General features: G+C 37.9%; 51 protein-coding genes and 1 pseudogene (1 of these 52 running past the window's edge). 37 read left to right on the top strand and 15 right to left on the bottom strand.

The genetic code is table 11. From position 1 onward, the window contains the following. The 4 genes in view from R3X26_RS13375 to R3X26_RS13360 are tightly spaced (at most 2 nt apart) and all read left to right on the top strand, a layout consistent with a single transcriptional unit that may run on beyond the window. A protein-coding gene (locus tag R3X26_RS13375; protein WP_317717832.1) for a class I SAM-dependent DNA methyltransferase crosses the window boundary here: on the top strand, positions 1-57 show its end. Its footprint begins 1,578 nt before the window's first position; 57 of the gene's 1,635 nt are visible here — the last part of the coding sequence; its start codon lies off the left edge, out of view; it ends in the stop codon at positions 55-57. Beyond that, positions 50-1,255 carry a restriction endonuclease subunit S gene (locus R3X26_RS13370; protein WP_317717831.1) on the top strand — a complete coding sequence of 402 codons (1,206 nt, stop codon included), beginning with the start codon at positions 50-52 and terminating at the stop codon, positions 1,253-1,255. Before R3X26_RS13375 ends, R3X26_RS13370 begins: the two co-directional genes overlap by 8 nt. Continuing rightward, positions 1,255-1,800 carry a hypothetical protein gene (locus R3X26_RS13365; protein ID WP_317717830.1) on the top strand — a complete coding sequence of 182 codons (546 nt, stop codon included), beginning with the start codon at positions 1,255-1,257 and terminating at the stop codon, positions 1,798-1,800. Before R3X26_RS13370 ends, R3X26_RS13365 begins: the two co-directional genes overlap by 1 nt. A gap of 2 nt (positions 1,801-1,802) precedes the next feature. Further along, positions 1,803-2,636 (top strand): ATP F0F1 synthase synthase, encoded by an 834-nt coding sequence (locus R3X26_RS13360; RefSeq protein ID WP_317717829.1) that lies wholly within the window; start codon positions 1,803-1,805, stop codon positions 2,634-2,636. On the opposite strand, the gene R3X26_RS13355 is transcribed toward R3X26_RS13360, so the two are convergent. Continuing rightward, on the bottom strand, positions 2,607-3,065 hold the full coding sequence (locus R3X26_RS13355; protein WP_317717828.1) for a hypothetical protein: 459 nt from the start codon (positions 3,063-3,065) through the stop codon (positions 2,607-2,609). The two genes, R3X26_RS13360 and R3X26_RS13355, sit on opposite strands and share 30 nt — an antisense overlap. A 142-nt stretch (positions 3,066-3,207) precedes the next feature. On the opposite strand from R3X26_RS13355, the gene R3X26_RS13350 reads away from it, so the two are divergent. From R3X26_RS13350 to R3X26_RS13285, 15 genes and pseudogenes are all read left to right on the top strand, one after another. Continuing rightward, a complete protein-coding gene (locus R3X26_RS13350) occupies positions 3,208-3,519 on the top strand; it encodes a helix-turn-helix transcriptional regulator (protein ID WP_317717827.1) in 312 nt (103 codons plus the stop codon). A gap of 55 nt (positions 3,520-3,574) precedes the next feature. After that, positions 3,575-5,167 carry a TnsD family Tn7-like transposition protein gene (locus R3X26_RS13345; RefSeq protein WP_317717826.1) on the top strand — a complete coding sequence of 531 codons (1,593 nt, stop codon included), beginning with the start codon at positions 3,575-3,577 and terminating at the stop codon, positions 5,165-5,167. Positions 5,168-6,806: 1,639 nt separating this feature from the next. Next, entirely contained in the window at positions 6,807-7,091 is a 285-nt protein-coding gene (locus tag R3X26_RS13340; protein ID WP_136981063.1) for a type II toxin-antitoxin system HigB family toxin, read from the top strand. A 10-nt stretch (positions 7,092-7,101) separates the two neighbouring features. Further along, positions 7,102-8,301, top strand: coding sequence for an ImmA/IrrE family metallo-endopeptidase (locus R3X26_RS13335; RefSeq protein WP_317717825.1), 1,200 nt, complete (start codon positions 7,102-7,104; stop codon positions 8,299-8,301). A 33-nt stretch (positions 8,302-8,334) separates the two neighbouring features. Next, complete coding sequence (locus tag R3X26_RS13330) at positions 8,335-9,249, top strand: hypothetical protein (protein ID WP_317717824.1); 915 nt, start codon at positions 8,335-8,337, stop codon at positions 9,247-9,249. 284 nt (positions 9,250-9,533) lie between these two features. Next, positions 9,534-9,878 carry a TnsA endonuclease N-terminal domain-containing protein gene (locus R3X26_RS13325; protein WP_317717862.1) on the top strand — a complete coding sequence of 115 codons (345 nt, stop codon included), beginning with the start codon at positions 9,534-9,536 and terminating at the stop codon, positions 9,876-9,878. Between the two features lie 36 nt (positions 9,879-9,914). Further along, positions 9,915-10,220, top strand: coding sequence for a transposase (locus R3X26_RS13320; RefSeq protein WP_317717823.1), 306 nt, complete (start codon positions 9,915-9,917; stop codon positions 10,218-10,220). A 250-nt stretch (positions 10,221-10,470) separates the two neighbouring features. Next, the gene (locus tag R3X26_RS13315; protein WP_317717822.1) at positions 10,471-10,830 is read left to right on the top strand and encodes a DDE-type integrase/transposase/recombinase; all 360 of its coding nucleotides are present in this window, start codon (positions 10,471-10,473) and stop codon (positions 10,828-10,830) included. A 223-nt stretch (positions 10,831-11,053) separates the two neighbouring features. After that, positions 11,054-12,136 (top strand): annotated as a pseudogene (locus tag R3X26_RS13310) (IS110 family transposase). Positions 12,137-12,221: 85 nt separating this feature from the next. Beyond that, positions 12,222-12,815 (top strand): hypothetical protein, encoded by a 594-nt coding sequence (locus tag R3X26_RS13305; RefSeq protein WP_317717821.1) that lies wholly within the window; start codon positions 12,222-12,224, stop codon positions 12,813-12,815. Positions 12,816-12,943: 128 nt separating this feature from the next. After that, on the top strand, positions 12,944-13,054 hold the full coding sequence (locus R3X26_RS19085) for a hypothetical protein (protein ID WP_411572421.1): 111 nt from the start codon (positions 12,944-12,946) through the stop codon (positions 13,052-13,054). Positions 13,055-13,308: 254 nt separating this feature from the next. Next, positions 13,309-14,484 carry an N-6 DNA methylase gene (locus R3X26_RS13300; protein WP_317717820.1) on the top strand — a complete coding sequence of 392 codons (1,176 nt, stop codon included), beginning with the start codon at positions 13,309-13,311 and terminating at the stop codon, positions 14,482-14,484. 2 nt (positions 14,485-14,486) lie between these two features. Further along, positions 14,487-16,760: an ATP-binding protein gene (locus R3X26_RS13295; RefSeq protein WP_317717819.1), complete on the top strand. Its 2,274-nt coding sequence runs from the start codon at positions 14,487-14,489 to the stop codon at positions 16,758-16,760. Continuing rightward, a complete protein-coding gene (locus tag R3X26_RS13290) occupies positions 16,761-17,387 on the top strand; it encodes a hypothetical protein (protein ID WP_317717818.1) in 627 nt (208 codons plus the stop codon). Continuing rightward, positions 17,380-18,048, top strand: a complete 669-nt coding sequence (locus R3X26_RS13285) for a hypothetical protein (protein ID WP_317717817.1) — start codon at positions 17,380-17,382, stop codon at positions 18,046-18,048. The genes R3X26_RS13290 and R3X26_RS13285 overlap by 8 nt, the downstream gene beginning before the upstream one ends. 262 nt (positions 18,049-18,310) lie before the next feature. Here the strand turns inward: R3X26_RS13285 and R3X26_RS13280 are convergent, their stop codons facing one another. Genes R3X26_RS13280 through R3X26_RS13265 form a run of 4 tightly spaced genes read right to left on the bottom strand, consistent with a single transcriptional unit; the run spans position 18,311 to position 23,070 of the window. Continuing rightward, positions 18,311-19,834, bottom strand: coding sequence for a cryptochrome/photolyase family protein (locus R3X26_RS13280; protein ID WP_317717816.1), 1,524 nt, complete (start codon positions 19,832-19,834; stop codon positions 18,311-18,313). Next, on the bottom strand, positions 19,831-20,646 hold the full coding sequence (locus R3X26_RS13275; protein WP_317717815.1) for an SDR family NAD(P)-dependent oxidoreductase: 816 nt from the start codon (positions 20,644-20,646) through the stop codon (positions 19,831-19,833). The genes R3X26_RS13280 and R3X26_RS13275 overlap by 4 nt, the downstream gene beginning before the upstream one ends. Positions 20,647-20,671: 25 nt before the next feature. After that, positions 20,672-21,670, bottom strand: a complete 999-nt coding sequence (gene cydB / locus R3X26_RS13270; protein WP_317717814.1) for a cytochrome d ubiquinol oxidase subunit II — start codon at positions 21,668-21,670, stop codon at positions 20,672-20,674. 11 nt (positions 21,671-21,681) lie between these two features. Continuing rightward, positions 21,682-23,070: a cytochrome ubiquinol oxidase subunit I gene (locus tag R3X26_RS13265; protein WP_317717813.1), complete on the bottom strand. Its 1,389-nt coding sequence runs from the start codon at positions 23,068-23,070 to the stop codon at positions 21,682-21,684. Between the two features lie 295 nt (positions 23,071-23,365). On the opposite strand from R3X26_RS13265, the gene phrB reads away from it, so the two are divergent. After that, the gene (gene phrB / locus R3X26_RS13260) at positions 23,366-24,826 is read left to right on the top strand and encodes a deoxyribodipyrimidine photo-lyase (protein ID WP_317717812.1); all 1,461 of its coding nucleotides are present in this window, start codon (positions 23,366-23,368) and stop codon (positions 24,824-24,826) included. Between the two features lie 74 nt (positions 24,827-24,900). On the opposite strand, the gene R3X26_RS13255 is transcribed toward phrB, so the two are convergent. Together R3X26_RS13255 and R3X26_RS13250 are read right to left on the bottom strand one after the other, a co-directional pair. Further along, on the bottom strand, positions 24,901-26,682 hold the full coding sequence (locus R3X26_RS13255; protein ID WP_317717811.1) for a lysophospholipid acyltransferase family protein: 1,782 nt from the start codon (positions 26,680-26,682) through the stop codon (positions 24,901-24,903). Between the two features lie 261 nt (positions 26,683-26,943). Next, positions 26,944-27,291, bottom strand: a complete 348-nt coding sequence (locus R3X26_RS13250) for a PilZ domain-containing protein (protein ID WP_317717810.1) — start codon at positions 27,289-27,291, stop codon at positions 26,944-26,946. Positions 27,292-27,631: 340 nt separating this feature from the next. Between R3X26_RS13250 and R3X26_RS13245 the strand changes: the two genes are divergently transcribed. Next, positions 27,632-28,633 carry a substrate-binding domain-containing protein gene (locus tag R3X26_RS13245; RefSeq protein ID WP_317717809.1) on the top strand — a complete coding sequence of 334 codons (1,002 nt, stop codon included), beginning with the start codon at positions 27,632-27,634 and terminating at the stop codon, positions 28,631-28,633. A gap of 81 nt (positions 28,634-28,714) precedes the next feature. On the opposite strand, the gene R3X26_RS13240 is transcribed toward R3X26_RS13245, so the two are convergent. The 4 genes from R3X26_RS13240 to R3X26_RS13225 form a co-directional block, all read right to left on the bottom strand. Further along, positions 28,715-30,466 carry a DUF2264 domain-containing protein gene (locus tag R3X26_RS13240; RefSeq protein ID WP_317717808.1) on the bottom strand — a complete coding sequence of 584 codons (1,752 nt, stop codon included), beginning with the start codon at positions 30,464-30,466 and terminating at the stop codon, positions 28,715-28,717. An 11-nt stretch (positions 30,467-30,477) separates the two neighbouring features. After that, a complete protein-coding gene (locus tag R3X26_RS13235; protein ID WP_317717807.1) occupies positions 30,478-32,400 on the bottom strand; it encodes a TRAP transporter large permease subunit in 1,923 nt (640 codons plus the stop codon). A 220-nt stretch (positions 32,401-32,620) separates the two neighbouring features. Beyond that, a complete protein-coding gene (dctP, locus tag R3X26_RS13230; RefSeq protein WP_317717806.1) occupies positions 32,621-33,604 on the bottom strand; it encodes a TRAP transporter substrate-binding protein DctP in 984 nt (327 codons plus the stop codon). Positions 33,605-33,635: 31 nt separating this feature from the next. Continuing rightward, entirely contained in the window at positions 33,636-34,805 is a 1,170-nt protein-coding gene (locus R3X26_RS13225) for a hypothetical protein (RefSeq protein WP_317717805.1), read from the bottom strand. Positions 34,806-35,119: 314 nt separating this feature from the next. Between R3X26_RS13225 and R3X26_RS13220 the strand changes: the two genes are divergently transcribed. Next, the gene (locus R3X26_RS13220) at positions 35,120-36,208 is read left to right on the top strand and encodes a LacI family DNA-binding transcriptional regulator (protein ID WP_317717804.1); all 1,089 of its coding nucleotides are present in this window, start codon (positions 35,120-35,122) and stop codon (positions 36,206-36,208) included. Between the two features lie 163 nt (positions 36,209-36,371). Here the strand turns inward: R3X26_RS13220 and R3X26_RS13215 are convergent, their stop codons facing one another. The 3 genes from R3X26_RS13215 to R3X26_RS13205 form a co-directional block, all read right to left on the bottom strand. Further along, complete coding sequence (locus tag R3X26_RS13215; RefSeq protein WP_317717803.1) at positions 36,372-37,898, bottom strand: tripartite tricarboxylate transporter permease; 1,527 nt, start codon at positions 37,896-37,898, stop codon at positions 36,372-36,374. Positions 37,899-37,900: 2 nt separating this feature from the next. After that, positions 37,901-38,383: a tripartite tricarboxylate transporter TctB family protein gene (locus tag R3X26_RS13210; protein ID WP_317717802.1), complete on the bottom strand. Its 483-nt coding sequence runs from the start codon at positions 38,381-38,383 to the stop codon at positions 37,901-37,903. A gap of 82 nt (positions 38,384-38,465) precedes the next feature. After that, on the bottom strand, positions 38,466-39,425 hold the full coding sequence (locus R3X26_RS13205) for a tripartite tricarboxylate transporter substrate binding protein (RefSeq protein ID WP_317717801.1): 960 nt from the start codon (positions 39,423-39,425) through the stop codon (positions 38,466-38,468). A gap of 403 nt (positions 39,426-39,828) precedes the next feature. Between R3X26_RS13205 and garL the strand changes: the two genes are divergently transcribed. The 4 genes from garL (at position 39,829) to R3X26_RS13185 (ending at position 43,303) form a co-directional block, all read left to right on the top strand. Further along, on the top strand, positions 39,829-40,605 hold the full coding sequence (gene garL / locus R3X26_RS13200; RefSeq protein ID WP_317717800.1) for a 2-dehydro-3-deoxyglucarate aldolase: 777 nt from the start codon (positions 39,829-39,831) through the stop codon (positions 40,603-40,605). Positions 40,606-40,654: 49 nt separating this feature from the next. Next, complete coding sequence (gene garR / locus R3X26_RS13195) at positions 40,655-41,542, top strand: 2-hydroxy-3-oxopropionate reductase (RefSeq protein ID WP_317717799.1); 888 nt, start codon at positions 40,655-40,657, stop codon at positions 41,540-41,542. Positions 41,543-41,650: 108 nt separating this feature from the next. Continuing rightward, positions 41,651-42,427, top strand: a complete 777-nt coding sequence (gene hyi / locus R3X26_RS13190; RefSeq protein WP_317717798.1) for a hydroxypyruvate isomerase — start codon at positions 41,651-41,653, stop codon at positions 42,425-42,427. A 177-nt stretch (positions 42,428-42,604) separates the two neighbouring features. Next, positions 42,605-43,303, top strand: a complete 699-nt coding sequence (locus tag R3X26_RS13185) for a FadR/GntR family transcriptional regulator (protein ID WP_317717797.1) — start codon at positions 42,605-42,607, stop codon at positions 43,301-43,303. Between the two features lie 225 nt (positions 43,304-43,528). On the opposite strand, the gene R3X26_RS13180 is transcribed toward R3X26_RS13185, so the two are convergent. Next, on the bottom strand, positions 43,529-44,527 hold the full coding sequence (locus R3X26_RS13180) for a sugar-binding transcriptional regulator (protein ID WP_317717796.1): 999 nt from the start codon (positions 44,525-44,527) through the stop codon (positions 43,529-43,531). A 135-nt stretch (positions 44,528-44,662) separates the two neighbouring features. On the opposite strand from R3X26_RS13180, the gene R3X26_RS13175 reads away from it, so the two are divergent. The 11 genes from R3X26_RS13175 to R3X26_RS13125 all read left to right on the top strand — a co-directional run. Beyond that, a complete protein-coding gene (locus tag R3X26_RS13175; protein WP_317717795.1) occupies positions 44,663-45,094 on the top strand; it encodes an RbsD/FucU family protein in 432 nt (143 codons plus the stop codon). Positions 45,095-45,224: 130 nt separating this feature from the next. Further along, positions 45,225-46,778 carry a sugar ABC transporter ATP-binding protein gene (locus R3X26_RS13170; RefSeq protein ID WP_317717794.1) on the top strand — a complete coding sequence of 518 codons (1,554 nt, stop codon included), beginning with the start codon at positions 45,225-45,227 and terminating at the stop codon, positions 46,776-46,778. After that, positions 46,762-47,745, top strand: a complete 984-nt coding sequence (locus R3X26_RS13165; protein WP_317717793.1) for an ABC transporter permease — start codon at positions 46,762-46,764, stop codon at positions 47,743-47,745. The genes R3X26_RS13170 and R3X26_RS13165 overlap by 17 nt, the downstream gene beginning before the upstream one ends. Positions 47,746-47,791: 46 nt before the next feature. After that, positions 47,792-48,829, top strand: coding sequence for a substrate-binding domain-containing protein (locus R3X26_RS13160; protein WP_317717792.1), 1,038 nt, complete (start codon positions 47,792-47,794; stop codon positions 48,827-48,829). Positions 48,830-48,896: 67 nt separating this feature from the next. Beyond that, positions 48,897-50,162 carry an S-methyl-5-thioribose kinase gene (gene mtnK / locus R3X26_RS13155; protein ID WP_317717791.1) on the top strand — a complete coding sequence of 422 codons (1,266 nt, stop codon included), beginning with the start codon at positions 48,897-48,899 and terminating at the stop codon, positions 50,160-50,162. Positions 50,163-50,171: 9 nt separating this feature from the next. Continuing rightward, entirely contained in the window at positions 50,172-51,278 is a 1,107-nt protein-coding gene (gene mtnA / locus R3X26_RS13150; RefSeq protein WP_317717790.1) for an S-methyl-5-thioribose-1-phosphate isomerase, read from the top strand. Between the two features lie 49 nt (positions 51,279-51,327). Then, a complete protein-coding gene (locus tag R3X26_RS13145) occupies positions 51,328-51,972 on the top strand; it encodes an L-fuculose-phosphate aldolase (protein WP_317717789.1) in 645 nt (214 codons plus the stop codon). 327 nt (positions 51,973-52,299) lie between these two features. Further along, positions 52,300-53,946 carry a diguanylate cyclase gene (locus tag R3X26_RS13140; RefSeq protein ID WP_317717788.1) on the top strand — a complete coding sequence of 549 codons (1,647 nt, stop codon included), beginning with the start codon at positions 52,300-52,302 and terminating at the stop codon, positions 53,944-53,946. A gap of 337 nt (positions 53,947-54,283) precedes the next feature. Then, a complete protein-coding gene (locus R3X26_RS13135; protein WP_317717787.1) occupies positions 54,284-55,519 on the top strand; it encodes a site-specific integrase in 1,236 nt (411 codons plus the stop codon). Between the two features lie 63 nt (positions 55,520-55,582). Beyond that, a complete protein-coding gene (locus tag R3X26_RS13130; RefSeq protein WP_317717786.1) occupies positions 55,583-56,761 on the top strand; it encodes a metallophosphoesterase in 1,179 nt (392 codons plus the stop codon). 67 nt (positions 56,762-56,828) lie between these two features. Next, on the top strand, positions 56,829-57,671 hold an 843-nt coding region (locus R3X26_RS13125), incomplete at its 3' end, for a hypothetical protein (protein ID WP_317717785.1).

Here is a 57,671-nt window from a genome sequence, read left to right as displayed (position 1 = left end):
TCTCGGGAGTTGGAAACAGAGATTAAAAACCAATTGGCGGGGTTGAATTATGAGTAACCTCAAGAAGTATCGATTTTGTGATCTATACACAATGTCTTCCGGGATATCGTCTACAAAAGACCAGGCCGGGCATGGTAGCCCATTTCTATCGTTCTCTGTGGTATTCAATAACTATTTCGTGCCAGATGCACTGACCGACTTGATGGCCACATCTGACAAAGAAAAAGATACCTACTCAATAAAGAGTGGTGATATTTTTCTTACTCGAACCAGCGAGGTTGTTGATGAGCTTGCGATGAGTTGCGTAGCAATCAAGGACTATCCAAAAGCCTCATATAGTGGCTTTTTGAAACGACTTCGCCCAACACAAACTGATATCACCTACTCGAAATTCATGGCTTTCTACCTAAGAAGCCCAATGTTCAGAAAAACCATGACAAACAATGCAGTCATGACTCTTAGAGCAAGCCTGAATGAAGCTATATTCTCATATTTGGACCTTTTGTTACCCGAATATGATGACCAAGTTAAAGCCGGTGATCTTCTTTACCTATTAAATGAAAAAATCGAACTCAACAACCGTATCAACGCCGAGCTGGAAGCTATGGCCAAAACTTTGTACGACTACTGGTTTGTGCAGTTCGATTACCCAGATGTAAACGGTAAACCCTACAAAACCTCTGGCGGTAAAATGGTTTACAACAGAACTCTAAAGCGTGAAATACCGGAGGGGTGGAGTGATGGTACGCTTGGTGAAATTGCAGAACTTTATCAGCCAAAAACAATTTCTGAAAAAGAAATGATCGAAGACGGAGAATTCCTTGTCTATGGTGCAAACGGAATTGTTGGGCGTTATGATGAATACAATCATGAACAAAGCGTTGTTGCAGTAACATGTCGGGGCAATTCTTGTGGTGAAATTAATGTAACTCGCCCCTTTTCGTGGATTACAGGTAATGCGATGGTTGTGAAAACCGATTCACATTTCCTACCACCCACATATATCTATAACTTATTGCGTTCAGCTGGTCTTGAAAATGTAATAACTGGTTCTGCACAACCGCAGATTACAAGGACAAATCTAGCGCCAATGAAAATTATTAGACCAGCTGAAAAGGTTCTGACTAATTATGCTGGGTTTGTTAAACCGCACTTTAAGAAGCGAATAGCGATTTTGGATGAAAATGAAAAGCTAGAAAAACTCCGCGACTGGCTTCTCCCGATACTAATGAACGGTCAGGTAACGGTGAAATAATGAATTTATTGTTTCGGCTATTGCTCACTTTCAACGCAACTTCCCTGTTGTTGTTGATTTATCTGGTACAGAAAGGAGTAACTCTAGTTAAGCTGTTACCTAACTGTTCCTCTGTAACAGTATGGCCGAACATTTATTCCTATCTTATTTATCTTAGTGTACCGATATTACTGACCGGATTAAGTATTTGGTTCAGTAAGTGGCTTGGTCGGGATGAATTCAAAAAAGGGACTGTTGAGAGCATTGAGCATGCAAATAACAGTTTCTTGCCAAGTTATTTAGGCTACTTCTTTGTCGCGCTCAGTATCAGTAACTGGGAAACCCTATGGTTTGTTTATGGGGTGCTGTTTGTCTTCACTTTTCTATCGCAAGCGCTTTATTTTAATCCGCTTTTTTTGTTGTTTGGCTTTGAGTTTTACAACATCAAAACGACGAATGGCACTGCGATTTTTCTGATCAGTCGATGCAAATATAAAAAGCCGGATGAAATAGATATCAGCAAAGCATACCGCATTAACAACTACACATTTATGGAGCGAGAATAAATATGGATCATGTGTTGGCTAAAGTTAAAGGGTTAAGGAAAAAGCCTTATTTTAAACTGATTTCTGACCATACACTCTATGATGCTGTTGTTGCCGATATCGCCCATTGTATTGACTATGATCCTGACCATAACCTGGATGAAGACTCTTGGTTTAAGATTGAGCAGTTTAGTCTTCAGGACTATTGCCTAGATTTTTTAAAAGGTGAGTTTGATTCGAAAGACTATGACGACTTAACCAAAGCTCAATTTTCAAAAATAGCCTATCTATTTTCCGTTCAAAATACGGATATCTATTTTCAAAAAGTCACACCATCAGTGTTTCTCAAGCGGAAAATGATTGGTTTCGGTGAAACGGCTGAAGTCGAAGAAAGTCAAAATCGTTTAGTCATAAATACGTTACCCGATGCTATCTATTATAAAAATGCAGATACGCTGATATTTAAAAATTTAGCGACCATAACCAGTATTTTTAAAGGAATAGATGTACTTTACAAAGAAGCGACTAACGATGAGGTTGAAGAGTTTCTTGATGAGCCATATATCGAGTTAGCAGGTGACTATGGGCTGGATAAAGTGTCAAAACCTAACCGTAAGCGTATAGCATTAGCCATGGCATCTCTTGATGCAATGACTGATGATGATAAAGCGAATATGCTAGGCTACATTGATGAATACTGTGATCAAAAATTAACATTTGATGAGGCTAATAGTAAGTTTGAAATTTCTACCGACGATGAACTAAAGCTCCTGTTGTATGGTATTGAGCAACGTTTTTATACCACACCTTTTGGGCATGAAAAGCGTTTAGCAAACTCGGTTGTCAGCCTTGGTTAATGGAATTTGATGAGAAATAATAAGACGCTTCAACGCTCTTTCTCTGCCAGCTAAGTTAAATTGTTCTCGTTTTGCTTGTTCCAACAAAAAATCGATTTGATTACGTTTTTCCGGGTATTTTTCGTAGAACTCATTGTAAGTTTTGATCTCAGATTCCAATACTCGAATTTCCTCACTGACTTGTGATTCAATAGCCAATAAATCATTTGTAGTTTGGTCGAATACTACCGGACTAAAGTAGTTGGAGCGGATCAGAGAAAAATCATAGTAACGTTGCTTTCTTTCACCAAGGGCGGTAATCAGCCCTTTACATTTTAGAGCGTGAATATTCCGAGCTACAAATCGAGTGGCTTGAATTTTATCAAATGCAGTTGTTTCTACAGCTAGCTGAATCAGTTCCTTCCGGCTAACCGTATCCCGTTTAATCAATTCCAGCAAGGATCCAAATTTTGCATTTTTTATTCATTCTTTCGGAAATCTCATTCTTAACTATACTTAGGATTGCTAAGTATACACAACTAAGAGAAACTTAGACAATCTAAGTACGTGAGATTTTTAAGATGAAGAAACGTTGCATAACAATCCAATCCCAGAACGCCTTAAGCAGGCACGAAAAAAAGTGGGTATTTCACAGAAAGAACTTGGTGTAAGAGTCGGTATGGATGAAAGCTCTGCGAGTGGTCGAATGAACCATTATGAAAAGGGTAGACATGTACCAGATGTAGAAACCTTGCGGAAACTAGCAAAAGAGCTAGGTGTACCGCTGAACTACTTTTTCTGTGAAGATGACCAAAGTGCAGAACTGGCTGTTCTGATTGATAATTTAAGCAGTGACGATAAAAAGTCTCTGATTGAGTCACTTAAGAAATCCAAGAGCAAATAGATAACAGCCATAATTCAATATAACCGACCTCAAATTTATGAGGTTCGTTATGATCATGCAGTTTCCAGTTCCCTATGAAGACGAACTCTTGTCGAGTGTATTGGCTCGATTTGTTCAGCGGCAAGGGCTTAATGCAGATAAGCAGGCATTAGAGCTATTGTTTGGTTCTCGGAATATTGTTCCATCATCGTTATTCCAGGGACATATCCAGTTACTTTTATCTCATGTTGGACATTTGTGGGATACATCTCCAGAACAGATAATAGAAAAACATGCGTTGCTTGGCGTATTTAAGCCATTCATGGGAGCATCTCGATATCAGATTCAAAAGGATGAATTGATTTTTGGCAGTAAAAATCAAACGTTAACCAGTATTGGTATTAATGCATCAAAGTTAAATTGGCCTCGTAAATTCCGTTATTGTCCCATTTGCCTTAAAGACGATATCGATAACCTAGGGGAAACATACTGGAGACGTCAGTTTCAGTTACCTGGAATTTCGTGCTGTCCAATACATCGTTGCTTATTGGTCGATAGCGGTATTGAGATCAGAGCAACTCATAGACATGCTTATATCCCCGCAGATTATGAACGGTTTAAGCCGACAGTAGGCATCGGCATCATCGAAAATAACCCTTTCCATGTTTCCTTAGCCAGACAGATTGATAGCTTATTTTCTTCATCATATTCCTGCCATTCAGAACATCACTGGAGTTTGTATTATAAAAATTTAGCTAGCTCATTATCCTTAATGAAAGGAGGTAATATTGATCATGATTTGATTCGTTCTATTATCCGAAATTCTTGGGGAGATAATTGGTTAGCTGAAAATGGATTGGGTTTGGAGGGCGAAAATAACTGGTTAGTTGCTATGTTTCGAAAACACAGGAGAGTTTTTACGTATTTACATCATCTGGTAGCAATGATTGCTCTGCTTGGTGAATTTGTTTCGATAAAAGAAGAATGTACGAAAGTTGATATTTTGCCGGATAAATCAGTAAAGAAAGCGAAATACCACACATCAAAATATGAACAGCGTAAAGAAGAATACCGTGCTATTTGGTTAGATTTAATGAAATATCACGAGTCGTTAAAGGATATTCGGAATACGAGAGAAGGAACAAGAGTGTATTCGTGGCTTTATAGATTTGACCGAAAATGGCATTGTCGTAATTTGCCAAAACCATTGATTATAAAGCACATTAAGCCAAGGGTTGATTGGGGTAAAAGAGATCTTAAAATAGCCAAGCAATTGCTGAGTATTGAACGAAGTACCTTCTTTGATTTGTCTTTGCCGAGAAAATCAGGTGCGTGGTATTCAAAACAGATAAATGCGACGAATTTGATCCCAGATAAGCTAGATAAACTACCTTTATGCCATTGTTTCCTAACTCGTTATCAGGAATCAGTAGAAGAGTATCAAATTAGAAGATTGCTCTGTATTGTTGTTGATAAGTTAACTCACGGACAGACTATTCCTAAAATATATGAACTTGAACGTAGCGCTGGACTCAGTAAAAAACGGATTAGGGAACCTGCCAAGCAAGTTCTCTTCTTGGATATCCCGAGAATCTCGCGCCAAGCGGGACTTGCCGGAAGATACCAAATTAATTCAGGTCCAGGGTATAACCGTTCGTCGGGGAATTAGTGGTAAATGGAAACCACATCTGGCTCTTAAATGGGAAAATAGCGAGAAATGTAAGTTTGTTCCTATCGAGTTAGCTAACATGATGGTTAGTCAAAGTACGTATAAGAATGGTGAGAGATTAGCTGATGGTACCCTTGATAAGTTGAATGTGGTCATTGAAACTGATGGGCGGACTATAGATGATGATTCGCCATATATGCATTATTCGACTTATGAAGATATTACGATTGCAATAACGAATTTTGAATTGGCAAGAGCACTATTTTTTCACAACCAGTATCTTATTCGAGCTGCTTTTAGTCCAAATGGACTGAGGGACTTAGCTCGGTATAACGATGATTCTAATGACCCCAAAATTATATTTCCTGAGACTACTCGCTATCCAGTAGAAAACATTCGTTCTCGGAAATCTAAAGAGCATTTGGCTTGGCTAATGACAGACCGACACGTTGCGAAGAGCTTTTTTTCAATTTATGAGTTACTTAATAATATCGATTCATCAGACACATACCAATTTAGTTTTAAACCACCTTCGATTTCTGGATGGGAGCTTGAAGTAGCTGGAACGTATTCAACTGATAAAAAAACATTTTGGGTTTCCGAAATCATTACCGTTAATAATCATCCATTTTTCACACCTACAGGTTTAAAAATCAAACATCCTAAGTTTAAAAAGCCAGTCCCTGTTCCCAATAAAAATCGAACAGTTAAAAAATCACCACCGAGTGATCTTGACCCTGAGTTTGATTTAGGTGATTTACCTAAACTTGGTAAACGACTGCATCAGAAAAATGATCAAAAATTTAGTTTTAATTGTCCTAATGCCGGTAATGTTGGGCTAGAGATTGACGATGATAACGAGGTTCCAGATAAATCCAAAAATATACCTTCAGATGAACAAAAATCGGAGTGCGCAAGTGTTGGAAATGCAACTCAGGAAGGAAATAACCAAGAATTTGATTATGGATTAAATCGAAGTGAAGATGATGAGCCTAATGAGTTAATTGATGCTGAACCAACGGAAAAATTTCAACTTTTTGAAAGAACTATTGAGGTTATTAAAACCAAGAAAGATTTTACGGTACATGGTGTGAGATGTGGTTCTTTCCCGCCCCCTAAAACAGGCAGCCGTATGGTCCTCAATACAGTAGATGGTAGCTTTCTTCGTTATCATATGGCTAACATCAGCTACTTGGATGTTGGAGCTGTCGTTATTGAAGTGGATGTTGATAGCCTTAATCGTCCAGCTAGTGTGAGTACATTGGTTGTTTCTTTCTTGAAGGACTCTAATCCACACCGGATATTACAGACAATTCTCCAGGATTATTCTGACCTTGGCAGAGGTTGGAATCATGTTTGGATAGGAAAAAATACAGCGGTTAGTAAGTTCTGTCGTCATCCCAAGAAAACCAAAAAAGAAAATGAAGTGGAACGCAAAATTACTACTGATGAATATGTTGAAGCTTGGGCTGAGATATTATGTGGTAAGTTGAGGAACATACAGAAGGTGGTTCACGATTAAGATACTTAGATTGAAGTGCATTTCTATCTCACAAATCGAAGAGAAAAATATAGTTTTATTTATTCCCTTTTTGGTAACTATATATATAATTCCCTTGAAGGGAACTTGCGGGGTTAAATGAAAGTCTTAGGAAGAGATAAGTTAGTAAAATTTTACAAAAAGCATGCAAATGCTAAATCTGCTTTGGAAGCATGGTTTTCCGAAGCGGAGAAAGCAGCATGGAAAACACCGCAGGATATTAAAAATAGATACGGGAGTGCCGACTTTCTAGCTGATAATAAAGTTATTTTTAACATTAAAGGTAATCATTATAGGCTGGTAGTCAAGGTAAGGTATCAGAATGGGATTGCTGTTGTTGAGTGGGTTGGGACTCACGCGCAGTACGACAAGCAAGACTTTTGAGGAGTAGGGTATGAATCACATTAAGCTGATTAAATCAGAACAAGACCATGAACAAGCGCTTTCTCGCTTGATGGCGCTTATGGAGATGGATCCTGAACCAAATAGCATCGAATCTGATGAAATTGATGTATTAGCTGTACTAATTGAAAAATATGAGGAAGAAGCATTTCCTATTGAAGCGCCAGATCCAATTGAAGCAATTAGATTTAGAATGGATCAGGCAGGATTAACAAATAAAGACTTAGTTTCTTTTATTGGTTCTGCTCCCAAAGTTTCTGAAGTGCTTAATCGTAAACGTAATCTTAGTCTGAATATGATTCGTAAATTAAGTGCAGGATTGGGTATTTCGGCTGATATTCTTATTAAATCATCAGAACAAAAAAATGCATGTGTATCAGAGATTGATTGGTATGCATTCCCATTGGCAGAAATGCGTAAGCGTGGTTATTTTGAAGGATTTAGCGGATCTCTAACTGAACTTAAAGAGTATGCTGCGGAAAAATTAACAATGTTTCTTTCTTCAGTCACATCTGGGCTCGATCTTCAACCTGCTCTACTTCGGTCTTCTGCTAATCTGAACTGTAATGATAAAGAAGCTGATCCATATGCCTTATGGGCGTGGCAAGTGAGAGTGCTTCAAAGAGCGAAAGAAAATACATTACAAACTAACTATAAGGTAGGCTCTGTCACTTTAGAATGGATGCAAAAATTAGCTCGACTTTCTTGGTCAGCACAAGGGCCTTTATTAGCTGTTGAATACTTAAATAGAAACGGTATCCATTTGATTATTGAGCAGCATTTGCCAAAAACTTATCTTGATGGGGCAGTATGTTTAACTCCTAATGGTAATCCTGTTGTTGCAATAACATTGAGATATGATCGATTAGATAGTTTTTGGTTTTCTCTAATGCATGAATTGGCACACATAGCTTTACATTTAGATCGTAGCGAAACTTGGTATCTTGATGATCTCGACTCATTAGCTGGGAGTGAAGTAGAGCAAGAAGCAAATGCTTTAGCGCGAGAGGCTTTGATCCCGTCAGGTGTATGGAAAACACAAACACTCATTGATGCGGATAGTGTAAGGAAATTATCTCAGCAATTAGAGATATCCCCCTGCATCATTTCAGGAAGAATGCGCCATGAGTCAGGCAATCACTCAATGTTTGGCCAATTGTTTAGAGATAAAGTCAGACATCACTTTGCTTAAATGATGTGATTGGTTTGAGAGGGATAAAGGTCAATGTTGCAGTTAGAGTCAAGACTGATAGATAAGATTCATGAAAAAGGCACTAAAGAGTGTGGCGTTACTAATCTCTTATATGTTTCAAGTTTTATCAAACAGCTAGACTGTTATCTAAGTGGAAATATTGAATTATCAGCAAGTGAAATCGAGAAAAAACTTGATTTCCTCATTGGGTGTATGACATTAACTCTTGATTTACCATACGTAGAATTAGAGTTCTTAAGAGCTAGAAAGTGTGAAAAAGAACCTTTTTTAAACGTAAGTGAACTATCATATATTCATAAACCAAACGCAAATTGTCCCAAGTTAGGTCGTTTAAATGGACCTGGTGTTCCACTGTTCTATGCTGCAATAATTAATTCGAAGAGTGATAAAGGATTACATGTTGTTTTATCAGAAGCTAATGCATATAAGATGGATCAACTTAGCATTTTACGTTCACATCAGAAATCAGGGGTAGAGCTCAATCTTAGATCTATTGGGGTTTGGGATTACATCCGACAAAATAGCAAACCAAGATACATGTCTGGAAATGTTTATAAGTACTATTCTTTAGCATTTAAAGAGATGTCTAATGCTTTTAGCAAAGAGCTTCTTTTAGCTTACGCATTAACTGATAGATTTCTCGCTGATATTATGTGTAGGAATGGTTCTGATAGGTTATACAGCGTTACGTCTATTGCAAGTCAAATTATGCTTGATTCAAAGAGCATAGACGGCATAGTTTACTCTTCAGTTGCATCAAAGGGGGAGCCAGTGATTGCTCTCAAACCGGAAGCTGTTGATGCAAAGTTGGAACATAAATGTGTTAGTCAAGTTGCTATACGAGAACATTATGGATATGGGTTCTATAATTATGAGAATGAAAAAATAGCCAACATGAATGAGTTAACTGGCCAGCTAGTGTGGTAAGAAGTTGCTATGAAATGATCAAACTTTATTATCTACATTTGATTTCTATATAGTTATCTTTGTGAAAAAACGATCAAACTTAACCGGTTAAGAAGCGATTAATGGCCCTAAATTGGGCCATTAATGATCAAACTATATTATCCGCCTACAGACATTGTCGGTGGGCATTAAAGTTTGAAACTATGACGTGAAAGTTGAAAACTTTTTAAACCCGGTTAAACTGATTAAAAGTTAACCGGGTTTTTGTTATGGCAAAATCAAAAAATGTTTGAACTGAGAAGCAAATCATCAAGCGGATTAGTGAAGGCCGATCTCAGAGAGTTTACTCTCATCTAACTGATCGTATTTATCATGTACTATCGGACCTTGAATTCGCAGTTTTTCTCATCCTTGAACATTACCCTGCCGTAACTGACATTCGTGAACAGTTTCCCCTCAATAGGGATGACACACTAAATATTTGTCAGGGTCATCAGCTTTGGCACCCTGCACAACATGGGGCTAACCAAGTGATGTCGTCAGATTTTTTTGTCAACACCTCTTCTAAAGTTCAGCCCAGATTTGTTATTCAAGCCAAGTATAAAAATGCCTTTGAAGACTGTAAGGGTAGACTTAACTTGGAGACCTAATTAGAGCTATTATTGAATATAGATAGTGAGGTCAAAATGGTTAGAAAAGTGACACCTGAATTTAAGCGTGAATGTGCAGAGTTAGTCATTATTCATGGATATAAACATAAAGATGCAGCTCAAGCGATGTCTGTGGGGGTATCCTCAATCCAACGTTGGGTTACGCAATATAAACAAGAACAAAAAGGGGTCACACCTAAAGCAACAGCATTAACTCCTGAGCAACTACGGATTCAAGCTGTAGAAAAACAAGTAAAGCAACTCCCAAGTGATAATCAGCTGCTAAAAAAGGCGTTAGCCTTCTTCGCCATGGAAATGAACAACGGCAACGGGTCGCGTTGATTCTGAAGACGGTAGGTTTTAATGTTAAACAGATTTATCGTTGCTTATTTATACCATCAAGCTCGTTTTATTATTGTGCGAAGCCTAAAATAATTGATGCTGATAAGCATCGATTAGAAGCTTCTATTAAGCATATTTACCATGAAATGGATGCAACGTATGGTAAACGTAGAATGCTTTCTGAGCGGTTATATTTAGGTTCCCCATCGGTATAGAAAAAGTCCGTCGTCTCATGGTGAGGTTAGGTTTAGTGGTAAAAAGACCAACATCTCATCGTTATCCTGCTGGAAAACGGGCCTCTGTTATTTCGCCTAATATATTGAATAGGCAGTTTAATCCGGAAAAACTCAATCGTTATTGGTCAGGAGATATCACTTATATTCGGATCGGGACAGGTTGGTTATATCTAGCCGTTATCTTAGACTTATGCTCTCGGCGAATCTTTAGCTGGGCTTTTTCTGATAAACCGAATAGTGAGCTAACGATCTGGGTTCTACGCCTTGCGGTTAAGAAGTGGCAAATTAAAGGGAATGTCATTTTTCATTCAGATAGTAATAATGTCACTGCTTTGTTTCATGGTGGCAATCATTCATTAATGGTTCATGCTTGAAACATGGTACCAACAATGTATTAGGCTTTCTGACCCTCACTCTGATCGACCAATTATGTGTCATTCCTTGGATCTGTCGATTGTCTAATATCATTGCTTGGTGAGGGCAACCTCGCCTATATTTGTGACTCAAGAAGGGCCTGCTAAATACCTCATTACTGTCATGTCCAAATGTTAGGTTCAGTGCTCTCGTCCATAACGAATGAAACAATGGAGAGAAGTCATGAATAAAATTAACAAAATAGATCGTGAATGTATTGTTGGGGGAGTCGATACTCACAAGGATATACATGTCGCTGCCGTTGTAAATGAGTTAAATCAAGTACTATCTACCGAAAGCTTTCCAACAACTAGGCATGGATATAAAAAAATGCTTATGTGGATGTCATCATTTGGCCGTGTTTCACGGATCGGAATTGAATGCTCAGGTACATATGGCCTTGGTTTACTACGATACATGCAAAGCAGTGGGATTGAAGTGTTAGAGGTTACCGCACCAGACAAATCTGACCGTCGTAAACGAGGAAAAGATGACTCATTAGATACTGAAAATGCGGCACATGCTGCTTTTAGCAAATTGAGAACAGTTACACCAAAAGCAAGAGATGCAATGGTAGAATCTCTTAGAGTCCTAAAAAGTTGTTGAAAAAGTGCGGTATCGGCTCGTACAGTAGCTTTACAAATGATAAGAACAAGTATTGTATCTGCTCCAGATGAGTTACGTGACACCCTTAGGCATATGACTCGAATGAGCTTAATCCGTACACTTGCATCTACCCGCCCTGACTTAACCAATTACAGAGACATTAGCACTGCGTATAGAATAACTTTAAAATCTCTTGCTCGAAGATATATCGAACTTCATGATGAGATTGCTGATTTAGATAAAATGATTGCAACAATTGTCGAAACATTAGCACCACAATTAATTGAACAAACGGCAGTGGGATATGAATCGGCGGCGCAGCTACTGATCACGTTAGGTGATAACCCAGAGAGACTGCGATCAGAATCGAGTTTTGCTGCTCTCTGTGGAGTTAGCCCTATTCCTGCTTCATCAGGTAAAACTAACCGACACCGATTGAATAGAGGTGGAGATAGAGCGGCAAACAGTGCACTTCATATAATTGCGATTGGCAGACTTCGTATCGAAAAGCGTTCACAAGAATATATTAAAAAGCGCGTAGGTGACGGGTTATCAAAAATGGAAGCGTTGCGATGCTTGAAAAGATATATTGCAAGAGAAATTTACTATCTTCTTAAAAAGAGAAATATGTTGATTAATGCAGTCCAAATTACTTCTTGACACGTAGAAGGGCATCAGTAATGCAAAACATTCATTTGAATCTATTTTTAGATACTTTAACACCGAGAAGCACCTAGATGAATGTGTGGGATTTAAGCGCTGGCTATTTCACTTCGACCCTCCTCTAATGTCTGGGTGGTCTTTTTCATATGAAGGCAGACTTGATGCAAATGGCCGCTACTTTCTGGTTGAAAAAATTACTGATATTGAAATTAATGCTCAAATACCATCTAGAGTCTATAACCATAACCCGTCTTTCACTCACCCAGATGAAGGACAAGAGCCAACCATTGGTGGAGAAGCCCCTGAACCGTATGAGCGCCCAGAAGATCATATTATTGATGATGATCGCGAGGCTTCCGATGCTAATCAAGTATTCTTGCTTGGTGAAAATACCTGTTCAGTAAGGTTTAAAAATCGTTTTTCAACGTCGAAAGCAACAATGCCCAAAAGGAGTCATAGACCAGATAGTAGTAAAGATACCTCCAAGAAAGCAGACGAGACGGTAAGTATGAATGAGCCAGGTAGTAATGGTGAGGTCTCTTCGGCAGATATGGGCGGAGGTATGCAAGATTGCACTGATCGATCTGAGGAGTATGCTTCTCGTTTTACTGCCTTTAACATAATGGTGCAAAGAGAACAATTCGTTGCGTTGCAGTGGAGCGAAATGGTCATGTGAATTACTTACTTGAAGTTGATGCAACAGGGTTGAGTAAATGGCTTTCAACAAAATGTATTAGACAGCTTGATACTCGTAATTGACAGGAACAATTTAGTCGAATAAAAAAAGGAGTAGTCGCTCAATCGTTGAGTTGGCCGGCAAAAGATATGGATTCCATGTTTGGCTTCAAAAAGCATATTGGAATTTCCCATCCTAAGTCTATTGAAGGACACCCGACAGAATCAATTTTAGATTGAGAAGGAAGGGGTGCTGAGAAGCTATAAACTAAGCATTACTTTTCTGCAGATTTTACAATTATTTTAACTTTTTTAAACTGTTTAAAATCAAATGGTTGCAATTTTTTTTGTTTTATAAAAAGTGACCTAGGTATGATATAATACTGAAAAATTCCTGCAGAAAATAAGAAATGAATGCTCTAACGTCACATAATGCAGTTATACGAAAACTATTACTTTCGAAAGATAATAAGCAGTTCCAGAGGTTGGTCGATATGGATAATATTGATTTAGTTTTAAGGGAGTTGTTAACTATTGAAGAAATGAGAGAAGCAGGTAGCTTTTTTACAGGGCAAAAACTAGCAACGAAAGCTGTTGATCTATTACCTGCAATTACTTCTTATTCTGTTGTGCTAGATCCCACTTGTGGTGCGGGTAATTTACTTATTGAAGCTTCACGAAAGTTAGGAGTTGAAGAAACTTTGTCCGCAACATTAAAAGTATGGGGACAAGTGCTTTGGGGCTTTGATGTCCACACTCATTTTATTGAAGCGACGAAGTTACGAATTATTGTAGAAGCTCTGAATCAAGGAATTGAACAAGACTGTGATTTGGATGAAGCTTTCGAATTACTTCCAAACATACAGGTTCGAGATGCTTTCACCGTAAAAAGTGAAGAATTATTGAATGTTACACATATCTTAATGAATCCTCCTTTCACAATTATGCCTTCACCTAGAGAAAATTATTGGAAAGAAGGTAAGGTTAATGCTGCTGGTGCTGTTTTTGATCTATATCTGAGAAAATTGCCTGAAGGGTGTAGAGTGAGCGCTATTTTACCTGATGTACTTCGCTCCGGCAGTCGGTATAACGAGTTTCGTAAATTTGTGTCTGACTCAATGAAAGCAAGTATAGATATATGGGGGAGATTTAACAATAGAACTGATGTGGATGTGTTTTTACTTTCGGGGCAAGTTGTTGATAGCAATAAGGTTATAGCTTGGCATTCTGCTGAAGATGCTGAGTCTACTATTTCAGATTATTTTGAAATTAGAACTGGCCCTTTAGTTGCTTATAGAGATTCAGAAGAAGGCCCCGAATATCCATATTTCTACCCTAAAATATGTCCTCAATGGAAAATAGTTACTGAAGCGACAGAGACAAGACATTTTAATGGTAAAGCGCTTAGCCCACCTTTTGTTGTGGTTAAAAGAACATCTAGTCCAGCAGATAAAAACCGCGCATCTGCAACACTTATCAATCTACGTGAACCCGTAGCGATTGAGAATCACATGATTGTTATTACTCCTAAGGATGGAAGAGTGAATACGTGTAAAAAATTGATGAAGGTACTGCAGAGCCAGCAAACAAATGACTTTTTAAATAAACGCATTCGATTAAGGCATTTAACTGTTGGTGTAATGAAAGATATTCCATTCTTCGAGGCATAAATATGGCACGTAGACTTTTAGCTAAAAAAACTTTCGATATGTCAGCTCGTGTTCCTATGCAACTGGGGCGTGAGAGTATTTCTAGTTCTACAGTGGCAATGTCTGAGCTGATAAAAAATGGATACGATGCCGATGCAGAAGACGTTCATGTCGAGTTTCATATCAGAGATAAAGCTATTTCCACGCTAGTACTAAAGGATGATGGTAATGGGATGGATATAGAAACTATCTATGACCATTGGCTAAAAATCGGTACTGATTTTAAGAATGGAGTGGAGTTATCTACGAAGAAACAGCGTGTACTTACTGGTGCTAAAGGTTTAGGACGACTCGGGTTAGATAGGTTAAGTAAGAAAGTTGTCTTGTATACCAAGAAGGAAGGCAGTGGAAAAGTTATTCAGTTAGTTGTTGATTGGCGGAAATATGAAGGCACAAACGCTTCTATCTCTGAAATTGAACACGATATTTTCGAGCATGATTTACCACTGAAAGGTAAGTATGGTGAGATTTTTTCTCTTCCTGAGCAGTCAGGGACATACATGGTTCTTATTGGTTTAAAGGATCAGTGGAATCCGGACTTTGTTGAAGATTTAAAACAAGAACTCAGACTATTAATTTCGCCATATAGGAAATTAAATGATTTTTCGATAATGCTTCATCGTACTGTTAATTCTGTTAAGTTCGATTCTCAAGTTATTGATACTCAAGAGCTTTTAAAGGCTGCAAGTTGGGACGTTAAAGCTAAAGTAGATGCTAGCAACAGAGTACAATTAACGTTTAGGAATAACGTTACAGGTGAAGAGATAAAGCAAACTCCAACGCTATGGAAAAATTGGATATCTAGGCAAGGTGATACTCCAAAATTTGGCCCGTTAGAATTTGAATTTCACTATATGGTTCAAAAGAAAGAATTTCTTTCCAAAGTCGATATGACAGTGCGTAACTGGCGAAAGTTTATGGAGCTAAATCGTGGGGTACGTATTTATAGAGATGATTTTCGAGTGCGCCCATATGGTGAGCCTTCAGGTAAAGGTGACTGGTTAGATCTTGGTTATCGAAAAGCCTCCAGTCCTGCTGGTATAAAACAAGGAGGCTGGAGAATCGGACCTAGCCAAATTATTGGCGCGGTGAGCATTTCCAAAACAACTAATGCAATCCTAAATGATCAGGCGAACCGTGAAGGTATCGTCGAGAATGAAGCTTATCTGCAGCTGCGAACTTTTGTTTTGAAGGTGATTTCTGCATTTGAAACTCTTGCAACTAAGGCGGCTCAGGAAGATGAGGAAATTGATCTAGCCAAAGAGCTGGAAGAGATTGTAAAAGAAAAAGATACTGATCTCGATAAAGCTATGGATGCTGTAAAAACGTTCACAAAAAAAACTAAGAAGAAAAAGAAAAAAACACCTCCGGCACAATTTGTTAACCAAAAGTTGAAAGAGCTAGAGCGAGCTAAACAAGCTCATCAAAAGGCACTGGATGATTATGCTCAATACATGAAGAAAGAGCGTAAAAAGCTAGAAGAACAAAAAGATACGCTTTCTAACCTAGCATCTTTAGGGGTACTGACGGTTAGTTTTGGGCATGAAATTCGCACTCATTCTGCGCTTGCATTAACCAATGCACGATTGCTTACCAAAATAGTACGAACTGCTGAAAAGACTGGTAAACCAATCAACTATGAACAACTAGCCGGCCTAACTTCTAGAATGGTAACGGGGGCTCAATATGTGGATACATTTTCAAAACTAGCGATAAATAATATTAAACCAGATAAGAGAACACGAAAAAAGGTATGCGTCCCCACTGTTTTTAGGCGTATTTTTGAAATGATGTCTGCCTCATTCAAAAAAATGGGCATTGAATATGACTTTTATTTTATAAAGATTAAAGAGCAGGATTTCATTGTACGTTCATTTGAAATTGATTGGGAAAGTATTGTTATAAACTTAGTTACTAACTCAACATGGGCGCTGGAAGATACGCCAAGAGATGAACGAAAAATTAAAGCAATTTTTGAAAGAGTTGGTGGGAATCGATTAAAAATAAGTTTCATGGATTCTGGTTGTGGTTTAGAAGCGGGGCAAGAAGATTCTATTTTCTTACCGATGAATAGCCGAAAAGTAGATAACAGAGGTAACTCTATCGGTACTGGTATGGGTCTATCTATAATAAAAGGCCAAGTGGAAGAACACATGACTTCAGGTACTATCGTTGCAAAACAGTACTCGGAATTAGGTGGTGCAGGTTTCTACATCGAAGTTCTACAGGACAATTAAATGAACACAATAATATTTATAGATGATGATGAAGAAATTCGAGATACGTATGAACTATCAATGGGTTTGATGTTCAATGGTGAATTTGAAATTGTTTGCTTGGACGTACAGTCTAGCCTTAAAGGTATGATGACGGTATTGGATGGCTACCCAGATAAGGTTTCATATTTTGTCGATGAGAACTTAAAATATTCTGGTGTAGCTACTTATTCAGGAATAGAGCTAATTGCGGAAATTAGAAAAGTTGATACAAAGATACCAATCTATATTTTATCAAGTGCTGCCGATGATATTGATAAATTCATTGGTAATATAGAGTTTGTTATCGATAAAAATGACTGGGAAGATGAAGATAGAGAAGAGGATCTTAAGCAACGATTTTATCGCCATATAAATACATATAAAGATATCAAATCTAAGCAAGCTAAACGGTTTGATGAGCTTTTTGAAAAGTCCATTTTTTCGACATTGTCCAACGAAGAACTAGATGAATTCAACGCGCTGAACTTAGGTAGAAGTAAAAAGTTAGTTAATGAAAAGCTGATCAGTAAAGAGTCTCTTCTGGAGTTAAATGAAACTTCAGCTGAGTTAGATGCAATATATAAAGAACTAACTAAAGATGATTAGAGACTTATATTTTCCTGCTTTGACTCGGCAAGCTATTACACAGTATTACAAAAATGGTAGTTCTGAGTTCTATGCAACTTATAACTGTCAACAGAATTATGACAATGTGGCTTTGGATTGTAAGAATCATTGCGTTTACTGTGATGTACATGTTGATGAGTGTGGTGGTGAGAAGTTTTCGCTAGATCACTTTCGACCAAAGAATATTTTTGGTGATAAATTCGATGGGGTTTTGAAAATTCACCCCTTCAATCTTCACCTATCTTGCCAGAAATGTAATGTCTTAAAGTCAGATGATTGGAAAGGTTGTGAAAAGACCCAAGACGGGGTGACTTATATTTCAAAGAAAGGATACATAGACCGGTTTCAAGTTGATGCATCAGAGTACTTTGATGTTAATGATATGGGGCAAATAGTTTCCATAAATAACAATGGACCTGGGGACTACATGATTGGCCGTTTACTTCTAAATAGAACAAATCGGGTTTATCTTCGTAAGCTTCGTGAAGTAACATTCAAGGTAAACCGAATTAAAAAGATACTGGCCGCCCGACAGAATGAAGCCTTAGCCAATTGGAAGTCTGGTGTTTTAAGTGAACAGCAGGCCAAAGAAGAAATAGGGCTTTTAACTAACCTATGGAATCGTTTTTCTAAGCTATGAGTTTCAAACTTTATTGTCATGATACTAGCTCTCAGAAGGTAATTAGGTTGATTTAGTTTTAATCTTTAATGTCCTCCGACAGACATTGTCGGTGGGCAATAATGCAGTCGATAATCCGCATTATTTAATTATTAACCTCTTGCGAAGTTCAACTTTCGCAAGAGGTTTTTTTACAATTAACGTAAGAGGTTCAGTAACAGGCTTGATTAAAACAGACAAAAGTCATCAACCTTACTTACTTCAAGCATAGTGCTGAAAAGGGCTAATCTAGCGCCAGTAAAAACTGTTCGCTGCTGATTTTTATTGCTGTTTTTTGCTCTTCTTTCATTCGCTCATAGGTTTTATACATCATGCTTAACCGAGGGTTGTTAGCTAGCTTTTGCTGATTTCTTCGCAAAAAATTCCAGTATAAATAGTTAAAAGGACAGGCATCTGAACCGGTTTTTTGGCTTATTTTGTAATGACAGTTTTTGCAGTAATTAGACATTTTATTGATGTACCCACCACCTGCTGCATATGGTTTGCTAGCAAGGTATCCTCCATCAGCAAATAATATCATTCCAGATACATTCGGTAATTCAACCCACTCAAAAGCATCGGCGTAAACAATTAAAAACCATTCGTTGACTTTTTTAGGGTCGATACCACAGAGCAAAGCAAAATTGCCTAACACCATTAAACGCTGTATGTGATGAGCATAAGCGTTTTGACGAGTTTCTTGTACGCATTGTTTGAGACAATTCATTTTGGTTTGTCCTGTCCAATACAATTCAGGCAAATTTCGATGTGCTTCAAGATAATTTTGTTGTGCATATTCAGGCATGGTCAACCAATATATTCCTCTGGTGTATTCTCTCCAACCAATGATTTGACGAACAAACCCTTCCACTGCATTTAAAGGCGCTTTTCCTTGATTGTAAGCCTGTTGTGCTGCTTGTATGCATTCTAGTGGCAGCAGTAATCCGGTATTTAAATAGAAACTAATGTGAGAGTGATACATCCATGGTTCACCTTCGATCATTGCATCTTGGTAGTCCCCGAATAATGGCAGTCTTAGTTCGATAAACTGGTCGAGAACCTCTAATGCTTCAGTGCGGTTAGTAGCAAAATAAAAGGGCTCCAAATCACCAAAATGATCGGCAAAACGTTTTTTAACAAGGTTAATAACCTCTTTTGTTATGCTGTCCGGTTCGAAGCGAGTATTAACAGGTATGTGTAATTTTTCTTTTGGCACTTTCCTGTTTTCTGCGTCTAGGTTCCATTTTCCACCAATGGGTTGGTTGCCATCCATCAATACCGACAGTTTTTTGCGCATTTCTCGATAGAAAAACTCCATTCGGAGTTGTTTACGATTAGTTGCCCAGTTAGAAAATTCTTCGGTTGAGCATAAGAAACGCTGGTCAGATCGAATATCAACTTCAATACCTAATTCTGACTGCCATCGTTTCATGTCTTGTAAAACCCTGTATTCTCCAGGTTCAGTTACAACGATGCGTCTAGGTCGATATTGGTTAGAAAAACGCTTAATTTCATCAAGAAAGCTGCCGGTGTTTTCCTCATCATCTAGCGTGACATACTTAACTCGGTAACCTTGTTTGGATAGTTCCTTGGCAAAGTGGCGCATGGCGGAAAAAATAAAGGCGATTTTCTTTTTATGATGCTTCACATAGGTGGCTTCATCCCATACTTCACAAAGCATGATTACATCATTTTTGGGGTCACAATCTTGTAAACTACTTATTGAATAAGAAAGTTGGTCGCCCAAAATTATACGTAATGTATTCAAGGTTGAATCTCCTTTCCATCCCAATCGATACATTGGCCACTGTGTTCTGGTGTCAGATTGTTCATTACATTGAGGAGTTGCTTGGCTGAATAGTCGGCACTAAACAGATTGGCCTTTTTGATGTTATTTTGAAAAGGTTGCGACAGAGGACTGTCGACCGTCCCTGGATGCAACCCAACAATGATGGCTTGTTTGTTTACTCGTTGAGTTTCAATAGCCGCGGTTTTTATGATCATATTCAATGCAGCTTTCGATGCTCGATAGGAATACCATCCACCAAGTCGATTATCAGAAATACTGCCTATTCGGGCTGATAACGCAGCAAAAATAGAGTGTTGCTGTTTATTCAAATAAGGTATGAAATGTTTTGTTAGCAGAGCGGGAAAGACACAATTAGCGCTGAAAAGCGTCATTAACTTTTCAGCAGATAAGTCCTTTAATGATTTTTCTGGTGATACTGAGTCAGTGTGCAAAATACCGGTTGCCACAAATACCATATCAATAGGACCAGTAGAGGCGGCTAGGTTTGCACAGTTGGCGATGCTTTTTTCACACGAATAGTCCATGTTATATGCGGTCATATTTTCATGCGTGTAAGTTTCACCGTAACGAGAAAATACTGTTATATGTGCAGCTGGATAGTGCATTTTTATAAGTTTAATAAACGCCGCTCCTATCTCACCTTGGCTGCCAATTACCACTATATTATTAAACATCATCATAGCCTCATTAATTAGCTGATGAAGAAGCGTAAACAATACGCAAATATCGATAGAACAGAGACACCAGCGAACCAAATCGCCACCAACCATAAGATCTGTTTTATTCGTCTAGTCATTAGTGATAACCCTCACCGTGCTTTAGTCTGCCTCTGAAAATCCAGTATGCATATGCACTGTAGCCAATAATGGTAGGCAGCAATACAACTGTACCTACTAATAAGAATAGTAGACTACTTTCTGGTGCTGCGGTTTCTGTATAAGTTAGCGAGAAAGGCACGATGTAAGGATAAGTGCTTATTGCAAAACCTAAAGATGAGACTAAAAATAATCCGACACCAAATAAGTAGGCGTGTAATGCTCGATGTTGTAATAAGGCTCTAAACAATTGCCAAATAAGTACCGCAGCGATAATCGGCACCGATAAGTACAGTAATGAGTTAGGGAAACTAAACCAACGGTTGAAAATCATTTGGTTAGAAAGAGGAAGCCAAACACTCACTACCGCGATACAAAATACCAAACCTAATCCCCAACGTTTAGTGACACCATAATAACGAGATGCTAACTCTTTTGGCAGCTTCATTATTAACCAACATCCGCCAAGTAGCGCATAAGCACACGTTGTCGCTAAACCACAAAATAGGCTAAAAGGTGTAAACCAATCAAACCAACCTCCAGCGTAAGAACGTCCTTCAACTTCAATCCCTTGCAGTAATGCACCTAACATTATGCCCTGCATAAATGTTGCGCTCAGAGAACCGATGAAAAAGGCTGCATCCCAAAGAAATTGTCCTCGCTTAGTCTTAAAGCGATACTCAAAAGATACCCCTCTAAATACTAATCCGAGCAGCATGATTATCACGGGAACATAAAGTGCAGGCATAACAACAGAGTAAGCCAATGGGAAAACGGCGAACAGTCCTCCGCCTCCCAACACTAGCCAAGTTTCGTTGCCGTCCCATACGGGGGCTATGCTGTTCATCATCATATCTCGTTCTGCTTCGCTTGAAGCAAAAGGGAACAAGATACCGATACCTAAATCGAAGCCGTCCAATATAACGTAAATCAGAACCGCCAAACCGATGATGCCGTACCAAATTAATGCAATATCCATTCATTTGTCCTTTAGTTTAATCTGTTTGAATGAGAAATCGGTGATACTTCTGTGCCGTCAGGTAGTCGAGCATCTGCAGATTCTTCATAGCGAGTTGGTGATTTACGCATTAGGCGAATAAGATAGAAGAAGCCCGCACCAAAGACGCAGAAATACACAATAATAAAGGCGACTAATGAGGCTCCAACCGCAGATGCATCAACTGGCGAAGCAGAGTCTACCGTGCGAAGTAGGCCGTAAACGGTATAAGGCTGGCGGCCGACTTCTGTTGTTATCCAACCCGCTAACACGGCAATAAAACCAGAAGGACCAAAAGCTATACAGATGCGATGGAATAAGCTGGCTTCATACAGACGGTCTTTTTTACGCAACCATAAACTGGTTAAGCCGATGGCAAGCATCCCCATGCCGATACCAACCATTACTCTAAAGCTCCAAAATACAATCGATACTGGTGGGCGATCTTCTTCTGGGAATGCATCTAACCCCTGAATAAAGCCATTTAAATCGTGAGTCAAAATCAAGCTGCCCAATTTTGGTATAGCTACCTCGTATTTCATTTCTTGTGCTTTATCGTCTGGAAGGCCAAATAAAATTAAAGGAGCACCTTGATGAGATTGGTAATGACCTTCCATCGCGGCAACCTTGGCTGGTTGATGTTCTAGCGTATTTAACCCATGAAAGTCACCGGCGATGATTTGTAAAGGCGTAACAATTGCCGCCATCCACATAGCCATTGAAAACATGGTTTTTGCCAACGGATTGTGAGGTGATTTAATTAAATGATAAGCGCCAACAGCCGCCACGACAAAAGCGGTAGTCAGGTAAGCAGCGAGCAACATATGCACTAAACGATACGGAAAAGAGGGGTTAAAAATAATCTCTAACCAGTTTTCAGGAACAAATTGCCCTACCTCATTGATAGAGTAACCGGCAGGAGTTTGCATCCAACTATTAACTGATAATATCCAAAACGCTGACAAAAAAGTGCCAAAAGCTACAATGCAGCTAGAAGCAAAGTGCAGTTTTTTGCCGACTTTATCCATACCAAATAGCATTACGCCTAAAAAGCCTGCCTCTAAGAAGAAAGCGGTAAATACCTCGTAACCCATCAAAGGTCCTAAAATTGGTCCTGTTTTGTCTGAGAAGACACTCCAATTGGTACCAAATTGATAACTTAGAACGATGCCACTTACTACGCCCATTCCAAAACTGACCGCAAATATTTTGCTCCAATACTTGTAGAGTTGAATGTATTTATCCTGATTAGTTTTAAGCCAAAGACCTTCTAATACGGCTAGATATGAAGCTAAACCGATAGTGAAAGCCGGAAAAATAATGTGGAATGAAACGGTAAATGCGAACTGGAATCGCGCTAAATCGATTGCTAACGTATCCATTTTATATCCTGTTTATGCTTTGTAATTACTGTTACGTTGGTACGGTATTAAACGATCACTTATTGATGGTTTTTTTGCTGCAAAAAATCGATATAAAACGGGTTGGATAGGAGGATGAACGTCTATCGACGAAAGATAAAACAAGAGATTTATTTGATCTAAATCTCGCGAGTTATTGGCAAATTGTTTTTAGCAAAGCTAGAATCCATTAGCATGTGGTGTTTTAGAATTGAGTAAATTCTTTCCTTCTGAACGATTTATAATCACAAATTAATTAATATTTAAGGTGGAACGGTTGACAGCATTAGTGTGGTTTAGACGTGATTTGCGAGTGCATGATAACCCTGCGCTACAAGAGGCAATTCAATTAGGTGCGACAAAAGCAGTGTATATATCCACGCCAAAACAATGGAAAAAACATAACGTTGCTCCCATTCAAGTGGATTTAATTCGTCGTCACCTTGGTCTTATTGCTCAACAGTTGAGTGAGCTTGGTATTCAGTTGTACCATTTACAGGCCACCGACTTTGATAATCAAAATCAGCTACTGAGCGATTTTTGTCACGAACACAATATTGAAGTGGTTTGTGCCAATCGTGAACCTGAAATTAATGAGATTAATCGAGACAAAGCTTTTGCAACGTCAGACATTGAACTTAAACTACATCGCAGTGACACCATATTACCGGTAGGAAGTGTGCTTAATAAGCAAGGGCTGATGTTTAAGGTCTTTACTCCTTTTAAAAAAACATGGTTTAAGCAGTTACAACTTAGCGGTGTCGAGTGTATTCCCACTCCATTGATGGATAAGTCATCCTCACTAGAGGTGGATGTTGCTGCCGAGTTTGAGGTTAACTCTCTTGAGGTTGCTCCCTTTAAGGTTAATAACTTCAAGGTTAATAACTTTGATATTGATTACCCCATGGTTGATTCGTCTCAATGGCCCTTAAGTGATGTGGTTATGGGCTCTGTCGTGAGTACCTTTTTTCAAACAAAGCTAAATAATTACCATCAGAATCGTGATTTTCCTTTTATTAAAGGCACCTCAGGTCTGTCTCCTTATCTTGCTATAGGTGCAATTAGTCCTCGCTGGCTTATTACGCAACTGCTGCAACATGAACCGGAGCTTATTGATGATGTAAGTGTAGCTGGATTTGCTTGGTTGAATGAACTGATTTGGCGTGATTTTTATAAGCACCTTTTGTTCCATTATCCTGATTTAGTTAAAGGCACTAGTTTTCAGGCTAAATATCAAAACATGATGTGGCCGGGTAATCCGCAACATTTTTCCGCTTGGTGTGAAGGTAGAACAGGGTATCCCATTGTGGATGCGGCAATGAAACAGCTTGTCAAAACTGGTTGGATGCATAATAGATTACGTATGATCGTCGCGAGTTTTTTGACCAAACATCTATTAATTGACTGGAGATTAGGCGAACAATTTTTCATGTCAAAACTAATAGACGGGGACTTTAGTGCTAATAACGGTGGTTGGCAATGGTCGGCAAGCACAGGCTGCGATGCTCAGCCGTATTTTCGAATATTTAATCCAATAACTCAAAGCCAACGTTTTGATGCTAAAGGTGATTTTATCCGTAAGTATCTACCCGAACTTGCTAATGTTCCAGATAAATATATCCATTTTCCACATGATTATCTCAAATTAAGTGGGAAAGCCGATGAATATTGTGGCCCCATTGTCGATCACAAAGAGGCCAGACTAAAAGCATTGGAGCTGTTTAAGCAGTATCAGTAGACGATAGCGCGGCGTATATTGCGATAAATATCTAACTAAAAAGTGAGCGGTATTTGGTTTTTATTTGAGGTTTATTAATCCAATACCTCATGAGAACGCAAATACTGTTCACTTTCCTTTGACCCCATATATCGAGCTAAAGTCTTGCTTGGTACATTTCTTAGATCGACCACAATTAACCCATCTAACGCATCATTAAAAGCTGGGTCAACGTTAAAACAGACTAATTTGCCTTTTAAACCTAAATATTGCCTCAATAAAACAGGAACACTTTTGCCTATATCTAAGCGCGCAATTACCCTTGAAAGAAGTTGAAGGTCGCCTAAGGCGGTAAGCAAACTGGTATTCCATGTTAACCCTTTAGGTTGTAAAGGGTTTGACGCTTTAACACAGGCGGCACTTTCAATGTCATAGTGATGAAGCGTCATGGTTTCGGCTAACAGTTGACGAGCTTCGTGGCTATAATCATTACTTATACTTACAGGGCCAAATAAGTGAGTATATTGAGGGTTGCGAGAAACATAAGTGGCGATGCCTTTCCAAAGTAACAGCAGCGCACTCATGCTTTTTTGGTACTCTTGTGCAATGACAGAACGGCCCATTTCAATTGCATTACTGTTATTCATTTTATTCAGAAATTGTTGGTCATAGTGAAATAATGTTGTGGAATAAAGCCCTTCAATACTGCTGTTTTCTATAATCTTATCGACCAAACCTAATCGATAGGCACCAACAAGTTGTTGTTTTTCTCTATCCCAAACAAAAAGCTGAAGATAAGTGTTATCAAACTCATCCATATCTAGCTCTAAGCCTGTACCTTCTCCTACTTGGCGAAAATTTAATTCTCTAATCCGTCCAATTTCATGCATTAGGGAAGGAATGTTTCTAGATTGAGTACAATAAACATCAAACTCATTGCTAGTGAGTAAGTGATCTTGTGCACAGAGACTATCAAGATCGTGTTGAATAGACTGATAAGGGAGACGTAGAGCGACAGGTGTAGCGAAGTCTTGATTTTTAGTGGTTGTATTCTCGTTTGAAGATTCATTCTTATTAAGCAAGTAAGTATTAAGTCTAAGATAATTAACTAACTTTTTGTCATCTAACTTAGTGACTTCTTTGTATCTTATGGTATCGCCTATTGCTATCGATATTACTTCTTGTTTTTTATTAAGCAGTTCACGGCCAAGCATTAATGTTCTTAACAATGGATGGATTTTCCCTGCCATATAAAAGCGTTGAGAATTTTGTCCGTTAATAAAAATTGGAACCGTGACCGCTTTATTTTTACGAATAAGTGAGCTAACTGAGCGGCTCCATTCTTTATCTTCTAATTTTTTCTTTTTTCTATCAACAAGCTGCGATACTTCCCCAGCAGGAAACATCAGTAATAATCCACCATTAGCGAGATGTTTATTAGCGGTACGAAGTGCTCGCATATTTGCCCGTGCCGCGTCTTGTGTTTCAAAAACGTCTACACCAATAAATAGTTCATCTAATTCTGGAACTGTTTTTAAATATTGATTAGCAAGTATTTGGATGTCATCGCGAATGGTTAATAGAAGTTCCGCTAAGATAACCCCTTCAACACAACCGAGAGGGTGATTGGAAACAATAACAGTTGCACCTGAAGATGGGATGTTGTTGAGCGAGCCTTTCATCACTTGGTAGTCAATACCGAGTACATCAAGGGTAAAGCGTAAAAATTCTTGAGTGGTACACCCGGCAGGTCGTTGTGAATAAAATTTATCTAGCTGACTTAGCCCTGTCGCCCATTCAGTAAAAGACTCGCCCAAACCGAAAGGCGTTTTTCGTGGTAAACGGAAAGGGCTAGTTGATGGTTTTACTGACTGCATAATTACCTCGGGATATTGGTTCACTGACCGAGATTTTATGAAATCTAAATTTCAATAATAGGTATGTAAAGTTAGAGTTTGATGAACAATCGATGACACTAAACTTCAATTTAAACATTATTTTTAAACAATGAAGTGGTCAATCAAACGATGTTTGTTCAATTACATAACTATAAATACAATCTCGTTAAGCTACTAATCACATTTAATTATGACAATAGACCTTTTGAGAATAGGTTTTATTACACAAATAATAAAATTTTATAGTTTAGTAAAAATACCAGGGTATTTTTTACGGAGATAGATTTGCTCTGTTGTCATACGCTTTAAATCGGGACCTTTGGTTAATTGAGCTACTAACTCATTGTCATCTAACCTGATTACATGACCTTCTATTTCTATTTCTGTGCCATCATGAAAACGTATTGAGCCTCTAATGGTCACACCTCGTGATACAGGGTGTGAATTAGTAAATAAAATTCGAGTACCTTTTTCGGATATTTCACAAACACGAAAATCTCGATTAAGAATTATCGCTCTTGGGCGTTCATTTTTAGGATAGCGAAGACGGAAGTACTCTCTTCTTTGTGATTGATTTCGGTTATCCATAACGTCTCTAAAATAATTTGGTTTGTTGAATTGATGCTATCATATTTTTCAACTTCATAACTAAATGAAATCGTTACACTTGTGAGAATGTAAGGTTTATTTTCGCCAAGTTAAAATTAAGTTTACTGGCGGCTTTTAGTTAATGGAAATAGTAATCATTATTAAATAAAGGCGTAAGTCAAATTTTTCTTACCAATATGCGTTATTGATGATAATGTTACAGTAACATTCGAAAAGATCATGAATGTTAATCAATAAACTATTTAAGTGTACTTTTTACTCGAAATAATGGGTGCTTTAATTCAATAGTTTTTTTCCTACCTAAAAAGCAGAACATAAAATGCAACAGAAAAGACCAACTTTGCAAGATATTGCCGATAAAATTGGCATTACTAAAATGACCGTTTCGCGTTATTTGCGAGATCCTAATTCAGTTGCAGCAAAAACGAGAAGTAAAATTGCTTTGGTTATAGAGGAAATTGGCTACATTGAAAATAAAGCACCAGCAATGCTTTCAAAAGCCTCAAGTAGAGCGATTGGTATTTTAGTTCCATCTCTTTCAAACCAAGTTTTTGCGAAATTTATCAAAGGGATTGAAAAAGTAACTAAAGAAAATGGTTACGAAACCTTAATTGCACATTTTGGCTACGATGAAAAAGAAGAAGAAGCTAAGGTTGCCTCTTTACTTTCTTATCACGTGGATGGATTAATACTAACAGAGAGCACTCATACTGTCCGTACACTACAGATGATAAAAACAACCGGTGTACCTGTTATAGAAGCAATGGAGTTGCCAGAAAAACCGATTGATATGGCAGTGGGGCTAGATCATGAAGCGGCTGCGTATTTTGCTACACAATCAATACTCGACTCAGGAAAGCTGAATGTCGCTTATTTTGGTGCTCGTCTCGATACGCGTACACAGTTACGCATGGCTGGTTATGATAGGGCGATGAATGAAAGGGGAGCTAGACCCATACATATTTTAACCGAAGCTCATTCAAGTTTTACGCTTGGAGGCGAATTGCTTGATAAAGCCTTGAATGAATACCCTAGTATCGATGGTGTGTTATGTACCAATGATGATATAGCGGTTGGAGTAACGATAGCAGCACAACAAAGAGGAATACGCATTCCTGAGCAACTCGGTATTGTTGGGTATAACGCACTAAATATTGGTAAAGCTATCTCTCCGCAATTGAATAGTATTGATATACCGATTTATAAAATTGGCGAAAAAAGTGCTGAATTGTTATTAGAAGTTTTGCGTGGAGAAGAAGTGCAACAAAAAATTTATGATTTGGGATTCTCTATGCGTGAAGGACAAAGCCTACAACAGTAAAATGATCGGCTTTGGTGTGTAGCAATAAGGTTAGTTCGTTAGGCTAAAGAGTTTACTCTATAACCTAACGAACAAGCTCAATTAATAGCGTGTTTTACTAAGACTAAATCGACTCGATAACATTATGGTTCCTGCTTTATGTTTCGATAATAAATAGGGTACCGCGCTTCTAGGGTAACTCACATCGCTGTGTACACGGGTTGTGCAGTGAGCTGTTTTCATGTGGTTATCGCAATTACTAATGGTTGAAATACCGTTACTGCCCTTTATGGAGAGTAGAGCTTTTCTTGTTGGTTCTTCATTACCTACTTGATCTAAGAGTTGTTCTTCTTGGTACCATTTTCCTACTGCAAAACCCGATTCAACAATCCACACATCTCGGTCTGATTCCAGTTCATGGCTTCGTACACACTGCCCATTGTCGAGTATATCAATGGTGGTGGTGACTTTTTGTAAGCCGCTTTGCCACTGAATAACGATTTTGTTATCTAATAACTCTACGTGATTATTCTTTTGTCGCATTTGCCAGTTTGAGCCTTCATCGAAACTCAATGCGAAAATGTTGTCGCCAAAACTGAGTTTTTCTGAATAAAGCAATGCGTTAATGTCCATCCCCCCCAAGGTGCTGTAAGCAAATTTGTTGTATTTATCCAGCTGAAACCCTGGATGTACGTTTGAGGCATAGTGAACAATACTGTGTCCATCAACCCGCTGTACAATGGTTTTATTGTGTGGCATTGGCATGATTTTTTTCAGCTCTGGACAAGGTTTTTCTTCATTTTTCCAGAAAGAATGATCGTCTGCCAAAAGCAAAGGAATAAAAGCTTTCATGGCCCAATATGGTGAAGTAGGAGAGTTGTACACTTCACACATCGTGGTATTTGGGTAGTCAAAACCGCGCGTTAATATACCCGCTTGAGTAAAAATAGGTTGTTGTTTCCAGCGTCTAATTTGCCGTGCCCAGAAGCCTTTAATTTCCCCTATAGGTATGGATGTTTGTGAGCAAAGAGCATAGGCCCCCCAAAAACCTGCACTAGCAAAGCGATAAGTTAACGAACGTCCTTGAACAAGTGTTTCTCCTGTTTCCGCAAACCAATATTGAAATGGAATACTGAAAGCATCAGCATTCTCTTTAAACAACGCTGCGAATTCTGGATCGGCGTGCTCAAATAACTGTGAGTAAATTAAACCGTAATAGTGCATTGCATAGCCACAGTAGTGATCGATGCTCTCTATATCACCATCACCGTACCAACCATCACCAAGATACCAGTTACGTATTCTTTGCAGAAATTGCTGTTCTAGCTCTTTATTGACTAATGTTTCCCAACCAACGCTGCGTAAGCTTTGTTGAACAAAAATAGTGAAAAAGAGCCAGTTGTTTTGCGAAGTAGGTTTATCTTGAATGCTTGCTAACCAATGCACTAAGTTATGTTGTTGTTGTTTAGTAAGAGGTTGCCATGCTATATCTGGTAACAAAATTAACCATAAAGCAATTGGTGCCATCTCGACACTACGTTGATCTATTTCGCCTAATTCTCCCCAATATTGATCGGATTCGGGATCAGTGCCGTTAATAATTAATTGTCGAACCAAAGGCCAATGTTCAAATTGCCCCCCACCTAGTTGCAAAGGAATTAAGCCCCAAAGGGGGCGAGCCACTCCTTCAACGGAACTGGCGATCATATCAAAACATGCACCGCCTTCTTCAAGGTCAATTCGAGCGCCTTGTTGTTGATAAAAAGGAATCAATGGTTCAAAAAGATCGCAAACTAATTTTTGAAAATCTTGCTTGGTTTGCATTGGATTATTGGAAAAAAAATCTTGTTTCATTGTTTCGCCCTTTACATTAGACCAAAGAAACGTGGCATAGCTAAACTGATGACAGGGAAGTAAGTTACCAGTAATAAGCCAATAAATTGCACTAAGAAAATAGGAAGTAATGGTTTGATTACATTGGTTATTTTTTCTCCTGTGATACCACAGGAAACAAACAATACCGTACCAACTGGAGGAGTGACGATGCCCATAGATAGGTTATAGATCATGATAACCCCAAAGTGTACTGGATCCACTCCCATAGAGGTCACCACAGGATAGAGAATAGGAGTAAAAATCAGCTGCGCTGGAGCCATGTCCATGAATACGCCAACAAACAACAGCGTTAGGTTAATCACAAGTAAGATAATGTATTTGTTGTCGCTAACCGCAACCAACATTTCACCAACAGTATCGGGGATACTAGCAAAGGTCATCGACCAACTCATTAAGCCAGAACAAGCGATTAAGAATAGAATGACAGCAGAACTAATAGCAGAGTCATACAAGGTTTTTAATAAAGATTGTACCGTGAGCGTTCGATAACACAGCGCCAGCAATAGACTGTAGATTACTGCAATACCAGAAGCTTCTATAGCGGTAAACATCCCACCTATAATTCCACCAATGATAACCACAATTAAGAACATACTAGGTACTGCTCGCCAAGCAATAGCTGCAACTTCTTTGAATGGATAATGAACTGAGTCGATAGGGTAATTATGTTTGCGTGCGTAATAATAGGCTACTAACATTACGCTCAACCCCACAATAAGCCCAGGAATGTAGCCGGCTAAAAATAATGCAGCGATAGATGCGTTGCCACCAGTAATCATTGAATAAACAATAAACGCACCGGCTGGTGGAATAAGCATACCTGCGATAGAAGACGATGCGTTGACAGCTGTAGTAAATGGCATGTCGTATTGTTTTTCTTTTGCCATAGGGGTAACGATTCCCCCGATAGCTGTAGAGGCTGCAATAGCAGAGCCAGATAGTGAACCGAACATCATATTAGCCACGATGTTGGTTTGCCATAAGCTACCAGGGATACGCTTGCCTATTAACATAGCGAATACGATAAGGCGTTTTGCTATTCCGCCTTGGTTCATGATGTTGCCTGCTAGAATGAAGAAAGGTAAAGCGAGGAAACCAAAACTATCAAGTCCACTGAATAGTTTTTCACTGCTGGTTCCAAGTAGATTCACAAAATCAATTTGTAGTGACAGCGTTAATATGCCAGAAAAAGCCAAACCGACAGCAATTGATGTGCCCATTAATAGAAAAAAGATAAAAGAACTAAAGAGAGCAAAGAAAGAAATTATTTCCATGTTTGAATAGAGAAAATCGTCAAAACTTTCTAATTCTTTAAGTTCGCTATAACCTAAAAGTAGCACCAACGATAAACCAATATACGCTAAAATGATGTAAGCTTGATTTGGTTGCTTTTTGATTGTTTTAGCCAGTTCAACTAACTGGCTTAAGGTGATTATCGCACCACTGAGCGCCAATACTGCCTGAACCGCCCCTAGTGGTATTTGCATAGTAGGGCTAAGTAAGCTGAAGTTTTTTGCTGCTGCCACGTACCCTCCCCACATCATAATTAAGCCGAGTACGATATAAATAAAACGGTTAAACAATTCCATTTTAATTCGAGTTGATTCACTAACTTTATCTAAAATCAGTGGTAGGTTTAGATGTGAAGACTTTATAAAACAGAGTGCAGCACCTAGTATTCCTAGCCAAATTAACATAAAGCGTAATAATTCTTCCGACATGGCACTAGGGGAACTGAATACATAGCGTGCAGCAACTTGATAGATAATAATAACGCTCATCAGAGCTAATAGAGCAACTAAAAAGTATTTTAATGCCTTCTCCAAGGTACTCATAAAAGCGTCAGTCATACTATATGTAATGGTCGGTGGGTATTGTTCTAACGGCTTCATAAACCTCTCCTTGAAGCAAAGCGTAATGGGATAATAATTTTTCAGTGTAATTAATAATTATGTAATGAACATAATCGTTAGGCAGAGAAAGCCATCACTTCTTATCGATAAATAGATAACTAAAAAGTAGCGAGTAAAATTAATAGCGATTTTGGTAATGTTCTAACTCAATACATTTTGAATTAAAGCGGCTGCAAGTTTTGCTGCCGCTTTAGTCGTTTTATCTTCCTTGAATTTCGAAAATAGTTTTCAACAGTGGGGCTTTTACTGAATCAGCTAACGCTTCATCGTACATAGGTTGCATACGACTAATAAGCGGTGCTTTGTCGATATCAATATATTTTACATCGAGTTCAGAGGCGGCCAATGCTTCTGATTTTTCGATCTGTTTTGCGACTGCCGAAAACGATTTTTGAGTTGTTTTATTCATTTCTTCTTGAACAACTTTCAAATCTTCTTCAGATAATCTTTCACGGAAGCGTTCACTGGTTACTAAAAAGTCGGTTAAACGTGTATGTTCAGTACGAATCGCGTATTTAGCCACTTCACCAAATTTAACTTCCCATAATCCAGCCAGTCCACCTTCAGCTCCATCGATAATACCTTGCTGTAGAGCTGGGTAGACTTCACCAAAGTCCATTGGTGTTGGTACGCCACCAAGTGCACGGATAAGCTTCATATAAGTGTCACTAGGTGACGTTCTTAATTTTAACCCTTCTAAGTCTTCAAGCGTTGATACTGGCTTGGTTGTATACATACTTCTGAAACCATTACTTAAAAAGCCCATAGGGTAGACATTTTTACTGGCAACTGAATCAAAGATAGTTTGACTCACTTCAGGGTTCAACATAGTTTGTTCGTATTCGTCTAAGCTTCTGAAAATATAAGGAAGATTGACTCCAGTAATTTCAGGGGCAAGATTTTCTAATGTCGCACTATTGACCAAACCCATATCAATTACGCCACTTTGAATTTGTTGCAAGTATTGAGCTTGTCCACCTAAAGTACCATTCCAAAAAAAGCGAATACTAACGCGACCATCGGTACGATCTTTTATATTTTGTCCCATTTCTGTCAGCAAAGTACCTGCGGCGTCTTCACTTGGAATGTTAGCTGCAAATTTATAAGTTTTTGCTTGTGCTACCCCAACGCTGAGTGCTAAAGCCGTTCCTAATAGTGCTAGTTTAGTCGTTATACTTTTCATTATATTTACCTCTTGTTCACGTTATTTAGTGTTACCAAAAAAGTTTGTTGTGTCCTAATGCTCGTGCAACAGCTTCAAAATAATAATAATCACCGTACGGCAGCATTGAGTTAGCTAAATGTTCTAAGTTGTGAGTTTTAGCATTGGGGATATGAGATGCAGCATTAGATAGTAACCCTTGAGCTGATTCTGTGTTTGTCAGGTCATAGTTTTCTCGTAGTGCTAATAGCATCGTTTTAGCCAGATCATAGTAATAATCAGCCAAAGATGAATTGTTGGTTTTAGTAAAATATTCTGCCAATATAAATAGGCCAGCAGAAGTAATAGAACCAGCGGAAGTATCCTTATAACGAGTCTCGCCTTCTGTTAATAGGTAGTCCCATTCAGGCACCATATCTGGAGTGATTTTAGTCAACATATATTCAGTTAACTTAACGCTCTCTTGAGCGTAACGATCGTCACCAGTCATTAATGCCATTTGTGCAAAACCGTGAATAGCCCAAGCTTGTCCGCGACTCCAGCATGATTCATCAGCAAACCCTTGATGTGTGCAGCCTTTTACAGGTTGATTGGTGCGAGTATCAAAGTCAAACGTATGATAAGTACTATAATCATCACGTATTAAGTATTTCATCGATGTTTCAGCTTGGCCAATTGCAACCTGTTTGAACGATTCAACGTTGGTTTCCGCGTAAGCCCACATTAATAATGCCAAATTTTGCATACAATCGATGATTATTTTACCTTGCACACTTTCTGCATGGGCTTTATCTTCAGCACCAGCAGTCCATGCTACAATGTAATTTCCGTTCCAGTTATAACGGTTTCTCAATGCCTCAGCAGCTCTTAAAGCAAGGTTTCTAGCATCTTGATTTCCTGTCAATTTGTAATCAGCTACAGCTGATAAACTATATTCAAAACCAAGATCATGATTGAGCCACAATGGATTGTTTAAGATGTTTTGAAAATGTCCGTTACGCATACGAGCGTTATTTTTCAGCTCTTGCTTTCCTGTAAACAAGTACGCTAACCAGAGTTGACCTGTCCAAAACGAATCAGTCCAAAAGTAGTCTTCAGGGTAGAGCCATGTAAAATCATTAGGACCCGCACCCACCATCGGGTTACGTGTCCCGATCACCGACATATTTCGCTCTACGCTTGCGATAATGTCTTGTTTGATCGTTTCTAATGTCTGATTCATAAATAAAGCCTCAACAAAATAATTAGGTGAAAAAATTGAAACGTTTCATAATATAAAAAATATTGTAAGAAATGCGGACATCACATTTTTACTCTTACATTGAATTGGTATTAGGATTACTTATATTTAACAAGTTTTCCGTGATCTTGTTCATATAATGAAACATATCATTTTTATGAAACGTTTCATTATTTAAGTTAAAATCACTTGAATTAACTAAGGAGATGGATTACAACTAGGCAGGTAACGTAACTAAAAAAACCGTTTGTTGGCTTATTTCGTTTGTTTGAGTTTTATTCTAGTAGGGAAATCTTTTGAAAACATTGGAAAAATCACATAAAAAACCCACATTAGATCAGATAGCCGCTCTCGCTGGTGTGTCAAAAACAACCGTGTCTCGAGTTTTGAACGGGAGCAATTTGGTAAAGAGTGATGTGGCTAGAAAAGTAGAAACGATCATCTCTGAAATTGGTTATGTAAAACGTAAAACCTCTCTTGAAATTCCGATGAATCTGGACAAAATTACGGTGTTTTGTGATGACTCTGCTTTTGCTCCTCATACCTTTTACGGGACGTTACTGAATCAACTTAAAGTCGAGGCAAGTAAGCTGTCCATCGTGCTAGAAATGTCGGTATTAAATCCAATTAACAACTCTCATTCACTCAAAGATAAGCTCGCTAAAACCCAATCTCTGCTCATCTTGGGTAACCCTAACGAAGAATTGCTTCACTTAACCCAACAAGAGAAAGTCCCTGCGGTTATCATTAATGGTGTTGACCCTAAAATGCAAACGCCAAGTATTTCACCGGATTATGAATTTGGCGCGTTTATGGCAACGGAATACCTATTGGCGAAAGGACATAAAAAAATCAAGTTAGTCACAGCCAATGATCGACACTCTACTTATCAAAGAACCAGTGGTTTTTTACGTGCGTTAAGCATGGCTGGCGTAGAGCATGATCCTAAAGAATCAGTTATAGATTTTGTGCATTATGCAGATAGAGTAAAACCGTTAAGAGGATTACAAGGTAAGGATTTGATCCGTAACTCTATGGGCGATTTTGGCGCTAGAGAAATCATTCCTTTATTGCTAGAGGAAAACCGCTTTGATGACTGTACGGCGATACTGTGTCTTTGTGATATGGTCGCTTTATCTATTATTGAATCGTTACCTAGCATTAATAAACGAGTCCCTGAAGATATCTCAGTTGTCGGATTTGATAATCTTAGTGTTAGTGCGATTTCTAATCCACCTCTAACAACGTTAACCACTGACTATAATAGAATAGCTCAATCTGCTATCTATAAATTGATCACGGCAATTAGCTCTCCCAATATGGTTGCGACACGTTCATCGGTAATGTTTGAAATGATCGAGCGAGAGTCAGTCGCAATTCGGTAGGTTATGATATTTTGTAATCACAATCAAAGGGTAGGTTTAAGACTAAATTTGCCCAAATCATTTCGATTTATCGTTTTAAATAAAAGCAATCTGGATTTGGGCATTGTTAGTTTATTTTATATCCGTCTAGCGATATTAAATAGTTGTAGTAATTAATGACGATTTAGGATTTCACTGATACAGGACTAGTTATTGGCTTTTTAATCGCTAAGAAATAGATAAAAAATCCAGTTAATACAATGAAGAATAAGCTATCCAAATTGGTAATAAATGTCATTGGATTACCGTTAGATAACGCCAGAGATGTTCTAAAAAACTCTTCAAGATCTGGTCCTAAAATAAATCCTAAGAGCATTGTTACAATTGGAAAGTCATTTTTTCTCATGTAATAAGCAATAACACCTATAAGTAACGTTACTCCCATTTGAAATGGAGAGTAGGTGGCAACATAGCTTCCTACAACAGATAAAAGAGCAATAGAACCATAAAGTACGTCTTTTCTGATGGATACTATTTTAATAAAATATGGACCGATTAAAAATAGTGTTAAAGGGACCATTACTACTGCACTAAAGAGTAGCGATGCAAGCATTGGTGCAATTAAAGTAGCTTGCTCAGCCATTAATTGTGGTCCGGGTTGGATGCCATTAATAATCAATACTCCAAGAACAATCGCGGTAATGGGATCTCCGGGAATACCAAAAGTTAACATAGGTACCATAGCCCCACCACATACTGCGTTGTTTGCCGCTTCTGCTGCAGCTATTCCTTTAGGGTTTCCTTTACCGAAAGAATCTGGATCTTTAGACGTTCTCACTGCTTCAACATAGGATAAGAAGCTTCCCATTGAACCACCAGCCCCAGGTAATGTGCCCACCAAAAAACCGATGAGTGCGGATTTCACATAACACAGTACGCCTATTTTTTTGATATCAGATAAAGGAGGTAAGAAGTCACGACGACGTACACTACTTACATTTTTTAATGCCTCTTTAATTTGATCTTTTTGATTTAATTTACTTGCCTGACTTAGAATTTCACTAATAGCAAATGCACCTATTATAATGGGCATTAGCTCTATACCAGCGGTTAATTCTGGTACTCCATATGTGAAGCGAGTCATAGGTACCATTGAGTCTAAACCAATTGTTGCAGTCATTAATCCTAGACAGAGTGCCACAGAGGCTTTCAGTATTTTTCCACGTTGAGATATAACGATAACTACCACTGCGAAAGCAATGAGTGAAAATTTTCCGGTGGTTTTTACCAGTAATGCAACCTGTGCTATGTATGGTGCTAAGGCAATAAGTAAAAGGGCACCTAATGCTCCACCAATCATAGAGCCAAGAGAAGCATGACCTAATGCTAATGCGCCTTTCCCTTGTTGTTGAAGCGGGTAACCATCCAATGCAGTCATCATAGAGGATGGAGCACCAGGTATATTTATTGTTGTTGCGGTAATACTACCACCACACATTCCTGCCATATATATACTTGCACATGCCATCAGTGAGGTAGTTACATCAAGGCTATACGTCAACGGAAGAAGTAATGCTAGTGCTAACGTTGCAGTTAACCCAGGTATTGCAGAAAATATGGTTCCAATAAAAAAACCTAAGACTACATATATCAAGGTAACTGGTTGAAATAATAATGAAAAACTGCTAAATACCATTAATATAAAATCCATGACTATACCTCTAGTGTTGGTAGCCGAATGCTAAATAGTTGTTCAAAAATCAAATAGCCTATAACAACTATAACAATAGAAATTAATAGCTTAGAAAGTAAAGCGTCTTTATTTCCTGAAAAAAGAGTAATGATTGAGAACACATATAAGATGGATGATAAAAAGTAGCCAATAATACTAAACAGTGTAATGTAAATTGCGGTAATGAATACGACTAACCATACCTTTCGATCTCCAATATCGGTTAACGTTTTTCTTGGCGAAGTTTGTTGTGTCAGTGTGTTTTTTTTGATGTTGTTTCGTAGAACTAATCCACTAAATATGGTTGCGCACCCTCCTAAGACTAGAGGAAAAAAAGATGGCTCAATACTTCCGTTGTCGATAGGTGCTCCAAGTGAAAATGCGGTACCAAAATAAAATAAAGAAACAAAAAATGTAATAATATAAAAACCAGAGTTTTTTATATGCTCAATTTTACAAGACATATATATTCCCTCAGATGAGTCCTTTCAAAAGAAAGGACTATAAATTTAACATGTTCAATATCTAATAAATGCAGGAAATATTTTAGAGATCGAATTCGTCCATAACAGAAAATGTCGCGGTTTGTAGATCTGTTATCCATTCTGAGGTTTGTTTAGAATCTAGCCAGCTTGGCGTTACACCCACTTTAGCCACCCACTCCTGAAATTCTTTACTTTCGTAAGCTTTTTTGTAGGCAGATTCCAATATGGCGATTACGTCATCTGGTGTTCTATTTGGAGCAGAAATTAGAATGAAACTTCCGGTTTCGATTTTGTAACCTAATGAACTAATTGGTGGAACGGAAGGGAACGATGGGTTTTGTTCTGAAGATAATTCTACCAAACCTTTTGCATCACCTGATGAGATAATGCCGTTGAAATCTCCCAGACTCGAAATAGCCGCATCTAATTCACCTGATAATAATGCTTCGGCTTCAGCAGTAGACGAACCTGGATATGAAATGACGTTAAAATCAACGTCGAGCATTTTCTCTAAACGCTTAATTGCAAGGTATGGACCAGAACCTTTGGGTGCAACGCCTACCCGTACTTTATTAGGGGTCTTCTTAGCCGCTGCGATAACTTCAGTTAACGAATTGAAACCTGATTTCTTCGAAACAACAAAAGCATCTGCTTCTTTAGTTATACGTGCAATTGGTTTCATTTTATCTAGCGAGTATCCAGGTACCATATTACCTCGTGGTAGGGTAATGATACTGTCATATGTTAGCACGCCTATTGTATGGCCATCTGGACGTGATTTCGTCATCTGCATTAAGCCGGTAGCCGTGATCGCTCCTCCAATATTTTCTACATAAATTGAATTTGGAAGTTCTTTTTCCGCGATATTACTTATTTTTCTAGATATTGCATCCGCACCTCCGCCTGCAGGCCAAGGCACAATCATTCTTATATCCCTGGTTGGAAAGGCAGCAGCATTGACGGAAGAGGCTAAAAGTATTCCTGATAGCAAGAAGCTCAATCTCATTTTCATCGATTTCATTACAGTTTCACCTTATGGCTAGTTGATATTTTGTATTTTTAATTAGGCCTTACTTGATGTTCTAAATGCATGCTACCACCGTAAAGTTGTATAAATAAATGCATATTTGTTGTTTTGTGATCAGGAGTAATTCGAAAAAATATTGAGAATGTGATTCTTATTGCATAATTTCATATTTTAAAATTAAATAAAAAAAACAATTTATATTATAAGGCATTGATTTTTAGTTATTAATTTTAACTTTATTTTGTTGGGTTAGGTAATATTTTATTTTACACGTATCATTTACGAATATATGAACCAGTTCACAAATTAGTATTTATTAGTATTTATTAGTTCGTTTTAGTGTCAGTGATCAGATAATATTGCTGTGAATAAAACTGATATCTAAATAGGAACGAATATGAACGAAACTCAATATCCAAATAATTTTCGTCAAAAGCTTCGTAATTTTGAGCAACTTATTGGCTGTTGGAGCAGTATAGGATCTCCAATCACCGCTGAAATGTTAGGCCTGGCCGGTTTTGATTGGTTATTGCTTGATGCTGAGCATGCACCGAACGATGAGCTTTCATTAATTCCGCAATTAATGGCATTGAAAGAAAGCCTTTCTACACCAATTGTACGAGTTCACTCAATTGATCCAGTAATGATCAAGCGAGTACTAGATTTAGGTTTTTACAATATATTAGTGCCATTTGTAGAAACTAAAGAAGATGCAATTAAGGCCGTCTCCGCTACCCGATATCCTCCACAAGGAATTCGTGGTGTATCACTATCGCACCGCGGAAATGCCTATGCCACCATCCAAGATTATTTTAAGTCTGCTAATGAGAACATTACTGTCATTGTTCAAATAGAGAATCAACATGGCTTGGACAACCTTGTCCATATTCTAAGTGTGGATGGAATTGATGCAGTATTTGTTGGACCAAGTGATCTTGCTGCCTCTTTAGGTCATATAGGCAATATTAATCATCCTGATGTTCAATCGGCTATTAAGCAAGTTTTTGAAAAAGCAAAACAATTTGGAAAGCCTTCAGGGATTCTTACGGGTTCAGAAGAAGACGCAAGGCGTTATATTTCTTGGGGGGCGACTTTGGTTGCTGTCGGAGCGGATGTTGGTTTGTTTAGATCAGCTACGCAACATTTGGCAGAAAAATTTATCAACAAAAATTAATTTTCTCAATGATAACTAATAAATACTTAACATATTAAAAGGAAACGTTATGAAAGTAGGTTTTATCGGTCTTGGAATAATGGGTAAACCAATGAGCAAAAATTTGCTTAAAGCTGGTTACGATGTAGTTGTTTATGATTTTAATAAAGAAGCCATTCAAGAACTTAAAAACGCAGGCGCTGAAACTGGTCTCGATGCTAAAAATGTAGCGGAGAGATGTGAGGTAATTGTTACCATGTTACCTAATTCACCACATGTTGAGTCTGTAGCACTTGATGAAAATGGCATTATTAAAGGAGCGAAACCAGGCACAACAGTTATTGATATGAGTTCAATTAATCCAATAGCAAGCCAAAAAATAGGTAATGCACTCGCTGAAAAGAATATTAATCTGATAGATGCACCAGTGAGTGGCGGTGAACCTAAAGCTATTGATGGAACGTTATCAGTTATGGTTGGTGGGGATAAAGCACTATTTGACAAATATTTCGATGTAATGAAATCGATGGCCGGTTCTGTTGTGCATACAGGCAAATTGGGCGCAGGTAATGTAACTAAATTAGCGAACCAAGTCATTGTTGCTGTAAATATAGCGGCTATGTCAGAAGCTTTTTCACTTGCTACAAAAGCGGGCGTTGATCCTGAATTAGTATTTGAAGCGATTCGAGGCGGGTTAGCTGGTAGTACAGTACTTGAAGCAAAAGCTCCAATGGTACTAAATCGTAATTTTGAACCAGGGTTTCGTATTGACTTGCATATTAAAGATCTGACAAATGCCCTAGATACCTCACATGAATTGGGAGCTCAACTTCCTTTAACCGCAGCAGTTATGGAAATGATGCAAGCACTACGAAATGACGATAAAGGGGGCAGTGATCATGCGGCACTTGCTCTTCATTATGAAAAGTTGGCTAGGGTAACAATTGAAAGTTTTTAAGAAGTGAATTTTTCAATGAATATGATTTTTCTCAACATAACCTTCAACTGTCATTTAGGTAGTCAGGTATTTTGAACATCTCAGTTCAAATGTAATTAGGAGTAAAAAATGTATAAATTTTCAGCTAACTTATCTATGTTATTTACCGAATACGAATTCATGCAACGTTTTGAAGCAGCTGCTAAATCAGGCTTTGAAGGCGTTGAATATTTATTTCCTTATGATTTTTCTCATAGTGCCATCGCAAATGAATTAACAAAACACAAGTTAACTCAAGTGCTTTTCAATCTTCCTTGTGGAGACTGGAATGCAGGCGAACGTGGTATTGCGTGTCACCCAGATCGAATTGATGAGTTTCGTTCTGGGGTTGCTCAAGCGATAGAATATGCACATGCATTGAATTGTAAAAAAGTAAATTGTTTAGCAGGGAAAAAACCATCAACAGTATCAGAAGAAGATGCATACAGAACATTGGTCGATAATTTACGTTTTGCTGCGGAAGAATTGAAAACAGCTGGTATTGCATTAGTTTTTGAAGCTATCAATACTATTGATATTCCTGAGTTTTTTATTAATAGTACAAAGCAAGCGAAAAAAATTCAGAACGATGTCGATAGCAGTAATTTAACACTTCAATACGATATTTATCACATGCAGATAATGGAAGGTGACTTATCTCGAACCATTGAGCAAAACTTATCTATTATTGGTCATTTACAACTAGCAGACAATCCAGGTCGTCATGAACCTGGAACGGGTGAAATAAATTATAGTTTTTTATTTAAACATCTTGAATCGATTAGTTACAAAGGATGGGTTGGATGTGAATATATTCCTAAAACAAATACCTTAGATGGTTTAGGTTGGATAGAAAAATACGTTTAGATGGAGTTACGTAGATCTTGTTTATTCATTTCTTCAAGGTTATGCGGCAAATGACTTAATAGTTTGCCGCATATTGTCGATTGACAATTTTTCGTTTACTTCTCCAGATTTAATTCTCAAACAACCTATGCTACATTGACGCCATTACTACATTGACGCAGTATTTTCGGTATTAGTATGTCTAATAACAATTCAAAATCAGTAAAATCAATGGCTTCTATTATTTATGAAAAAATATTGAGTTGTATCATTGATGACTATGAAATTAATAGTAAATTGCCGACTGAAGCAAAGCTAAGCGAAACTTATGGAGTATCTCGCACTATAATAAGGGAAGCTCTGACTCGTTTAAAAGAAGATGGTTTAGTTGTATCTCGTCGAGGTTCTGGTAATTTTGTGATTCAAAAACCAGAAAGTACAGTACTAAAATTTGCCGCTGTTTCGAGTATTTTAGATATTCAGAGATGCTTCGAGTTTCGAATTCATTTGGAAAGTGGTGCTGCTAGATTAGCTGCAGGTCGCCGAACAGAGCAGCAACTAAAAAACTTAATTGCTGCCTCAGAAGCGATTTATCAGGCAAATAAAAATAATAATTTAGCAACAGATGATGATTATCGTTTTCACTATTCGGTTGCGATGGCTTCTAATAACGAATATTACACTAAAGTATTTTCTTCTTTGCAAGATAATATAAGGCAAGGAATGAACTTAACACGTACGCTTTCGTTACACTCTTCAAATAAACGTTTTGAAATAGCCCAAAAAGAACATGAAGAGATTGTTCAAGCTATCATAGAGCAAGATGAAGATGCAGCTGAACTCGCTATGAGGACTCATCTCAGGAATGCTCGTATAAGGATGTTTGAAGGTTTATAAGTTCAGGGTTTAACATTATTCCTCTACCATATTGCTAATTTTTCAAGATATTAGCAATATGGTTGCGACACGTTCATCGGTAATGTTTGAAATGATCGAGCGAGAGTCAGTCGCTCGTTGCGTTTTATCATGAGTAGACTCCCGTGTTTCTTTTTATTGAGTGATTACTCTAAGTTAATAAGTTAATAAGTTAATAAGTTAATAAGTTAATGGGTGGATTTTAGTCTATTGATTGGACTTTGGTACTTCAATATTTACTAAAAATTCTGCCGTTCCTTCATCTACTATTAAGTCTGATACATATCCACCTAAGATTGCACCTAAAGTTGCATCATAATTACGTTGTCCTCCAGCGACAAAAATACGATGATTAATTTGACGAAGCTGGGCTAAATTTATGCCTAGAATACGCAAATCAATTTCAGAAACTACAGGTTGACCTAAGCGATCATAAAACCTGCCACAAATTACTCCAACAGCTCCCAGTTTTCGGTAATTATCCATCTCTTTTTTAGATAAAACACCAACACGAATAAGCGGATTTTCATCAAGTGAATTACCAACAACAAAAAGAGCTTTGTTGCAGCGGGTTAAAGCATCGAAATTCGCACGAATTATAGGTTCTGCTTGTAGTTCTACTGCTAATCTTGAGCTAGAAACGACAGCTGGTACATGCAAAGATACCACACTACCAGATAGTTTATGTGCCAACTGAGATGACGATTCTATAGTAGTGAAATCTGGCTGCGCAGGCATCGAACCAAGCATTTGCATGACTGTGACATTTTTACAACTTTTTGGTGTCATTAAGTGACTCATTTGATGAATAGTTCTCCCCCATGCGACACCAAGAACATCCCCATTTTCAATAACTTGATTTAAGTACATACCTCCAGCACGAGCAAGACGTTCACGCATTAATTTTGAGTCTTCACGCTGAGTTACGTGTTCTCCATCAGGGACAATTACAACGCGTCGAAGTGAGAATTTTTCTTTGATATGAAGTGCACTATCAATAGAAGAGAATGTGTTTAGATCAAGGTTTATTTGTACCAATCCTTTTTCTCTAGCTGTTTGCAAGTATTTCACAACGGTAACCCGTGAAATCCCCATTAATTTAGCAACTTCAGTCTGGCTGAGTCCTTCTTGGTAGTAAAGCCAAGTAGCATGTAGAACTGGATCATTATTGAATGAACTAACGTTCTCTAATACATTTCCTGTCATTAGCGCCCTTCTCCTATGATAGTCATTACTATATTTATTATTCCACACTCGATAATTATAAAAGATTTGCTAATTCGCAGAAACAGTAAAAATACAATATACTTTTGTTTTTAATTAAATACAAAAGGTAAATTTATGCTTAAGAGTATTGATCCAATTCTAAATCCAGAACTGCTTTTTTCACTAAGTAAAATGGGGCATGGTGATCGTCTAGCTATTGTTGATGCAAACTTTCCGTCATATTCGCATTGTGCTTTCACTCATATATCGTTAGTTGGTATTGATGCCTCAACGACCTTGTCTACCTTGTTGAAATATTTTCCTATGGACGAATTTTCAGATACACCATTTTTTATTATGTCTCAAGATAATAGTCCTAATTTAACTGAATCTGCCAAAGATTTCATAAAGATACAGCAAAATTCAGATGAGAGCGATCATCAATATAAGTTAGTTGATAGGCACATTTATTATCAAATGGTACGTGAGTGTCAATTAGTCATTAGTACTAATGATATGCGCCCATATGCTTGTATGATATTGCAAAAAGGAGTGATATTTGATTGATGTCTAATTTTTAAACATATTTTATTTGGAAAAATAGCTCATTATTTAAACTGATAACTTTGTCACAGAAATGTTAACAATTGTTCTTTTATTATTACTTTTGTAAAAACAAATGACAGATGGAGCGGTCATGGTAGATATAACAAATATAATTGAGATACGAGCCATTGAAAAATCTTTTGGCAAAAATATCGTGCTACATGATGTTACATTAAGTATTAAAGGTGGAAGCGTACTCGCATTGATGGGAGCAAATGGGGCAGGTAAGTCTACATTAGTGAAAATCTTAAGTGGGGTTTATTGTGCTGATGGCGGAGAGATATTAATAAATGGCCAAAGAGTAGATGTTTCAACACCACAATTGGCACGTGAAGCAGGCATTATAACTGTCCATCAGATTATTAATGATGGTGTTGTACAGGACCTGAATATTGCAGAAAATTTGTTGCTCGACAAGTTATGTGATGGCAGTTTTGGCACTTATATCTCTCAGAAACAATTAGAATTACAAGCTAAACCATTGGCGGACAAAATTGGTTTAACACTACCGCTTGATACACAAGTATCAGAACTGTCCCAGGCAGATAAGCAATTAGTTGCTATTGCGAGAGCAATTTCTGATAAGCCGAAGCTTTTAATTCTTGATGAACCTACATCTTCTCTTTCTGATACCGAATCAATCAAATTATTCGAGGCTGTTAATACTATGCGTAGCCAAGGCGTCGCAGTGGTCTATATTTCTCATCGTATGTCAGATATTCGAAGTTTAGCAGATAGCATTGCCGCTCTTAGAGAAGGAAGAATAGTAGGGTATTTTGAGCCGCCATTAAATTATGACGAAGCTGTTGACTCTATGCTGGGGCACGCAGTAGGTGCAGTGACTCATCAATATCAAATTGGAGGAGCAGAAATTTTAGAGTTAGATAATGTCCAACTTGTCCCTGAAGCTCAGCCATTTAACCTTACGTTTCATAGTGATGAAGTCGTTGTGTTAACTGGATTACTCTCTTCTGGTTGTACTTCTTTGATTGAAGGTATTTTTGGCATGAATGCATTTTCTAGTGGTCAGGTAAAACTTAATGGAGACCCTTGGAAGCCAATTAATCCTACACAAGCGATAGAAAGTGGGATTTTTATGGTGCAAGAAGACCGAGGTAATAATGCTCTTATTCCTGATTTTTCGATAGAAAAGAATGTAAGTCTGCCGTTTCTAAAACAATTTTCTTCTTTTGGTTTTATTAATAGGAAGAAGGAAAGAAAACATGTTGAAGAGGCAATCCGTACAACAAAAGTAAAGTACACCGATCAAGATGAACTGATGACGACTTTATCTGGTGGTAATCAGCAAAAAGCAATGGTAGCACGTTGGATGATGGATAAGTGCCATGTTTTATTACTCAACGAACCGTTCCAAGGCGTCGATATTTCATCTCGTCGACAAATTGGAAAACTACTACGTGCCACATCTACTAACAGAGCTACCATCGTTGTATGTACAGATGTTGAAGAAGCTCTTGAAATTGCTGATCGAATTATTGTTTTCAATCAAAGTAATTTAATGGGAGATCATCAAATAGACCAAATACATATGCCTACTCTTATTAATCAAATAGCTGCTGCATCGCCAGTAAAACAAGAAAATATAATAACAACAGAGGATGTTACTAATGAAAAATATGCGTGAATTTTCCATTAAGTACGGGTTACTAATTTTGCTTGCGCTGATGTTGATCCTATTTTCAATTTCAGAACCTGCATTTTTAAGCACGATTAATATGATGATCATTCTTCAATCAGTATCGATTGTCGCGATTCTTGCTTTAGGTGTTACAGCAACTCTCGCCGTTGATGGGTTTGATTTGTCTATTGGTTCTACTGCTGCTTTCTCAATGATGACAGCTAGTTATGTCATGGTTGTTTTTGATGGTAGTACTACTCTTGCTATTTTAGCTGCTATAGCTGTTGGTGTTTTAGTTGGTTTAGTCAATGGTTTTATGACAGTGCAAATGAAAGTTCCAGACCTACTGGCTACACTCGGAATGATGTTTTTATTGTTAGGATTACAACTGATTCCTACTCAAGGACGCTCTATCTCAACAGGTATGAGCCTCTCTAATGGAGAAACAGCAAGCGGGACTTTTTCAGAAAGTTTTCTTTATCTTGGTCGTGCTCGTATATTCGAGATTATTCCTGTACCCGTTGTGATAATGCTTTTTCTTGCAGTTGTTACTTATTTATTTTTAGAAAGGACACGTCATGGACGAGTTATGTATGCCATTGGTTCAAATGAGCAGGCAGCAAAACTTGCAGGTGCGCGTATTAAATTTTATCGATATGTCGCTTATGTAATGTCAGGAGTGTACGCGTCTATTGGTGGCATATTACTTGCGGCACGAATTGGGCGTGGTGATGTTAGTTCTGGGAATTCTTTACTCATGGATGGTGTGGCAGGAGCTTTGATTGGTTTTGCAGTATTAGGTGCTGCTCGACCCAATGCTCAAGGTTCGGCAATAGGTGCTCTCTTTGTCGGTGTTTTACTTAATGGTCTGACAATGATGAATACGCCTTATTACACACAAGATTTTATCAAAGGCTTAGTGCTAGTTGCAGCGCTAATGTTTACGTTCGGTTTATCCAAAAAACGTGCATAACCATAACGTGTACCACCATAACGTGTATAACTACAAGGAAATAATAATGAAAACCATAACACAACTAACTCTTTGTTCTGCTATCGCTGGAGCGATGGTTTCTGGATACGCAATAGGAAGTACTGATAATCCATTTGATGGAAAAGAAATGCGTATTGCTCATGTACGTTACTTATCACAAGGTGATTTTCCTGAGTTGTACCTAAAAGGGGTGAAACGTCAAGCTGAAGCTTTAGGATTTAAACTAGATGTATATGACGCTCGTCAAGATGCGTCACTACAACGGAATCAGCTAGAGCAAGCCATTATGAAAGGTTACGATGGTATTGTTCTACAACATGGCTTTACTGACTCTATTAAAGATTTAGCTGAACTGGCAGTACAAAATGGTATTAAAATGGTTGCATTTGATGTTAATACCGAAAACCCAAGTATCCCACAAATTAACCAAGATGATCATTTAATTGCTCAAATGTCATTAGATCAAGCAATACAAGATAATGGAGATACATGGAAAGCTGCGTATGTATATGTGCCGGGAATTCCACCGCTTGATCGTCGTGATGAAGTCTTTACTGAATTCAAAGAAAAATACTCGGGTATTAATGAAGTCGCCCGTTTTGGGACTATGAATAATCCGATTCCTAACCAAGTAGCAGACCAAGCGGCTGCAGTTTTTCGTGCCAATCCTGATATATCAGTTGCTTTCTCTCCTTATGATGAATTTGCAAAAGGAATCAAAATCGCAGTTGATGAAGCTGGACTTTCGAACAGTGTAAAAATATATAGTGCAGATATTTCTAACTCAGATATCCAAGCGATGCGTGAACCAAATAGTGCTTGGGTTGCTACTGTAGCAACTAATCCATCCATAATGGGAGAGGTAAGTGTACGAGCACTAGCGACGTTACTTAAAGGCGATAGTGTTGATCATCAAGTGACGGTTCCTCCTGTTTTAATTACTCAAGATATGTTGAATGAGCAAGATATTAAAAATATGGATGACTTAGTCAATAAAATTCCATCATTTTCATCGTCAACTGTCTTAGTCTCAGATTGGATGCCAATGCCTAAAATAAACTAAGTATCTTCGTCTAGGGCGAGATTGAGCGCCCTAATTTTAAGCCAAAAAATAATTTAGGATGGTCATTATGTCTAATACCGTTCCATCTGGCTATACGCCGTTAAACAGTGAATCTCTACCAAAATATTTACAAACAAAGTTCTCTAATAATTTAGTTTTAGGTGGTGAACCAAGTCAATGGAAAGTAAAAGAAGTTGGCGATGGGAATTTGAATTTAGTTTTTATTGTAGAAGGGCTTTCCAAAACTATCGTAGTAAAACAAGCTCTGCCTTATGTTAGAGCTGCAGGAGAAAGTTGGCAGCTATCACTGACTCGTGCTTTTTTTGAATATAATGTTCTGAAAATAGAAGCGCAATTCGCCGGTCATGATTTAGTACCCCAAGTATATTTTTATGATGACACTATGGCGATTTTTGCAATGGAATATTTATCGCCACATGTCATTTTGCGAAAAGAACTAATGGCAGGCAAAATTTTTCCAAAAATTGGCTCGGATATTGGTGCATTTCTAGCTAAGACGTTGTTCTATACGTCGGATTTAGGCATGGCCGCCGAAGATAAAAAAGCTTTAGTCGCTAAGTTTTCCGTTAATCATGAACTCTGCAAAATAACTGAAGATCTTATTTTTACTGAGCCGTACTTTGATGCTGAACGTAATAATTGGAATTCACCTGAGTTAGATACCGATGTGCGTAAAGTATGGCAAGACGAAGAAATGATCCAAGTGGCGATGCGTTATAAATACAAATTTATGACAGAAGCACAAGCTTTACTTCACGGCGATCTTCATTCTGGTTCAATAATGGTCACAGAAAAAAATACCAAAGTAATTGATCCTGAGTTTGGCTTTATGGGGCCAATGTCATTCGATCTCGGTAACTACGTGGGCAACTTGTTGATGGCTTATTTTTCAAGACCTGGTTGGGAAGGTGATAGTGAAAAATGTGAACAATATCAAGACTATTTATTGAATGTTATATCGGAGACATGGGAAGTTTTCGTCTCTAACTTTACTCAACTTTGGGATGAGAAAACACAGGGCGATGCATATCCAGTTGAAATATATCAAAAAGGGTTGGGAGCTCAAGTATTGAAAAATGCTCAGTTGACGTTCTTTACCACGCTTTTTGAAGACACATTGGTAAACGCTGGCTTAGAGATTAACCGTCGAATCATTGGGTTTGCTGGAGTCGCCGACTTTAAAAATATTGAAAATGCTCAACTTCGTGGCGAATGCCAACGTCGAGCGTTGAAATTAGCCCGAGAGCTAATTGTTAATGCAAAGAACTATAGGAATGTTGCGGCTGTTTCACAGTTAGCACAAAGTTGTTAAGAGGTTACTATGAAAATTAATGGAAAGCATCAACGTACAGTCTGGCTTGGTCAGGATGGATGGTCTATTGAAATTTTGGATCAGACTAAACTACCTTTTGAAATTCAAGTTATTTCACTAAAATCAATGGAAAGAGCTGCGACCGCTATTCAGGATATGTGGGTTAGAGGTGCGCCTTTAATTGGAGCGGTTGCTGCTTATGGTATGGCTCTTGGAATGCGAGAAAACTCCAGTGATGAACATTTACAAAAATGTTATGACGTATTAATCGAAACGCGTCCCACAGCCATTAACCTTAAATGGGCGTTGGATAGAGTGTTTATTGAATTGAAGCAATTACTAGAAGGTGAACGCCAAGCAGTAGCTTACGAGCTAGCGAAGACTATTGCAGATGAAGATGTGAGACTGTGTGAGAAAATAGGTGAAAATGGTTTAGAAATCATAAGAAAAATTGCTAGTGAAAAACCAGAAGGTAGTACTGTCAATATTTTAACGCATTGTAATGCTGGGTGGTTGGCGACGGTTGACTGGGGCACAGCGATTTCTCCTATTTATAAAGCTCACGAAGCAGGAATTAAAGTACATGTATGGGTCGATGAAACTCGCCCACGTAACCAAGGTTTGCTCACTGCATTCGAATTAAGTTCTCATGGTGTGCCACATACTTTGATTGCTGACAATGTTGGAGGGCATCTCATGCAACATGGTGAAGTTGACCTTTGCATTGTTGGTACAGACCGTACTACGGCTAAAGGTGATGTGTGCAATAAAATCGGGACTTACTTAAAAGCCTTAGCCGCTCATGACAACGAAGTTCCATTCTATGTTGCGTTGCCTTCACCAACTATTGATTGGTCTGTATATGACGGTGTTAGAGAGATCCCTATTGAGCAGAGAGCGGGAAAAGAACAATCACATGTTTATGGTATTGATCCATCTGGAAACTTGAGTTGGGTTAATACTGCTCCTAAAGGAACTGATTGTGGTAACTATGCTTTTGATGTTACTCCAGCCAAATACATTACTGGTTTAATTACTGAGCGTGGTGTCTGTGCAGCAACAGAAAGTGCACTCGCAGCAATGTTTGATGATTTAAAAGAATCAAAAATCGCCTAGTTGGTTATTTTTTGGAGTCATGAGACTCCATTTTTCTAAGGACATACTCATGAAAAGAAAACAGCTAGCCCAACAAATTATAGATACTTGTTTGCAAATGGATGCATTAGGATTAAATCAAGGTACATCTGGAAATGTGAGTGTTCGTTATCTAGAAGGAATGCTGATTACACCAAGTGGAATTCCGTATAATAAACTAACACCTGAAATGATTGTATATGTAGATAAATATGGTGTACATGAAGAAGAAAAGGTGCCATCAAGTGAATGGCACTTTCATTTAGCTTGCTTTGCTGCAAGACCTGAGTTAAATGCTGTGGTTCATAATCATGCGGTTAACTCTACTGCAGTATCAATACTAAACATTGCAATACCAGCATTACATTATATGGTTGCGGTAACAGGGACAGATCATGTTCCTTGTATACCTTATTCTACATTTGGTACACAAGAATTAGCGAATAGTGTTAGTGAAGGTATATGTAGTAGTAAAGCAATTTTAATGCAACACCATGGCATGTTAACCATGGAAGTGAGTTTAGAGAAAGCTTTGTGGCTTGCTAATGAGGTTGAAGTACTTGCTCAGTTATATTTAAAAGTAGCAGCAATTTCGTCAGATATACCAAAATTATCAACGAAAGAAATGCAAATTGTTCTGGGTAAGTTTAGTACTTATGGGTTGAAATCAGCTTAATTATTAAAAATGAGTAATTAAATTCACGTCTTTGGTTTTACAATTATTGTTTTTGAAGGCGTGAGTTTTTAAAATATAAAGGTAGCATATGTTATCTTTATCCCCTGTTTTTATATATCTGCATAGGGATATTTTTCCTCGTGTATTTTCTATATGATTTATCTAGTTTTATATCGATAATAATTTTTTAAAGAAAGAGTTCCCCCTTAACAAATATATGCATCAATATGTATTATTTGCTTTCAGCATATAAGAAAATTGTTTCCAGATTGTTATAAACTCGTCTATGCTAGTTTGTATACTTATTATAGGAATCATTCTCATTTTATGCGGATTTTGGTTTTGCTTGTTAGCCTATTAGCCATATGTGTGCAATCTAGTTTTGCCTCTCCTGTCCAAATTAGTAGAGATCAGGCAGTCTTAGCAGATGACTTTGCGTCTTGGTATCGCATGCCACTACTTGCTCAGCCCGTTGATTTGTCGGTTTTAAAAAATCATATTGAATCAGCACCAAAAGTTGGCTCAACATTTGGTGAAGTAGGTGCGTTTGCACTTAGTCTTGAGGTTAGCAACTCTCATTCACAACGATCTAATCAAGTTGTTACGATTAATGCCAATTACTTGGATCAAGGTTGGGGGTTTTGGCAATCAAGCAATGGCCACGTTGAAAAAGTACTTAATTTTGATCAGTTAAACGGTGAAGGTATTCGCCAACTGCATAAACAAAGTTTTATATTGGCACTAAATGCGAAGGAAAAAGGTACGCTTTTCCTTTATGTCGAAGCTCAGAAGTTTCCCACTGCAATCCATGTTACTTTGCAATCCGAACGCCAATTTTATGCGAACCTTTTTCGAGATAACACCCTAACGCTCGGTTCGATTGCTGTCATGCTTACATTAGGAATGATTGCTTTATTTGGTTATCTTCGCACATTATTACCAGTCACGCTGGCTTGTGCTGGTTATGTCGGGCTGCATGGAGTAGGGTGGTTTGCCGCATCCGGAGCTTGGGGGTATTTACTGCCAACAGGTAGCCTGAATCCGGTTTATTTTGGGATTATTTTATTCCCATTTGCAGTAGCGTTTGCAAGTTATTACACACGCTTGTTATTTAATTTCCCACAACATTTCTTACTTACTAATCGATGGTTCAAATGGTTTGGTTGGTTCTGTATAACCATTGGTTTGCTTACTATTTTTGTCCCATTTTCTCTTGCTTTCCTACTGTCTCATTTAATCGCAGCCGTTTGGGTTCCAACAATGATTGTAACCGGTATTCTAATGCTGAAGAAAAAAGACTTTATTGCTAAGTACTATCTAATCGGTAGCTGTTGTTATGGTATTTCTTTAGCGTATTACGTCTTGGTTCATTTTAAACAATTGCCTTTCCACTCCTCTATGGAAACTTTAGTGGTGGTGGCCTTGGCAATTGATTGTTTCTGTATTTTACTTTCTTTAACTGAATGGTTAAGGCTTCAACAAAGACAATACCAGGAAACTTATGTTCAATCTCGAGTTGATAGTTTGACAGGGTTAGGTAATCGATTAGGGTTTAATGATGCAATTAAACAATTAAAACATCGCCCTTATTGTTTGGTATTTATTGATTGCGATGGTTTAAAAAGCATCAATGATACTTATGGGCATGATGGTGGAGACCGCTTTTTAAAAAAAGCGAGTTACCTTATGCAGACACAACTTGAAGATTTGGGGCCAGTTTACCGTACTGGTGGGGATGAATTTGTTTGGTTAGTTAAAGTGCATAAACCTCAACATGTTGAAGCTCTATATAGCAAAGTCACGCAGAGAATAATTGATGTCGAAGTTGGAATAAAAGGCTCTGACTGGCCTATGGCGGGCCTTAGTTTTGGTATAGCAACCAGTTTTGAATGCCGGAATTTTTCTGATTGTTTGATCTTAGCTGATAAAAGAATGTATCAGCACAAACGTGCTAAGCAAGTTGTCAAAGCTTGAGGGCAAGGTCTCTGGTTTCTGCTTATCTGAAGAGCTTTATTACTTGGCAATAAAAAACTACTTAGTAATTAAAAAGGCCTGAGAAGCAAAAATGCTCTCAGGCCTTTATATATTTGGTGGCCCCTCGCAGATTTGAACTTCGGACCGATCGATTATGAGTGCCTTTTTTGTTGTTTTGCCATGAACATCAATGAACAATGATGTGGATTTAAGTTATTGATAAATTGTTGTTTATGGCGATATGTTTGTTTTTTAGTGTTCACCAGTGTTCGCTTAAGAACAAAGAAAGTGCTATAAATATGCTATAAATACGTTCGGTTGTGATTTGGGGCGAAAAATGGCTATTAAGAAAAAGATAACAAGTGCTGCAATTAAAGCACTGACACTGGAAGAAAGACGATTAAATGATACGGAAGTATCAGGCTTTCATGTTATCAAGTTTGAGTCTGGAAAGGTTGTTTATTACGTCTATTATCGCTTAAACGGAAAACAGGTTAACTATAAGATTGGATTAGCTACTGATATTACTCCTGCTCAAGCCCGTGATCTTGCTAAGACTAAGCTTGGTGAAGTAGCTACAGGTAAAAATGTTCAGGAAGATAAGAAGAAAGCCAGAGAAGAAACAAAGCGAAAAAAGTATCTGAATTTTGAAACCTTCCTTGATAAGAAATATGAACCTTTCCTCATTGCTAGAAACCCTAATACTTCAAAGAAGACTATCAATCATCTTAAATCCCAATTTAAGCATCTATTAAATCGTGACTTAGACCAGATCACTGCTTGGGATGTTGAGAAGTGGAAAAACGGAAGAGTAAAACTAGGTCGCGCTGCTTCAACTATCAACTACTCAATTAATACGTTAAAAGGAGCTCTTTCTAGAGCTGTTGAATGGGGACTGATTGAAAGCCACAATCTTTCAAAAGTGAAATCCATAAAGTTTGATAACACACGAATCCGTTATCTTTCTCCAGAAGAAGAATCTCGATTACTCAATGCAGTAGCACAACGTGACCAACTGATTAGAGATAAGCGCGATTCAGCGAACCGTCATAGAGAAGCCAGAGGCAATGAACTGCATCCTTCATTTAATGGAGTTCATTTCGTTGATTATGTAGAGCCAATCATATTAACCGCAATGAATACAGGGCTTAGAAGAGGGGAGTTAATGTCGTTACGTTGGGAAGATATCTCGTTAGATAACAGATACCTTACGGTAAGAGGAACTATTGCTAAATCTAAAAAAAGCAGAGTAGTGCCGCTAAATGATACCGTTTGGGGAGTATTGTCGGAATGGAGAGCTATTAATCCTAATGCTGTTTATGTGTTTATCTCTGGAGAGGATAAGCCACTTACTGATATCAAAAAGCCTTGGTTGAAATTGGTTGAACAATCCGGATTGAAGAACTTCAACTTTCACGACTTACGCCACCATTTTGCCAGTAAGTTAGTTATGGCAGGGGTAGATTTGAATACTGTTCGTGAGTTACTTGGGCATTCAGATTTGAAAATGACGTTAAGATACGCGCACCTTGCGCCTGAGCACAAAGCCGCCGCTGTTAACCTGATTGGTTGAGTAAGTAGTGGTATAGTTAACCAATTAATAAATAGAAATAATAATGCGAGATAGGTTAGGATTTTGAAGGTTTTATGTTTATCTGATATTCATGGTATTGAATGGTATGTTGATGTATTAATCGATTATATAAAAACAAGTAAAGTAACGTTTGATTGTGTGGTAGTAGGAGGAGACATTAGTTCAGATCAGGGCAATGATCTAGACGGTTTTTGCAAAATAATGTCAAAAATATCAACTCTGGGGAAAGATACATTTTACTGCTTGGGTAATTGGGATAGTGGAATTCCGTATGACTGTCCGGATTTAGGGTCAAGCTGTCACCATATTCACGATAAAATAATTGAATATAATGGCTATTATTTTTCAGGTTTTAGTGGCTGCGATATGGGGTGGGGAAATAATCCAATATATCTCCAAACAGAAAGCTACATATCAAAGAAGTACTCAAGCATCATCCAGCAGTATTCAAAAGAGTTAGAGATTTCAATCAATGAACGTACAACAAAGATAGATGCACTTAAATTACTCCCTGAGAGGTATGGCAGATATCGAAGCTTAGCTGCAACAAGGTATGGGGATAAGAGGACTAAAACATATAAGAATGCTATTGAAAAAATAACTTCTAGGGAAAGAGTACTTCGAGAACGCGCCCAATATTATGAATCTCCATGTTTTAGAAAGTTCTTATCAAGTACAGAATATCAGAATTATCGGGTTGATTGTTATGATCTTCGATCTAAAATATTGGAGAAGAATATAGGTCAAGTTGTTAATAATTTGAAAGAAAAAAAAGTTCCACTTGAACGTCTAATCTTTTTATCACATTCACGAGTGGATAGGTTTGCTGAGTATTTTGATGTTACTCCTTTCTGTCATATGTTTGGACACAGGCACGGATACATGTCTTCGTACAGAGCTATAAGAGGGCAAACTACTGGTGGCAGAACCAATTTCATCAACATATCTACTTTAGGTGTAAACAAACCTAAAAAGTTTAATTATTTTCTTCCACCTAATTTTGTTATCGCTGAACTGAAAGGGAGCAGCCGAATAGATAGCAAGCCTATTTATTTGGATGTGTTTAACTCACGTATACCAATAAACGAAAAAGATAAAATGAGGTTATATGGTATTCAGTTTCAGTTAGAAGAGTATTATCTTTATGAAAGAGGGTTTAGCATAAATGAATATAGAACATTGGTGGATGAATTTAGTGAGTTTGTAAACTGGCACTTTTAGCGTATATGTAGCGTAACGTAATGTAGAAATATTGCTTCTCGTTACGTTACGGAAAAATAGAAAATGAGTGGTTGGAAAGGCAGTGGTAAAACGTCGCTTTATACGTATAGAAGAAATAGAACAGAAAACCTCTTTTACTAAAGGAGATATCTTAGAGTTAATCGAAAATGGTGAATTGTCACTTTCTGCTATGGTTAATTCTGAAAAAATGGGAGCTATTCATACCAAAGATGGCACTCGTTACGTATATGGGGTTTTTCGTTATAACGGTATTGTTGGTTTAACCAATGAAGCTTCAAAATGGTTTGCTGAAAGCGATAAAAATCGTAGCGTTAGTATTGTATTAATAAAGCAGCCTGAAAAAATCTCTGGTTGGGGTACTGTTGAAGAACACTTCGGAAAAGTTGAGCACGACAATACTCCTTACTTTCCTGTAAAAATGAAGAAACCAAGAAGAAATGTATGGGCTTTTCCAAGGCTTGCTGTTGGAAAGTCAGGCCTTCAGATGTTCTCTAATATGACAGTGATACTAACTAAGGCAGCCGGAACGTATGACAAAAATCCGCAAGGGATTGTAGAAGACCAAAAAGACTATTTCCGTTCTGGTAAGTTGAGGGTTAGCCCCGATGATCTTCGAATTGATTTAGAAGAACTTAGCCGATTTATTGAAGATGACAATAATCTGGGTGCTCTATCAAAAGCGAGCACTAAAGCGTCAGTTTCTCTTAATGTTGAAACCCACCCAATAAAGCAAATCATTGAAAGGGTATTAGTTCAAAACTCAGGCAGCAATTCTCGTGAGATTTGGAATCTGGTTCGGAGAGATATTGAATCTGATTCAAAACAGTTCGATATCGATAACGTGATATTTGAAATTACTCAAGATGACTTGAGCTATTTTGGTCGAGAG

Source organism: Vibrio sp. TH_r3 (genome assembly GCF_033101115.1).
In the GTDB taxonomy this organism is placed as follows: Bacteria; Pseudomonadota; Gammaproteobacteria; order Enterobacterales; family Vibrionaceae; genus Vibrio.
Note: the sequence above shows the minus strand (reverse complement) of the source record. Positions and strands in the feature narration are given on the sequence as shown.

Coding starts and splice junctions, on each gene's coding strand:
- R3X26_RS13370 (WP_317717831.1), top strand. CDS start 50: ATGAGTAACCTCAAGAAGTATCGATTTTGTGATCTATACACAATGTCT.
- R3X26_RS13365 (WP_317717830.1), top strand. CDS start 1,255: ATGAATTTATTGTTTCGGCTATTGCTCACTTTCAACGCAACTTCCCTG.
- R3X26_RS13360 (WP_317717829.1), top strand. CDS start 1,803: ATGGATCATGTGTTGGCTAAAGTTAAAGGGTTAAGGAAAAAGCCTTAT.
- R3X26_RS13345 (WP_317717826.1), top strand. CDS start 3,575: ATGCAGTTTCCAGTTCCCTATGAAGACGAACTCTTGTCGAGTGTATTG.
- R3X26_RS13340 (WP_136981063.1), top strand. CDS start 6,807: ATGAAAGTCTTAGGAAGAGATAAGTTAGTAAAATTTTACAAAAAGCAT.
- R3X26_RS13335 (WP_317717825.1), top strand. CDS start 7,102: ATGAATCACATTAAGCTGATTAAATCAGAACAAGACCATGAACAAGCG.
- R3X26_RS13330 (WP_317717824.1), top strand. CDS start 8,335: ATGTTGCAGTTAGAGTCAAGACTGATAGATAAGATTCATGAAAAAGGC.
- R3X26_RS13320 (WP_317717823.1), top strand. CDS start 9,915: ATGGTTAGAAAAGTGACACCTGAATTTAAGCGTGAATGTGCAGAGTTA.
- R3X26_RS13300 (WP_317717820.1), top strand. CDS start 13,309: ATGGATAATATTGATTTAGTTTTAAGGGAGTTGTTAACTATTGAAGAA.
- R3X26_RS13295 (WP_317717819.1), top strand. CDS start 14,487: ATGGCACGTAGACTTTTAGCTAAAAAAACTTTCGATATGTCAGCTCGT.
- R3X26_RS13290 (WP_317717818.1), top strand. CDS start 16,761: ATGAACACAATAATATTTATAGATGATGATGAAGAAATTCGAGATACG.
- R3X26_RS13285 (WP_317717817.1), top strand. CDS start 17,380: ATGATTAGAGACTTATATTTTCCTGCTTTGACTCGGCAAGCTATTACA.
- R3X26_RS13275 (WP_317717815.1), bottom strand. CDS start 20,646: ATGGTTGGTGGCGATTTGGTTCGCTGGTGTCTCTGTTCTATCGATATT.
- cydB (WP_317717814.1), bottom strand. CDS start 21,670: ATGGATATTGCATTAATTTGGTACGGCATCATCGGTTTGGCGGTTCTG.
- R3X26_RS13265 (WP_317717813.1), bottom strand. CDS start 23,070: ATGGATACGTTAGCAATCGATTTAGCGCGATTCCAGTTCGCATTTACC.
- R3X26_RS13255 (WP_317717811.1), bottom strand. CDS start 26,682: ATGCAGTCAGTAAAACCATCAACTAGCCCTTTCCGTTTACCACGAAAA.
- R3X26_RS13250 (WP_317717810.1), bottom strand. CDS start 27,291: ATGGATAACCGAAATCAATCACAAAGAAGAGAGTACTTCCGTCTTCGC.
- R3X26_RS13245 (WP_317717809.1), top strand. CDS start 27,632: ATGCAACAGAAAAGACCAACTTTGCAAGATATTGCCGATAAAATTGGC.
- R3X26_RS13240 (WP_317717808.1), bottom strand. CDS start 30,466: ATGAAACAAGATTTTTTTTCCAATAATCCAATGCAAACCAAGCAAGAT.
- R3X26_RS13235 (WP_317717807.1), bottom strand. CDS start 32,400: ATGAAGCCGTTAGAACAATACCCACCGACCATTACATATAGTATGACT.
- dctP (WP_317717806.1), bottom strand. CDS start 33,604: ATGAAAAGTATAACGACTAAACTAGCACTATTAGGAACGGCTTTAGCA.
- R3X26_RS13225 (WP_317717805.1), bottom strand. CDS start 34,805: ATGAATCAGACATTAGAAACGATCAAACAAGACATTATCGCAAGCGTA.
- R3X26_RS13215 (WP_317717803.1), bottom strand. CDS start 37,898: ATGGATTTTATATTAATGGTATTTAGCAGTTTTTCATTATTATTTCAA.
- R3X26_RS13210 (WP_317717802.1), bottom strand. CDS start 38,383: ATGTCTTGTAAAATTGAGCATATAAAAAACTCTGGTTTTTATATTATT.
- R3X26_RS13205 (WP_317717801.1), bottom strand. CDS start 39,425: ATGAAATCGATGAAAATGAGATTGAGCTTCTTGCTATCAGGAATACTT.
- garL (WP_317717800.1), top strand. CDS start 39,829: ATGAACGAAACTCAATATCCAAATAATTTTCGTCAAAAGCTTCGTAAT.
- garR (WP_317717799.1), top strand. CDS start 40,655: ATGAAAGTAGGTTTTATCGGTCTTGGAATAATGGGTAAACCAATGAGC.
- hyi (WP_317717798.1), top strand. CDS start 41,651: ATGTATAAATTTTCAGCTAACTTATCTATGTTATTTACCGAATACGAA.
- R3X26_RS13185 (WP_317717797.1), top strand. CDS start 42,605: ATGTCTAATAACAATTCAAAATCAGTAAAATCAATGGCTTCTATTATT.
- R3X26_RS13180 (WP_317717796.1), bottom strand. CDS start 44,527: ATGACAGGAAATGTATTAGAGAACGTTAGTTCATTCAATAATGATCCA.
- R3X26_RS13175 (WP_317717795.1), top strand. CDS start 44,663: ATGCTTAAGAGTATTGATCCAATTCTAAATCCAGAACTGCTTTTTTCA.
- R3X26_RS13170 (WP_317717794.1), top strand. CDS start 45,225: ATGGTAGATATAACAAATATAATTGAGATACGAGCCATTGAAAAATCT.
- R3X26_RS13165 (WP_317717793.1), top strand. CDS start 46,762: ATGAAAAATATGCGTGAATTTTCCATTAAGTACGGGTTACTAATTTTG.
- R3X26_RS13160 (WP_317717792.1), top strand. CDS start 47,792: ATGAAAACCATAACACAACTAACTCTTTGTTCTGCTATCGCTGGAGCG.
- mtnK (WP_317717791.1), top strand. CDS start 48,897: ATGTCTAATACCGTTCCATCTGGCTATACGCCGTTAAACAGTGAATCT.
- mtnA (WP_317717790.1), top strand. CDS start 50,172: ATGAAAATTAATGGAAAGCATCAACGTACAGTCTGGCTTGGTCAGGAT.
- R3X26_RS13145 (WP_317717789.1), top strand. CDS start 51,328: ATGAAAAGAAAACAGCTAGCCCAACAAATTATAGATACTTGTTTGCAA.
- R3X26_RS13140 (WP_317717788.1), top strand. CDS start 52,300: ATGCGGATTTTGGTTTTGCTTGTTAGCCTATTAGCCATATGTGTGCAA.
- R3X26_RS13135 (WP_317717787.1), top strand. CDS start 54,284: ATGGCTATTAAGAAAAAGATAACAAGTGCTGCAATTAAAGCACTGACA.